The 57,471-nt window shown below is 55.7% G+C and carries 53 protein-coding genes and 2 riboswitches (1 of these 55 cut by a window edge); of the genes, 25 read left to right on the top strand and 28 right to left on the bottom strand.

Annotation, left to right across the window (positions count from 1 at the left end):
• On the bottom strand, positions 1–89 hold the beginning of the coding sequence (locus RDV48_01790; protein ID MDQ7821506.1) for a methyltransferase. Its footprint begins 931 nt before the window's first position; only the first 89 of its 1,020 coding nucleotides appear in the window; it begins with the start codon at positions 87–89; its stop codon lies off the left edge, out of view.
• Positions 90–113: 24 nt separating this feature from the next.
• Positions 114–335, bottom strand: a complete 222-nt coding sequence (locus RDV48_01785; GenBank protein ID MDQ7821505.1) for a hypothetical protein — start codon at positions 333–335, stop codon at positions 114–116.
• A 146-nt stretch (positions 336–481) separates the two neighbouring features.
• On the opposite strand from RDV48_01785, the gene RDV48_01780 reads away from it, so the two are divergent.
• On the top strand, positions 482–685 hold the full coding sequence (locus tag RDV48_01780) for a hypothetical protein (protein MDQ7821504.1): 204 nt from the start codon (positions 482–484) through the stop codon (positions 683–685).
• Positions 686–760: 75 nt separating this feature from the next.
• Here RDV48_01780 and RDV48_01775 read toward each other — a convergent pair whose 3' ends face one another.
• From RDV48_01775 to rfbF, 14 genes are all read right to left on the bottom strand, one after another.
• Positions 761–2,200 (bottom strand): hypothetical protein, encoded by a 1,440-nt coding sequence (locus RDV48_01775; GenBank protein MDQ7821503.1) that lies wholly within the window; start codon positions 2,198–2,200, stop codon positions 761–763.
• A gap of 72 nt (positions 2,201–2,272) precedes the next feature.
• Positions 2,273–4,006: a hypothetical protein gene (locus tag RDV48_01770; protein MDQ7821502.1), complete on the bottom strand. Its 1,734-nt coding sequence runs from the start codon at positions 4,004–4,006 to the stop codon at positions 2,273–2,275.
• 2 nt (positions 4,007–4,008) lie between these two features.
• Positions 4,009–4,950, bottom strand: a complete 942-nt coding sequence (locus RDV48_01765; GenBank protein ID MDQ7821501.1) for a transketolase C-terminal domain-containing protein — start codon at positions 4,948–4,950, stop codon at positions 4,009–4,011.
• Positions 4,947–5,780 (bottom strand): transketolase, encoded by an 834-nt coding sequence (locus tag RDV48_01760; protein MDQ7821500.1) that lies wholly within the window; start codon positions 5,778–5,780, stop codon positions 4,947–4,949. Before RDV48_01760 ends, RDV48_01765 begins: the two co-directional genes overlap by 4 nt.
• Positions 5,765–7,279, bottom strand: coding sequence for a radical SAM protein (locus RDV48_01755; GenBank protein MDQ7821499.1), 1,515 nt, complete (start codon positions 7,277–7,279; stop codon positions 5,765–5,767). The genes RDV48_01760 and RDV48_01755 overlap by 16 nt, the downstream gene beginning before the upstream one ends.
• 57 nt (positions 7,280–7,336) lie before the next feature.
• Positions 7,337–8,551, bottom strand: coding sequence for a DegT/DnrJ/EryC1/StrS family aminotransferase (locus RDV48_01750; protein ID MDQ7821498.1), 1,215 nt, complete (start codon positions 8,549–8,551; stop codon positions 7,337–7,339).
• A complete protein-coding gene (locus RDV48_01745; GenBank protein ID MDQ7821497.1) occupies positions 8,548–9,507 on the bottom strand; it encodes a GDP-L-fucose synthase in 960 nt (319 codons plus the stop codon). The genes RDV48_01750 and RDV48_01745 overlap by 4 nt, the downstream gene beginning before the upstream one ends.
• Complete coding sequence (locus RDV48_01740; protein ID MDQ7821496.1) at positions 9,500–10,615, bottom strand: kinase; 1,116 nt, start codon at positions 10,613–10,615, stop codon at positions 9,500–9,502. The genes RDV48_01745 and RDV48_01740 overlap by 8 nt, the downstream gene beginning before the upstream one ends.
• A 2-nt stretch (positions 10,616–10,617) precedes the next feature.
• Positions 10,618–11,199 carry an HAD family hydrolase gene (locus tag RDV48_01735; GenBank protein MDQ7821495.1) on the bottom strand — a complete coding sequence of 194 codons (582 nt, stop codon included), beginning with the start codon at positions 11,197–11,199 and terminating at the stop codon, positions 10,618–10,620.
• A complete protein-coding gene (locus RDV48_01730; GenBank protein ID MDQ7821494.1) occupies positions 11,159–11,902 on the bottom strand; it encodes a nucleotidyltransferase family protein in 744 nt (247 codons plus the stop codon). The genes RDV48_01735 and RDV48_01730 overlap by 41 nt, the downstream gene beginning before the upstream one ends.
• A 14-nt stretch (positions 11,903–11,916) precedes the next feature.
• Positions 11,917–12,855 (bottom strand): NAD(P)-dependent oxidoreductase, encoded by a 939-nt coding sequence (locus RDV48_01725; GenBank protein ID MDQ7821493.1) that lies wholly within the window; start codon positions 12,853–12,855, stop codon positions 11,917–11,919.
• 39 nt (positions 12,856–12,894) lie between these two features.
• Entirely contained in the window at positions 12,895–14,298 is a 1,404-nt protein-coding gene (locus RDV48_01720; GenBank protein MDQ7821492.1) for a glycosyltransferase, read from the bottom strand.
• A gap of 23 nt (positions 14,299–14,321) precedes the next feature.
• Positions 14,322–15,401 carry a CDP-glucose 4,6-dehydratase gene (rfbG, locus tag RDV48_01715; protein MDQ7821491.1) on the bottom strand — a complete coding sequence of 360 codons (1,080 nt, stop codon included), beginning with the start codon at positions 15,399–15,401 and terminating at the stop codon, positions 14,322–14,324.
• Positions 15,398–16,183 (bottom strand): glucose-1-phosphate cytidylyltransferase, encoded by a 786-nt coding sequence (gene rfbF, locus RDV48_01710; protein ID MDQ7821490.1) that lies wholly within the window; start codon positions 16,181–16,183, stop codon positions 15,398–15,400. Before rfbF ends, rfbG begins: the two co-directional genes overlap by 4 nt.
• A 153-nt stretch (positions 16,184–16,336) precedes the next feature.
• On the opposite strand from rfbF, the gene RDV48_01705 reads away from it, so the two are divergent.
• Complete coding sequence (locus RDV48_01705) at positions 16,337–17,683, top strand: radical SAM protein (protein MDQ7821489.1); 1,347 nt, start codon at positions 16,337–16,339, stop codon at positions 17,681–17,683.
• 8 nt (positions 17,684–17,691) lie between these two features.
• Here RDV48_01705 and RDV48_01700 read toward each other — a convergent pair whose 3' ends face one another.
• Together RDV48_01700 and RDV48_01695 are read right to left on the bottom strand one after the other, a co-directional pair.
• Complete coding sequence (locus RDV48_01700; GenBank protein ID MDQ7821488.1) at positions 17,692–19,155, bottom strand: hypothetical protein; 1,464 nt, start codon at positions 19,153–19,155, stop codon at positions 17,692–17,694.
• The gene (locus tag RDV48_01695; protein MDQ7821487.1) at positions 19,152–20,504 is read right to left on the bottom strand and encodes a glycosyltransferase family 4 protein; all 1,353 of its coding nucleotides are present in this window, start codon (positions 20,502–20,504) and stop codon (positions 19,152–19,154) included. The genes RDV48_01700 and RDV48_01695 overlap by 4 nt, the downstream gene beginning before the upstream one ends.
• Before the next feature lie 284 nt (positions 20,505–20,788).
• On the opposite strand from RDV48_01695, the gene RDV48_01690 reads away from it, so the two are divergent.
• Complete coding sequence (locus RDV48_01690; GenBank protein ID MDQ7821486.1) at positions 20,789–22,414, top strand: radical SAM protein; 1,626 nt, start codon at positions 20,789–20,791, stop codon at positions 22,412–22,414.
• A 34-nt stretch (positions 22,415–22,448) separates the two neighbouring features.
• Here RDV48_01690 and RDV48_01685 read toward each other — a convergent pair whose 3' ends face one another.
• Together RDV48_01685 and RDV48_01680 are read right to left on the bottom strand one after the other, a co-directional pair.
• Positions 22,449–22,916, bottom strand: coding sequence for a DUF2752 domain-containing protein (locus tag RDV48_01685; GenBank protein ID MDQ7821485.1), 468 nt, complete (start codon positions 22,914–22,916; stop codon positions 22,449–22,451).
• Between the two features lie 151 nt (positions 22,917–23,067).
• The gene (locus tag RDV48_01680; protein ID MDQ7821484.1) at positions 23,068–23,889 is read right to left on the bottom strand and encodes a hypothetical protein; all 822 of its coding nucleotides are present in this window, start codon (positions 23,887–23,889) and stop codon (positions 23,068–23,070) included.
• Positions 23,890–24,048: 159 nt separating this feature from the next.
• Between RDV48_01680 and RDV48_01675 the strand changes: the two genes are divergently transcribed.
• Both RDV48_01675 and RDV48_01670 read left to right on the top strand, forming a co-directional pair.
• Positions 24,049–26,994 carry a PAS domain S-box protein gene (locus RDV48_01675; GenBank protein ID MDQ7821483.1) on the top strand — a complete coding sequence of 982 codons (2,946 nt, stop codon included), beginning with the start codon at positions 24,049–24,051 and terminating at the stop codon, positions 26,992–26,994.
• A gap of 23 nt (positions 26,995–27,017) precedes the next feature.
• On the top strand, positions 27,018–28,454 hold the full coding sequence (locus tag RDV48_01670) for a response regulator (protein MDQ7821482.1): 1,437 nt from the start codon (positions 27,018–27,020) through the stop codon (positions 28,452–28,454).
• A 6-nt stretch (positions 28,455–28,460) separates the two neighbouring features.
• On the opposite strand, the gene RDV48_01665 is transcribed toward RDV48_01670, so the two are convergent.
• Positions 28,461–29,762, bottom strand: coding sequence for a radical SAM protein (locus RDV48_01665; GenBank protein MDQ7821481.1), 1,302 nt, complete (start codon positions 29,760–29,762; stop codon positions 28,461–28,463).
• A 109-nt stretch (positions 29,763–29,871) separates the two neighbouring features.
• Between RDV48_01665 and RDV48_01660 the strand changes: the two genes are divergently transcribed.
• A complete protein-coding gene (locus RDV48_01660) occupies positions 29,872–30,018 on the top strand; it encodes a cupin domain-containing protein (GenBank protein ID MDQ7821480.1) in 147 nt (48 codons plus the stop codon).
• Between the two features lie 8 nt (positions 30,019–30,026).
• Here RDV48_01660 and RDV48_01655 read toward each other — a convergent pair whose 3' ends face one another.
• Together RDV48_01655 and RDV48_01650 are read right to left on the bottom strand one after the other, a co-directional pair.
• A complete protein-coding gene (locus tag RDV48_01655; protein MDQ7821479.1) occupies positions 30,027–30,788 on the bottom strand; it encodes a cysteine peptidase family C39 domain-containing protein in 762 nt (253 codons plus the stop codon).
• Positions 30,789–30,904: 116 nt separating this feature from the next.
• Complete coding sequence (locus RDV48_01650) at positions 30,905–31,066, bottom strand: hypothetical protein (protein MDQ7821478.1); 162 nt, start codon at positions 31,064–31,066, stop codon at positions 30,905–30,907.
• 174 nt (positions 31,067–31,240) lie between these two features.
• Between RDV48_01650 and RDV48_01645 the strand changes: the two genes are divergently transcribed.
• Positions 31,241–32,191, top strand: coding sequence for a hypothetical protein (locus RDV48_01645; GenBank protein MDQ7821477.1), 951 nt, complete (start codon positions 31,241–31,243; stop codon positions 32,189–32,191).
• Positions 32,192–32,280: 89 nt separating this feature from the next.
• On the opposite strand, the gene wrbA is transcribed toward RDV48_01645, so the two are convergent.
• Positions 32,281–32,892, bottom strand: a complete 612-nt coding sequence (gene wrbA / locus RDV48_01640; protein ID MDQ7821476.1) for an NAD(P)H:quinone oxidoreductase — start codon at positions 32,890–32,892, stop codon at positions 32,281–32,283.
• Between the two features lie 136 nt (positions 32,893–33,028).
• Between wrbA and RDV48_01635 the strand changes: the two genes are divergently transcribed.
• From RDV48_01635 to RDV48_01625, 3 genes are all read left to right on the top strand, one after another.
• Complete coding sequence (locus RDV48_01635; protein MDQ7821475.1) at positions 33,029–34,354, top strand: MFS transporter; 1,326 nt, start codon at positions 33,029–33,031, stop codon at positions 34,352–34,354.
• Between the two features lie 235 nt (positions 34,355–34,589).
• A complete protein-coding gene (locus tag RDV48_01630) occupies positions 34,590–34,859 on the top strand; it encodes a hypothetical protein (protein MDQ7821474.1) in 270 nt (89 codons plus the stop codon).
• A gap of 206 nt (positions 34,860–35,065) precedes the next feature.
• The gene (locus RDV48_01625; protein MDQ7821473.1) at positions 35,066–37,042 is read left to right on the top strand and encodes a clostripain-related cysteine peptidase; all 1,977 of its coding nucleotides are present in this window, start codon (positions 35,066–35,068) and stop codon (positions 37,040–37,042) included.
• Between the two features lie 7 nt (positions 37,043–37,049).
• Here the strand turns inward: RDV48_01625 and RDV48_01620 are convergent, their stop codons facing one another.
• Positions 37,050–38,048, bottom strand: coding sequence for a M28 family peptidase (locus RDV48_01620; protein MDQ7821472.1), 999 nt, complete (start codon positions 38,046–38,048; stop codon positions 37,050–37,052).
• A 211-nt stretch (positions 38,049–38,259) separates the two neighbouring features.
• Here RDV48_01620 and RDV48_01615 point away from each other — a divergent pair, with 211 nt between their 5' ends.
• Positions 38,260–39,147 carry a deoxyribonuclease IV gene (locus RDV48_01615; GenBank protein MDQ7821471.1) on the top strand — a complete coding sequence of 296 codons (888 nt, stop codon included), beginning with the start codon at positions 38,260–38,262 and terminating at the stop codon, positions 39,145–39,147.
• Between the two features lie 7 nt (positions 39,148–39,154).
• On the opposite strand, the gene RDV48_01610 is transcribed toward RDV48_01615, so the two are convergent.
• Positions 39,155–39,592: a hypothetical protein gene (locus RDV48_01610; GenBank protein ID MDQ7821470.1), complete on the bottom strand. Its 438-nt coding sequence runs from the start codon at positions 39,590–39,592 to the stop codon at positions 39,155–39,157.
• Positions 39,593–39,912: 320 nt separating this feature from the next.
• Positions 39,913–39,970: riboswitch (Fluoride riboswitch) on the top strand.
• A 44-nt stretch (positions 39,971–40,014) separates the two neighbouring features.
• Here RDV48_01610 and RDV48_01605 point away from each other — a divergent pair.
• The 6 genes from RDV48_01605 (at position 40,015) to hemW (ending at position 47,514) form a co-directional block, all read left to right on the top strand.
• Complete coding sequence (locus tag RDV48_01605) at positions 40,015–41,805, top strand: dynamin family protein (GenBank protein ID MDQ7821469.1); 1,791 nt, start codon at positions 40,015–40,017, stop codon at positions 41,803–41,805.
• A riboswitch (Fluoride riboswitch) is annotated at positions 41,806–41,867 on the top strand.
• Between the two features lie 40 nt (positions 41,868–41,907).
• Positions 41,908–43,086, top strand: a complete 1,179-nt coding sequence (locus tag RDV48_01600; GenBank protein ID MDQ7821468.1) for a cation:proton antiporter — start codon at positions 41,908–41,910, stop codon at positions 43,084–43,086.
• Positions 43,055–43,201, top strand: a complete 147-nt coding sequence (locus tag RDV48_01595) for a hypothetical protein (GenBank protein ID MDQ7821467.1) — start codon at positions 43,055–43,057, stop codon at positions 43,199–43,201. Before RDV48_01600 ends, RDV48_01595 begins: the two co-directional genes overlap by 32 nt.
• Before the next feature lie 326 nt (positions 43,202–43,527).
• Entirely contained in the window at positions 43,528–46,065 is a 2,538-nt protein-coding gene (locus RDV48_01590; GenBank protein ID MDQ7821466.1) for an HNH endonuclease signature motif containing protein, read from the top strand.
• A 35-nt stretch (positions 46,066–46,100) separates the two neighbouring features.
• Positions 46,101–46,355, top strand: coding sequence for a hypothetical protein (locus tag RDV48_01585; GenBank protein ID MDQ7821465.1), 255 nt, complete (start codon positions 46,101–46,103; stop codon positions 46,353–46,355).
• Positions 46,258–47,514, top strand: coding sequence for a radical SAM family heme chaperone HemW (gene hemW / locus RDV48_01580; GenBank protein ID MDQ7821464.1), 1,257 nt, complete (start codon positions 46,258–46,260; stop codon positions 47,512–47,514). Before RDV48_01585 ends, hemW begins: the two co-directional genes overlap by 98 nt.
• On the opposite strand, the gene RDV48_01575 is transcribed toward hemW, so the two are convergent.
• Positions 47,511–47,897 (bottom strand): RidA family protein, encoded by a 387-nt coding sequence (locus tag RDV48_01575; protein MDQ7821463.1) that lies wholly within the window; start codon positions 47,895–47,897, stop codon positions 47,511–47,513. The genes hemW and RDV48_01575 overlap by 4 nt on opposite strands.
• A 527-nt stretch (positions 47,898–48,424) precedes the next feature.
• Here RDV48_01575 and RDV48_01570 point away from each other — a divergent pair.
• From RDV48_01570 to RDV48_01550, 5 genes are read left to right on the top strand one after another with little or no spacing between them, the layout of a single operon-like run.
• On the top strand, positions 48,425–49,462 hold the full coding sequence (locus RDV48_01570) for a 4Fe-4S dicluster domain-containing protein (GenBank protein MDQ7821462.1): 1,038 nt from the start codon (positions 48,425–48,427) through the stop codon (positions 49,460–49,462).
• Position 49,463: 1 nt separating this feature from the next.
• Positions 49,464–50,300 carry an FAD/NAD(P)-binding protein gene (locus RDV48_01565; GenBank protein ID MDQ7821461.1) on the top strand — a complete coding sequence of 279 codons (837 nt, stop codon included), beginning with the start codon at positions 49,464–49,466 and terminating at the stop codon, positions 50,298–50,300.
• A 1-nt stretch (position 50,301) separates the two neighbouring features.
• Positions 50,302–51,063, top strand: a complete 762-nt coding sequence (locus RDV48_01560) for a cytochrome B (protein ID MDQ7821460.1) — start codon at positions 50,302–50,304, stop codon at positions 51,061–51,063.
• Complete coding sequence (locus RDV48_01555) at positions 51,044–52,375, top strand: Ni/Fe hydrogenase subunit alpha (GenBank protein ID MDQ7821459.1); 1,332 nt, start codon at positions 51,044–51,046, stop codon at positions 52,373–52,375. The genes RDV48_01560 and RDV48_01555 overlap by 20 nt, the downstream gene beginning before the upstream one ends.
• Positions 52,365–52,835: a hydrogenase maturation protease gene (locus RDV48_01550; GenBank protein ID MDQ7821458.1), complete on the top strand. Its 471-nt coding sequence runs from the start codon at positions 52,365–52,367 to the stop codon at positions 52,833–52,835. Before RDV48_01555 ends, RDV48_01550 begins: the two co-directional genes overlap by 11 nt.
• Here RDV48_01550 and RDV48_01545 read toward each other — a convergent pair.
• A complete protein-coding gene (locus RDV48_01545) occupies positions 52,819–53,484 on the bottom strand; it encodes a YdcF family protein (protein MDQ7821457.1) in 666 nt (221 codons plus the stop codon). The two genes, RDV48_01550 and RDV48_01545, sit on opposite strands and share 17 nt — an antisense overlap.
• Positions 53,485–53,620: 136 nt before the next feature.
• Here RDV48_01545 and RDV48_01540 point away from each other — a divergent pair, with 136 nt between their 5' ends.
• From RDV48_01540 to RDV48_01530, 3 genes are all read left to right on the top strand, one after another.
• Entirely contained in the window at positions 53,621–55,996 is a 2,376-nt protein-coding gene (locus tag RDV48_01540) for an ATP-binding protein (protein MDQ7821456.1), read from the top strand.
• Positions 55,980–56,630: a phenylalanine--tRNA ligase beta subunit-related protein gene (locus tag RDV48_01535; GenBank protein ID MDQ7821455.1), complete on the top strand. Its 651-nt coding sequence runs from the start codon at positions 55,980–55,982 to the stop codon at positions 56,628–56,630. The genes RDV48_01540 and RDV48_01535 overlap by 17 nt, the downstream gene beginning before the upstream one ends.
• A gap of 21 nt (positions 56,631–56,651) precedes the next feature.
• Positions 56,652–57,471 (top strand): DegV family protein (locus RDV48_01530; GenBank protein MDQ7821454.1); only part of this gene is annotated, 820 nt, incomplete at its 3' end.

Below are 57,471 nucleotides of genomic sequence, written 5' to 3'. Positions count from 1 at the left end.
GAGTGGCCGGCGAAAAGGACAGCCGACTGGCGGTAAGCGTTGCTTATCTCCATTACACCTGCAGCAGTGAGTGCGGAATCATGGGGCATGGTATCTCTTCTGGCGCCTTTCTATCAGGTGCGCGTGGAAAGAAATCTCTGGAGCTTTCCCGTGAGGTGGTGAAAGTGAGCCCTCAGCTCCAGGAGCTTTTTCTCAAGCTCGGACTGTGACTGCTCTTTGAATGACGTGAGATCGACGGCCAGGAAATCAATGGGCTCATCGGGATCTTCTGCCCCTTTGTGCAGGTCCTCGCGTGCTTCAGGCTTTTTCTTTCCCATATCAGAAAAGTTAAGCATTTTCTCTCTTTTTCCTCTTTGTATCGTACCACAAGGGGGGCGCCTGTCAAGACTCGCCCTCCTGCCCATGAAGCGAAGGCCGGCAATGCAGGAAAAGGAGATGCCTTTGAGAATACTTCAGGGAGAAACGATGACGAGGAGGAACCATGGAAGAGAAGGCAAAGGATTTTTCCACAGTGGCGGGCACGTTCCGGAAAGCTCTTGAAGATGCCCTCAAGGATATCGGCGATATCAGGGATGAAATTCCCCAGGAGCTCCAGAGCGCGAAAAAGAAGATAGACAGGCTTGAGGGCGCCATCAAGAAGCAGAAGCAGATACTTGAGAGCTTCATCGCGGGCGACAAGAAATAGGACCTGCCGATATCGCCGGCAGGCTCGGCGGAATAAAAAAAGAGAGGCTCGGGCCTCTCTTTTTTATTCTCCCTGCTATGCCTTTACCTTGTCATCGGCAAAGATTACCGACGTGAGGTATTCCTTGGCATTCTTTCTGAATATGTTGTCCATCATCCCCCTGTATTCCATGTAGAAGTTCTCCTTCTCGTCCTTGGGGAAGTCGCTCATCGCGATGGCATGCCTGATGATGGGATCAAAATGCTCGTCGTAAAACTCGATCATCTTGTCGTCGATGTTCTTGAAGTTCTGGTCGCAGAACTCCTGGAAGAGCTCCATGTCAAAGTACTCGCGGCTCAGCTCCCTGGCATGCTGGTATTTCTCCAGCGCCGATTTCCTGGGATTGTTGAGGACATCGAGGTACTTGTTCTGCTCCATGTCGATGCGCATGTCTTTCCCGGTGACGGCGCAGAAGGTGGTCCATTTCGCGAGGGCACAGATGACCCAGGGGAAATGGACATGGAGCGAGGTGAGGTTCGAGTCGGGGCAGGCGTTCGCGAAGTCTATGGGATAGATGACGCCGTCCTTGACGACGGCCTCGAATGAATTGTACGTCCACCGGTGGTAGCCGTTGATGAAGAGGGAGTAGCTCGCGATCCTGTCAAAAATATCAGGGTCCATGCGGACTTTTTCCGGGCTGTAATGCTCGTGAAGAGGCTTGTCAGGCATGTAGCGCATCGGGAGCACCTGGGGGCCTATGGACATGCAGCGGATGAAGATGTCAAAATCGTCAATGCCCTCCTGGAGGTGGAAGACCTTCCCGCCGGTCTCGTCGTATTTCTCATAAAGCTCTTCCAGGGAGTTAATCTTGAACACATCGCTCCCGCCTCCGCCGAAGGCCTTTTTCAGGTAGAGGGGGAACTTGTTGTGGAACTTCTTTTCCACAGTATCCAGGATGTAGTTCCCCTGGCAGTAGAAGAGCTCGCGCATGATCTTGTTCTTCTCCTCGAAGTTGAGCATGCGCTGGAAGTCATGGTTTACCTTTTCCCAGTCTGTCGTTCTCCTCTGGTCGTCGAAGCCATGCTTGGTATATTTTATGATGAGGCTCTGGTAGTATTCCCACTTCTCCTGGTTGCGCTGGTCCTCGGTGTAGGGGCCGAACTGAGGGAGGAGCACCGTCGTAGGGAGGCGGTCCTTGGGATGCATGGCCCTCGCGATGAGGTCATAGGTGCTGTGCTTGTCGTGGTTCCCAAAGGTGTTGCTGTGGTTGATGATGTTCATCTGCGAGTTGATGGCCTGCTGGGCCCAGCACTTGAAATAGGCGTTCCAGTGCACCGTGCGGTCGATGATGAAATCGGCCTCGTCATTGAGGGACTCCCCGCATACTATGGGCTTTGCAATTACCCTCCCGAGCTCGATGTCATATTTCTTCTTTTTCCACTGGATGGTGGGATTGAGGAACGTGAGAAATTCCGTCAATGCCATGCGCATGCTCCAGTCGTACGACGCAAAGATCTTGATTTTCTTGACTTCCATGGGTCCTCCTCGTTTTTTGCTCTGGTGGCGGATACTTTTTTTTAGTGACAGGCTCTCCAATACTCTTTTCCATCAAGGTGTTTTTTCCTTCTCGCCTGAAGGCGCAATAATTGAGCGGCAGGCGCGCTTCAGGTAGTCCAGGGCTTTCTGGGGCTTGCGGAGCCCCCTTGCAAGGGTTCTGATGCCCCTTTTCACCTGTCTTGCCACAAGGGGCTTTTTTGGCGTGCCAAAGACCACTTTAAGGATTTCACCGCGATTCTGTTCCTCTCCCAGGGAGAGGCAAAAGGCCGTCTTGCCGGAATGGCCCGTGATGAGGGCAAGGTCCTTCCTCAATGGCTTCAGGCCGTCAAGGAGGACGCGGAGCCTGTCACGGCTCCCCATGGATATTACCGCCATCCCGCCGGGGGCAAGGAGGGAGAGAAGGGCCTCCAGGGAGCCGGTGCCGATCTCTATAAGATTATCGCGGAGAAGCAGGAGATCAAAGAGGCACTCGCCGCTGAATGAGCCTTTGAGGCGCTCAAGCGCCGTTTCAGCATCGCCGCTCACGAACCTTGTATAGCCTTCATAGCCCACTTCCCCGAGGATCATCGTCACGTGCTCAGGGGTGAGGGCTTCGCGGGGCCATTGCACCCCTTTCCATGTATCGATGCCGTAAAATTCGACACCCGGGTTGGCTGCCCCCACAATGCAGGCAGGGTTGACCATGCGAGCAAAGGTATCGATGAACCTGGCAGGATAATAGGAAAGGCTGAACCAGGCGAGGGCGCAGAGTACTTCCCATTCGGCGGTGCTCCGGGCAGGGGCATGGAGGTATCTCCTCACGTGCCGTGCCACATCCCGGTGCCTCATCTCTTCGCTGAACTCTTTCGCCGTCTTTCCGCTTTTTGTGAGCATCCCCTGGAATGGTGCCACCGGATGTGCTTTCGCCTCGGCCTGCAAAGTGACCGCCTCAAGCTTCTCCTCTCCGAGGCCCCAGTCTTCGTCGTTTGCACAAGGGGCCGGGCTCACCACTGTGGGATTCTGCACGGCATTGGGCCAGAGTCCCTGGATGGATCCCCGCCAGTGCTTCATATGGAAGAGTGCCACGCCTATCCCCGAGAGATCCATCCAGGGATAGCGCTGTGTCACGCGGAGGGTGTACTCCACGTCAATCCATCCCTGCCCGATGAGCGATTCATTGTAGCCGCGGCATTCATGCCAGATTGAGCGGTGCATGAGCTGCCCCGCTCCTCTCCCTCCAAGCCCCGAGGGCCCCTGATCTCTCGGCAGGAGGCCGATGTTGAGGGCGAGGTAGCGCTCCCACTCGGCAATGCTTGGCTCGCGCTGCACGAGCTCCCATGGGACCTGGTGGCGCGAGAAGAAGAAGAAGGCTTTTTCGACGTCAAGAGGAAGGGAGAGCCTTCCCTCGAGCAGATCGATGACGCCCTTGACAGAGTAGAGGGGAAAGAGGCTGTCGGCATCAAAGATCATCAGATATTTTCCCTGTCCCCTTCTTATGCTCGTATTGATGGCGCATGAAGGGTAGAAATCGCCGTCAGGCCTCTTGCGCCGCGTTATCTCGCGGGGCACGTAGACAAAGCGGGCAAGACGGGCCCCCTCGGCAGTGAGGGTAAGTGCCCTGGAGAGGGGCACATCGCTTCCCCAGTCGGTGACCATCACCTCGAGATCGTCGAGTTTATCAAGCTTTGCAAGGTTATAGGCGAGAAAATTAATGCAGGTGCTTATACGGTAAATGAAATTGCCGTAATAGGTGTCATTTCTCCCTGTCACCACAAGGGTTAAAAGCTTCTGCCCATTATCGCTCATGGTCAATGCCTTCCTGCGGGGAGGGAGGAGCAGATCTTATCAACGACGGCCTCCCTGTCAATTCCGCAGATCCCATGGATATTGTTCCTGCCGCCGTAGGCATAGTAATAGCGGTCTTTTATCCCCACGCGCACAAGAGGCTTCAGGATGCCGCTGTCAGCCATCAGCTCCGCCAGAATGCTTCCCAGGCCCCCTGCAAGGAGATGCTCTTCCAGGGTCACTACGGCAGGCACCGCGGCTATGAGCTTCACCAGAGCTTCCTCGTTGAGGGGCTTGAGCCTGTAAAGATCAATGACTCCCGCGTCCACTCCTTTTTCCCTGAGATCCTCGCGGACCACCAGGGCCCTCCTGATTATGGTGCCAGTGGCGATGATAAGGAGATCGCGTCCCTCGTGGTGCACAAAGTGCCCCTCCTGGAAGGTCTCCCCGGGAGGATAAAGGGGAGGGACGGCCTCCCTGTCAAGCCGCACATAAGAGGGCCCCTCGAGGGTGACAGTCATCTCGGCGAATCGGGAAGCCATGACACTGTCAGAGGAGTTGAGGATTGTCATATGGGGCAGCACACGCATGATGGAAACGTCCTCGGTGGAGTGGTGGGTAGGCCCCGAGTCATCGTAGCTGAAGCCCGAGCCCACGCCCACTGCCGTGATGGGAAGGTTCATGAGGCTCATGTCCACCTTGATCATTTCATAGCAGCGTGATGTCACAAAGGGCATGATGGCGTAAAGGTAGCACTTCTTCCCTTCAAGGGCAAGGCCCGTCGCCACGGTCACCATGTTGTGCTCGGCAATGCCCACATTGATGAACTGCGGCCCCAGGTCGCTCCGGAACCGGTCGAGGCTGGGAGCTCCCATGTCGGCGCTCACCACGAAGATATCCCTGTTGCTTTTCGCTATGTCGTAAAGCTTGTTGAAAAATGCGTCTCTCATTGAAAGGTGACTCATGCCTTCAGCTCCTTTCTCAGCTCGGCCAGTGCCTTTTCCGCCTCTTCGCCTGAGGGCGCCACACCGTGCCAGAGGATCTGGCTTTCCAGGAAAGAGACACCTTTCCCTTTCACGGTGTTGGCGATGATGGCCAGAGGCTTCTCGGACTTTCTCTCCCGGACGCCCTCGAGGACCCCGAGAAGGGCCTCCATTGAGTGGCCTTCAACGTTCACGGCGTCCCAGCCGAAAGCCTGCCATTTCTCCGTGAGGGGCTCGAGCTTCACGATGTTCTCGGTGAAGTCGGTGACACAAAGCCAGTTCCTGTCCACGATCGCCACCATGTTGCTGAGCCTGTGGTGGGCTGCAAAGAGGGCTCCCTCCCAGATGGAGCCCTCGTAAAGCTCGCCGTCGCCCAGCAGGGTGAACACGAGGTGGCTCTCGCCGTCATATCTTGCCTTGAAAGCCATCCCCGCGGCGATTCCCAGGCCGTGGCCGAGCGATCCCGTCGTCACTTCCACGCCGGGCACGTCATGCTGGAGGTGGACGCCGAACATGCCCTCGGCTTCGCAGAACTGCCCCAGTCTGCAATGAGGAAAGAAGCCCAGGTCTGCAAGGAGCACGTAGAGTATGGGGCTTGCCTGCCCCTTGCTCAGGATGAACCTGTCGCGGCCCGGCCACCGGGGCTCATCAACCTTGTAACGCATGACGCCGCCATAATAGAGGGCTGCCAGGATCTCGGCGCAGGAGAATGAAGAGGTGACGTGGCCCGTCCTGGCCTTCACGCACATCTCAAGGACGCCGCGCCTGAGGTCCATTGCCTTCTCCATGAGGGCTTTCAACTTTTCTTCCATAGAGGCTCCTCCTTCACATGGTCTCGTTCAAGTCTGTGCGATGCCATTTCCATTATCTGCTCCGCCGTGGCGGCGCCGAATTTTGCCGTGATCATCGAGAGATAGCGGGGATTCGTGTGGTAGCGGTGAAAGGCCTCGTCGCGGAAAGCGAGGACCTCGGCGCCCGTCAGGTAACGGGTGGGGAGGGGAAGGGTTCCCTTCGCATGCTGCGAGTAACCGCTCCATTCAGAGGGGAGAGGCCATCCCTCGTGCCGGGCGGTCTCGTAGAGCTGCGAGCCGGGGTATGCCATGGCGCAGTAAAAGTTGGCGAACTCGCAGTTAAGGTCCAGTGCCAGGGCCAGCGTCTCCTCCATGCGCTCCAGGTTGTCCTCGGGGAGGCCGAAGAGATAGTTGGCAATCACGCTTATCCCCTCGCTGCGGACATATTCAATGGTCCTGATGATCTGCTCCTGGTCAAGCTTCTTTTTCACGTCATCGCGGACGGCGGCGCTTCCCGACTCGATGCCGAAACAGAGCCAGTTCACTCCGGCCTTCTTGAGAAGGGGGGCCATTCCCTTCATGGTATCGATACGCGCATAGGCCCAGATATTAAGATCGTAGCCCCTCTCCAGGATAAGATCGCAGAGCCCCGTGACGTGCTTCCTGTTGAAGACGAACATCTCGTCGGCGATCTTGATGTTTTTCACGCCATAGCGCTTTACGAGCATGTCAATCTGTGCGATTACCGCCTCGGGGCTCCAGTAGCGATAGCTGTTGATCCCCCGGCGCATGCCCTGTGCCCGCTCCCCGTTCCTGAAGGGGGCCTGGATACAGCAGTACGTGCAGTGAAAGGGGCAGCCCAGGGTAGTATACAGGGATGCGTAGGGCTTCCGGGGAATATCGCCGAAACAGTGCCAGTTATGGGCCCTGTAAAGCTCCATCGGGAGGAGATCCCAGGCGAGGGAGGGCATTTCACGGTCCAGGTCGCTGATGAGAGGCGAAGGCGAGGTAAAAGCTGCCTTTCCCTCTTCACGGAACCAGAGATCGGGCACTTTGCGGAAGTCCGGTGACGGCGTCTCCAGGGCTTCCTGCAGGGCAACTATGGTGTGAGGGCCTTCGCCGCCGCAGATGTAGTCCACCTCTTCCTCCATGAGCGTCCGTTCCGGCAGGGCAGCCACATGGCCGCCCACCATGAGGCTCCTGACACCTGGTGCCCTTTCCCGGAGCGCCCGGGCGAAAGCGCCTGCAGAAGGCATGACCTGGGTAGACGCCGAGGGGTTCTGCCCGTATGCGACAATCACTGCCAGGGGAGCCCCTGAAGCGGCAGCGCGGTCTGCCGCCTCCCCGGGCTCAAGCCCTTCAGCATTTGCGTCTATGATAAGCACCCTTTTCCCTTTCAGGCGGGCAAATTCAGCCAAGAGCCCTGTCCATATGGGAGGCTCGATGGCTGAGAGCGTCGAGCCCAGTGACTGGTACAACGATTTCCTGTCGCCAGGGTTTATAAAGACTATGTCTGTCATGGCGTGCACCTTGTTTTATTTGACAGGGGGGCGCCTTTTGCCTCTATGGAAATCTGTTCATTTCTGGTGTATCTCAAGAAACTCCTTTACCACCTCTATAAAATACTCAAGATCTTCGCGCTCCAGGTCCTGATGAACGCCGATGTGAATCCCGTGTGTCCCCACGTATTCCGCGCCGGGAAACTCACCCGGCGTCCTGCCCAGGAAGGCGAATCCGGGGCACTGCGTGGGCATCGAGGCGAAGAGGCTCCTTGTCTCGACACCTCTGGTCTCAAGGAAGTAAGAAAGGCTGGCGCGGGTGAAGGTGGCTTCTTTGCCCACAATGAAGGGAAAGGCCATGGGGCCTATCTTTTCATGGGGCTCCTCGCGGAAAGTCGTCAGGTATGGACAGAACTGCCGGAAGTGCTCCATCAGATAAAGGAGATTCCCATGGCGCTTTGCCAGTATCTCGTCATAAAGATCCATGTTGCCGAGGCCCACTGCGGCTTCAAGCTCGTTCATCTTGCAGGAGTAGCCTATCCTGTCGAAGCGGAACCTTATGTCCTCGCCGTCATCACCGCTGAAGCGCTTCCGGCAGAAGGCCGACGCCGTGTTGAGGGAGCACTGGCGGCATGTGCATCCCCTCCCATGGGCCCTGAGGGACCTCAGGATCCCGGCGTATTCCTCGTTATCGGTGATGATGATTCCGCCTTCTACTGTAGAGATGATATGGGCAAGATAGAGGCTGAAGGCCCCCATATCGGAGAGAGTGCCCACGGGCTTTCCCCTGTAAAGTGCCCCGATTGCCTCGGCGGCGTCCTCTATTACCCGCAGATCATGCTTTTTGGCGATTTCTCCTATGGCATCCATGGCGGCCGGCTTTCCCATGAGGTGCACCGGCATGATGGCCCTGGTTTTCTCCGTGACGGCCCTCTCAATGAGGGAGGGATCGATGTTGAGAGTTTCCGGGTCTATATCAACAAAGACGGGCGTGAAGCCTCCATGGATCACGGCATTTCCTGTTGCCACGAATGAGAGAGCAGGGACTATCACCTCGTCGCCTCTTTTGGCGCCGAAATCGTGGAGGACCGCCAGGGCAAGCACGTCGGCATCGGTGCCGCTCGACACGGCCACGGCCTCCCGGGAGCCCATGAGGGCTGCGAAGCGCTCCTCGAAGAGCCGCACGTACTTACCGCCCGAAACCCTTGCCGAATCGAGTATTTCCCTGATGAGCCTCTTTGACTTTTCCGGAATGGTGATGGTGCCGAAAGGGACTTTTCTCCCGGTGCTCACACACTTGTCCTCCCCTTGTGAAAATTCCCGGTTCTGAGGCCTCTGAGCCACTCATAGGTCAGCCCGAGGCCCTGCCTCATGGTGGTACGCCCTTTCCATCCAAGAGAATCGAGCCTTCCCCTGTCAAGTATCTTGACGGGCATGCCGTCGGGCTTCGTGGGGTCAAAGAGGATCTCACCGCCGAAGCCCGCAATTTCCTTTATCATCTCTGCGAGATCAGCTATGGATAAAGCCTCGCCTGACCCGATGTTGACCGGATCAGCGGAATCATAGCGCTCCAGGAGAAAAATGACTGCGTCGGCCACGTCGTCAATAAACATGAATTCCCTCCGGGCTTTCCCCGTGCCCCACACTTCCAGGGAGGAGGCCTTTTCTTCCATGGCCCTCTCTGTTCTCACCATAAGGGCTGTCACCACGTGGGAGTTCTCTTCGTCGAGGTCGTCACCGGGGCCGAAATAATTGGTGGGAATGGCGGAGATAAAGGGTGAGCCATACTGCGACGAGAAGGCGCGGCAGAGCATGAGCCCTGCGAGCTTGGCCATGGCATAGGCCTCATTGGTGGGCTCCAGGGGGCCTGTAAAAAGATATTCCTCCTTCATCGGCTGAGGGCACAGGCGGGGGTAGCAGCATGAGCTTGCAAGGTAGAGGAGTTTTTCCACGCCGGCACGGTGGGCCTCGCCTATGATATTCGACTCGATGACCAGATTGTCGAGCATCAGGTCTGCCGGATGCTTCCGGTTCATTCCGATACCACCTGATTTTCCTGCCGCCATCACCACATGAGTCGGCGAGGCCTCCCTGAAAAGGGAGCGGACCTCGGGGAGACTGGTGAGATCGGCTCTCCTCCCGCCTTCCCCGGGGACAAGCCGGTACCCTCTCTCAATGAGAGCTCTCGCGATAGCGGCGCCAAGGGGCTTATCGGCGCCTGCGACGAAAACCCGCGAATTCCTATCCATGGGGCACTTTCTTTCCCTTTCCCCTGGTCCCGTGCCGGGGGCTTTCCCGGGTCGGGCAGCCAAGCTCCCTGAAGGCCTCTATATTCTGGGAGAGCCGCGCTTCCTCTATATCTCGGTAGTCTTCCTCGTGCTCGCAGAAGATTATCTGGCTTCCCGAATATTCAAATTTGAAAGGCACATAGATAAGCCTGCCGAGCTTTTCCCTCACTGCGGCCTGGCACCCTGGCGGCACGAAGAGGAGCATGAACCCCCCGCCTCCCGCTCCCGTGAGCTTTCCCCCGAGAGCGCCAGAATGGCATGCCGCCTCGTAAATTTCGTCCACGTAAGGGTTTGACACGCTGGTGCTGAGGCTTCTCTTGGCCTGCCAGGCTTCAGCCATCAGCTCACCGAAGGAGCGGATGTCTCCTTTGCTGTTGAGAATAGAGAGCCCTTCATCGATGAGCTCCCTCATGAGCCTGAGCTGCCTTTTTTTTGCCGCCATGTCCTGCACGTAGGATCCTGCTATCTCCGAGGCGGTGCGCTTTACGCCGGTATAGAAAAGCATCAGGTGGGAGTTCAGCTCCCTTATGCGGTCGCTTCCCACGGTGATGGGCCGCACGCTGATCTCGCCGTTCTGCATGAAGGTCACATGGTTGAAGCCGCCGTATGCCGCAAGGACCTGGTCCTGGGAGCCCACGTTCTCCCTGAGGACCTCCTGTTCAATGTGGATGCTCTCCATGGCAAGCCTGTGGGTGCTGAGCATCTCCCCTTTAAGGGCATAAAGGGCGTTGAGGAGGCCCACGGTGAACGAAGAGCTTGAGCCCATGCCGCTCCTTGCGGGAAGATCGCCGTCATGGTGGATCTCGACGCCCCGCTCGAAGCTGAGGAAGCGGAGTATCTCCCTGGCGGCGGGGTGGCCTATCTCGCCCACGGTCTGGCAGTCTTCGATCTTTGAATAGACTACCCTTATCCTGTGCTCGAAGAAAGGCGGCAGGTAGCGGCAGGTGATATAGCAGTACTTGTTTATCGTCGTGGCGAGGACGGCGCCGCCGTGCTGGCGGTACCACTCCGGGTAATCGGTTCCGCCGCCGAAGAAGGAGATTCGAAAAGGTGTCCTGCTTATTATCATAATTACCGGTGCTCCTCGAGTACCATGCTTGATTTCGCCATATATTCCGACGCCTCCATGAGGTCATTGACCACTATAAGCCCGGGATAGGCGCTCCCGAGCTCTTCTTCCGTTCTCTTGCCATAGCCTGTTCTCACCAGGAGAGGCACTGCTCCGACGGCAATGCCCAGGTCGATATCGCATTTCTTGTCGCCAATCACGAAGGACCTGGCAGGATCTAATCCAAGCTGTTCCGCCGCCTGCCTTATGAGCCCGTCCTTCGGCTTCCTGCAGCGGCAGTTGTCTTCCGGCACGTGGGGACAGTAAAATATCCCGTCAAGGGTAACCCCCTCGCCGGCAAGCAGTGTCACAAGCCTTTCATGGATCTCGCCGAGGCGCATTTCGTCTATGAAGCCCCTCCCCACGGCAGACTGGTTGCTCACGACGATAATGCCAAGGCCTTTCTCTTTCATCTGCCTCATAGCCTCCGCCGCACCAGGCAGCAGCGCCACCTGCCCCGGATCAGAAAGGTAATGCCGCTCCTCGATAAGAGTGCCGTCCCTGTCAAGCACCACGAAAGGGGGGGATCTTTTCCCACTCGTCATTGTTGAAAAACTCTTGAGCCTCTCTGAAAGTTTCCGGTGTGCCTATATCCAGAAAGGGGCCGGGGCTCCGGTACCCGAAAAGCCCCCTGCCGGCCAGGGCGGGAAAGAGATCGCGCTCAAGCGAGAGGGGCTTTCCTTCCGGTATGCCGGCGACAGTCCCGCCCGTGATGAGATATATCCCCGCATTGATGAAACCGGGCCCGCCGCTTGAGTCCTTTTCGATGAAACGGTGAATGATTCCTTCATTGTCCACGTCAACACAGCCGAAACGGCTTGTGTCGGCGACCTCGATGAGCACCATTGACGTTGACTCCCCGTGCCTTCCGTGGAACTCAAGGAATTCCCGCGGTGAGAAGGAGCAGAAAGAGTCCCCGTTAATGACAAGCATCAGCGGCGACCGTACGCGGGAGAGGGCGAGACGGAGTGCCCCTCCTGTCCCAAGGGGTGATGATTCCCTTGAATAGGCAAGTTCCATTCCGCTGTAATGGTCTCCGAAGACCGACTCGACCTCTTCCCCCTTGTAGCCGGTGGAGAGGACGGCGTGCCTTATCCCCGCACGCCCGAGGAAATAAAGCAGGTAGGCCAGGAAAGGCCTGCCGTTCACCGGCGCCAGGGTCTTCGGCCTGTCGGGAAGGACTGACCTGAGTCTTGTGCCGAGGCCCCCTGCCAGAATTACCGCCGTAAGGTCCTCAAAGCCTTCCATGATACGCCCTTTCTTCACGCGTTCCGGTAAGGGCCGGCCTTCATCATCCTGTAGCCCTTGACAAGCTCCCTGATGCCATCCTCAAGGGAGCGCTTCGCCTCAAAGCCCGCCTCCCTGAGCCTCCTGTTGCTCACCACGTAGTTTCTCTTGTCGGGGTCGCTTCCCACTTCTGAGAAGTGGAGGTAAAGCCCGGGGAGCACCTCTTTTATCCTGAGAGCCAGCTCCTCCTTTGAGAGGTTGGCCTCTTCAAGCCCCGCGTTGTAAGGCCGTCCTGCCATCTTCTCGAAATGGGTGATGCAGTGGATGAAGCAGTCGGCCACATCCCTGATATGGATATAGTTGCGCTTGAAATCCTTTTCAAAGATGACAAGGTAACGGTCCGTGAGGGCCCGGTACACAAAATCGTTCACCAGCAGATCGAGCCTCATGCGCGCTGACATGCCGAACACGGTGGCAAGCCTGAGGGTGATGACGTTGCTGCTCGAGAGGAGCTCCTTCTCGGCATCGACTTTTGTCTGCCCGTAAAGGGAGATGGGCTCGAGGGGAGTCTCCTCGGTGCAGAAGGTATCGCCTGTTTTCGTGCCGTAGCCGCTGTTGGTCGTGGGATAGACGACGAGCTGCTGCGGCGAGCGGAGCCTGTTGATGAGGCAGATCGCCTCGTAATTGACGCTGCGGGCAAAGAAAGGATCCCTGTCGCATGCGGGGGCACCCACGAGGGCCGCGAGGGGAATGATCACATCGGCATGCCTGAGGCATTCGGCAAGGATCTTCTCGTTGCGCGCATCACCATGCACAAAGTCGAAGTTCTTATGGGCGCAGAGGTGAAAGAGGCTCCCCTGGCCGTGCATGAGGCTATCCAGCACCCTGACGGAGAAACCTGCAGCCAGAAGATGCTCGCAGAGCACCGAGCCGAGGTAGCCGGCGCCACCGGTGACAAGAATACTTTTGCTCATAGGAGTCCCTCCTTCTCATAGTGTCTCAATATATTCGTTTCATCGAGCCGCCGGCTCTTCCGGCAGGGGCTCCGGTTTTAAGGCCAGCGCCCAGCGGTGGTAGTTGAAGAGAAGACGCCCTCTCGCCGCCAGCTTCCTGAGCTTCACTGCAAGCACCCAGAGGGCTCCCCTGAGGCGTCCCCAGAAAGAAAGGCTCTGGTAAAGGGGCACAGGCTCAGAGAAAACTGTCCAGAGCGAAGGGGCAAGCGACGCGGCCGCCATTGCAGCCGCCCGCAGAAGAAGCCAGAGAGACTCCCGGGAATTGCCCGCGGCGGCGGTGCCGTTTTTTTCCCTCTTGAGGACCTTGTCAATGTCTTCCATTGATTTTTTTTCAACAATATCGGGAAGAAGAAGGGCCTCATCCTTCACCATGTCCCCTGCCGTGAAAGTGAAGGGAAAGGCCGTGAAATGCCCCTTATACTCTACTATCCTGTAAGACCCCCGGGATTCGCGCTCCACAGGGAGGCAGCCGGAGAGGTACCCTCCCCGGGGGCAGCCCGGGGAGGAGACAAGGCTCATAAGCCTGCGCTGCACAGAGTCCACGAAGCTTCGAGATAAAGGGCTGTGCTCCTGGAGGCATCCCTGGCGGAGCGTGCTCACAAGGAAGCTCTTGAAGAGGGGGAAATACTTGTCGAGAGCGAGGGAATCCACTTCCTTCTCAAGCGCTTCCTGGCTCGCATAAAGCGAGGGGAGATTTCTTATCCTTCTCACGACGGCGCCCAGGGGGCTTATGAACGGCGATCCTGCCCATATCCCCTCTTCCAGAGTTCCCAGGCGGCCCGAAGCGACCCATTCCTCGACGAAGGTCTCCCTGTCCGTGTTCCACAGCAGCGGGAGCTTCGAAGGCAGTTCCTGGATGGTGGCACCGCCAAGATGGGTGACGGCCACATGGGGCGTACAGCGCACCTTGAAGCCTGCCTCCCATACCTGGAGGCTGTGACAAAGATCATGATAGTATTTTCTGTATGACGGGCTGAAGCGCAGGTGCCTGATTTTCCTCATATCGATGAGGAGGAGCGCGCTGCAGAGGCACTGGCATTCTCTGGGCTCCGCAGGGGTGTCGGTGAAGTGGGCGTGGGTTCCCAGGCCGTCACCGAGGAGGTAGATACCCGAATGGGTGAAGACGCCGTACCTGTCGATGTGGGAGGGCGATACGACGGCCGTATCGCTGTCCAGCGAAGCAATGAGCCCCTCGAGCCAGCCTTCCCCGACGAAGACATCATCGTCCATGAGCACGAGAAAATCTGATGAGGTCATTTCCAGAGCCCTGTTCATCTCGCGCGCATGGTTGAAATCCGGGCTTCTGCCGTTGTCCATTATGATGAGCTCGCAGGCATCGGTGTGCCTTTTCACCAGGGAGATACTTTTCTTCGCGAACCATCGCCGCATATCACCGGTGACCATGCAGATTGTCGCCCTGGGGGTGCTCATGGCATCAAGGGGGCGAGATAGGCTTCTACCTGTTCCAGAGATACTTTCTGCATATCCTTTTTCTCTCTCCAGGCATGGGTCCAGGAGAGAACCATGTCGAGGGCATAGTCAAGGTTCCAGCGGGGCGCCCACCCGAGAAGCGTGAGAGCCTTTGAGCTGTCAAGCCTGAGGAAGCCCGCCTCATGGGGCTTTTCGCCTTTTTTCACGAGGTAGCGCGCCCCGCCTTCCCACCGGGAGGAGAGATAGTCAACAATTGAGAGGACCGTCCTTGCATCATCATAGGCAGGCCCGAAATTCCAGGGCCCTCCCCATGCGTATCCCTCATGGTAAAGCTTTTCTGCAAGCATGAGGTACCCCAGGAGGGGCTCAAGCACGTGCTGCCACGGCCTTGTGGCCTCAGGATACCTTATCATGACAGGCTCTCCCGCCAGAAAGGAGTTGATGCAGTCGGGGACAAGCCTTTCAGCTGCCCAATCCCCCCCGCCGATTACGTTTCCCGAGCGGACTGTGGCAAGCGCCACGCCGTGGTCATTGAAGGCTTCGGGGTTGAAGAAGGAGTTCCTGTAAGATGAGGTGATGATCTCCGCACAGGCCTTGCTTGCCGAGTAAGGATCGTATCCCCCCAGGGGCTCGCTTTCCCTGTAAGGCCAGAACCATTCCCTGTTCTCATAGACCTTGTCGGTGGTCACGATGACGAGCGCCTTGACGGAGGGGCATTTCCTCACGGCCTCCAGAAGGTTCACCGTGCCCATCACGTTCACTTCGTAAGTCTCGAAAGCCCTGCGGTATGACTCTCTCACGAGGGCCTGTGCCGCCATATGGATGACCACCCCGGGGGAAAAGTCACCTACGGCCCTGGCCAGGTCTTCGCCCTTCCTGATATCGGAAATAGTGGAGACCATGCAGCTGTCCAGGCCGGCGAGTGCGAAAAGGGATGGTTCCGTGGGAGGGGGGAGGGCATACCCGGCGACAGTGGCGCCAAGGTGAGTGAGGACAAGGGCAAGCCATGCTCCCTTGAAGCCCGTGTGGCCCGTAAGAAAGACTTTTTTCCCTCTCCAGAAGCAATGGTCATTCATGGTGCGCTCCATATTTTCCAGGGCGCCCTGCCCGACTGCCACTGCTGCTCAAGGACCTGCCGGTCTCTCAGGGTATCCATGGGCTGCCAGTATCCCTTATGAAGGTATGCTTTCAGCTCGCCCTCAGCAGCGAGCTTTTCAATGGGCTCTTTCTCGAAATAGGTGCTGTCATCGCTGATATAATCGAAAACCTCCGGCTCAAGCACAAAAAAGCCTCCGTTTATCAAGGATCTGTCCCCCTTTGGCTTTTCCTTGAAGCCTGTCACGGTATCATTGTCTCCCAGCTCAATGGCGCCGAACCTCCCCCCGGGCTGCACGGCGGTAACGGTGGCTTTTTTCCCATGGGATCGGTGAAAGGCCAGGAGTCTGCCGATATCGATATCGGCGACGCCGTCACCGTAGGTGAGCATAAAGGGCTCATTGCCGATATAGGAAGCAACGCGCTTTATGCGGCCACCTGTTGCCGTTTCAATGCCTGTGTCGGCGAGGGTGACTCTCCAGGGCTCCGCGGCGGGACTTTGATAGCATATCGTCTCCCTGTTGTTGCTGAAATCAAAGGTGACATCGCTTGAATGGAGAAAAAAATGGGCAAAATACTCCTTGATGACATACCCTTTGTAGCCCAGGCAGATGACAAACTCCCGGAATCCAAAATGGGAGTAAATCTTCAGGATATGCCACAGAATGGGTTTTTCCCCGATCTCCACCATTGGCTTGGGCCGCAGGTATGATTCTTCGCTGATGCGGCTTCCCATGCCTCCGGCGAGTATGACGGTTTTCATGAGTTCAATTGACAGGATTCACCCCGGGGGTGCCCGCTCTCCTTCCCTGAGCATAGGTGGTTATAAATGGCAATATTCTTCAAAGAAGGATGCTCTCCTCCGGTGCCGCGAAAATCCTCTTTCGCGTTGACAGGGAAAGCAAATTCCATTACAATGTATCTCGTGATGGGCACCTTCCCCGAATACCGCAAGACAAAGAAAAAGGTGATCACCCGCCGGGGGTGCATATGGCTTGGGCAGACATGCAATCTCCGGTGCCGTTTCTGTTATTTCGTGGACAGGGTAAAGGCAAGGAGCCATCCGGAACATCCTTTCATGGCCATTGAAAAGGCAAAAAAAATATGCTCGGTTCTTGTCAGCCACTACCATAACAATTCTGTTGACATCCAGGGCGGCGAGCCTACCATATACCCCTGGATTTATGAGCTTTGTGAGCATTGCAGCACGGTGGGCCTCCTTCCCACCCTCATCACGAACGCCATCGTGCTTGCAAAGAAGGATGTCTGCAGGAAATTCATGGACGCGGGAGTCCGCGATTTTCTGATAAGTGTCCATGGGCTTGGAGAAGGGTATGATGGCGTTGTGGGCCTCGCAGGGGCCCATACACGCCAGATGAAGGCGCTGGAAAACCTCGGGGAACTGGGAGTGCCCTTCCGCTTTAACACAGTCCTCTCGAAATGGGCGCTGCCGGACCTGTCCAGGATCGCACGGATTGCCATAGATTCAGGAGCCAGGGTAGTCAACTTCATCTCCTTCAACCCTTTCGAGGACCAGAAAATTGAGGGCAAGCGCTCAAGCGAGAATGTGCCCCGTTACCGTGAAGTGAAAGAGGCGCTTTCGCCGGCCATGGATCTGCTTGAAGATCATGGGGTAGAGGTAAATGTGCGCTACCTGCCCCTCTGCATCGCTCCCGGGCGCCACCTGAAATCGTTCTATAACTTTCAGCAGCTTTCCTATGATATTCATGAATGGGACTTTGCCTCATGGTCATGGACATGGTGGCTTCCCCAGAGGATCAAGGATGGCGATGTTTCAAAGCTCATAGAGATCGAGGAGACCTCTTCTCCTCCCCACAGGGGGATAGTGAAGCATCTCGCCGAAGTGGGAAAGACTGCCATATGCAATTTCCCCGCTCTCAAGGAGCCGATTTTTACCGTGTACCGGAAGCTGAACGCTTTCAGGAACAGAAAGCTCAAAGGGAAAACAGACTGGGTGAGCATCGAGGAGCTTTACCGGAAAAACGCTTTTATGAGGCGCCGCCAGGAATTTTCCTATGCTGAAAGCTGCAGCGAATGTGACGTCAAGGAAATCTGTGACGGCTTTTACCGCGATTACATCGAAATCTTCGGCGGCGGGGAAGCGAGGCCCATGAGGTGTGGAGAAAAGATAGATGATCCGAAGCATTTCATCAACGATCAGGAGAAAGTGGTGGAAGTGGAGGACTACGACTGGGTCTTTGGCGGGAAAGAGGACTTATCTTCCAAAGGTCCGGGAGAGTGAAAAGCCTGTTATGGCAGAAATTCTTCACCAGCGGGCTCTCTGCTCTGTCCATGGGTGCCTGCTCCTCCCTGCGGCACGATGCTTTGATCAGGAAGCTTTTCACTCTGGGCGTCCCTGTGCCACACCGCTTTACAGCGGAGAAAGATCAGGACATTGGGAACAAAGAATAGGCATGCGAGGACCAGGCTCCCCGCTGCTATGCCGGGGGCCCCGTACCGGCTCCCGAGGGTGAAGGTGATTATCGCTGAGGCAATGCCGCCAAGGATTGAGGTCACCAGGTAGGGCTCCTTCTTGTGAGCCCGCAGATAATTCGCCATGTTTCCCACGATATTGTTGCCTGTCGAGACAACAAGGAACAAAACCGTGGGAAGAAAGGGGAGGAAACGCGCCGCGAGAGGATTATGCAGCGCGTTGAGTATCCACACTCCTCCCGCTATGAGCAGGTTGCCTGCGACAAGGACGAAAAAGGAGAGCCTGCTCGCGCGGTAATAGAGGCTGTCGAGGGCGCTGTAGCTTTTCTGGGCGATATAGATGCCAAACTGCGGGATCTTGGTGGTGACCCAGTTGAACGACACCTCGGACACGGCATTGATGAGGGCCCAGGTGATTCCCATCTGCCCTGCGGCAACGGCGCCCTTGTAATAAAAGAGCACAGGGATATAGAGATTAGTGTTCAGGAAGCCGAAGAGCCAGCTCGTCGCCATCCTCCATTGGAAAGGAAGAATCTCCTCCCTCCAGGAAATCACCTCTCCATTGAAAGGCTGGAGAAGCTGATGATAGAATTTCCTGTAGTGTGCAGTGAGAAAAGCCGCCGTCCACAGGATAATCACGGCGCTCGCAATGGGCCCTGTCCATAGTTCCGCTCCTGCCAGGATTGCAATCCAGATTGCGGCGTTGAAGAAAATCGCCTGGTAGACCCTGAAGAGGCTGATCTCTTTCACATGGTTGCAGCCGGTGAGAATAGCGGTAAGGGGAGTGGCGGAAAGGCTCAGTGAAGAGAGGATACAGAGCGTGAACCAGGGGCCCTGCCACGATATGGCGCCTTGGGAAGACCGGGCAAAGAATATGCTGCCTGCGGCGCAGAGGCCGACGGCAAGCAGAGAGCACATGACCAGGTACCAGAGAAGGGAGAGGCGGGTGAGGCTTGCAAGTCTCGAGAGCGCATTGCTGTCGCCGGTTATGGTTCCATCTCTCTCCAGGCGGAGGAGGGCCCACTCGTGGCTTGCAAACTGGATGAGCACGTTGCTGAGCCCGAGCTCGAAGAGAATATTGAAGCCTATGATGCTGTTGAAGGTGTAGTAATACCCCTGGAGCTCCGGGCTGAACCTCGTGGTGATAAGGAGAATGGTGACAGGGCCGGCCAGCAGCCCCCATCCCCTGGCGATGACCGCATAAGCCACCGCGGGGTCTATTCCCAGCAGCCCCGCAACTTTTGTCAGAGTGTGATAGAGCTTTTTCAATCTGTCTCTCACCCGTTTTGATTCTTGCCGTGGGGCGCCAGAATCTGAGTGTAAAGCTCCAGGTAGTTCTCCCCCCAGGCATGGTGTCCATATTCCCTGGAAAAGAGGCAGCCCTCGGAGGCTTTTTTCAGAATGGCCGGATCATCAGCCAGGCTCCTGATAAGAGAGGCAAGGGAATTTATATCAGCTTTCCTGTAGAGGAAGCCGTTTATGCCGTGCTCTATGATTTCCCTGTGGGGTCCGATGTCAGGGGCGATAAAGGGAACTTTCCTGATAAACGGATCATAGGTGGTTCCATTTTCATGCCAGAGCGATGCAATGATGAATGCGGAGAGCCTGGAAAACACTTTATCTTCCTGGCCAAGCACTCTCTCTTCCATGATGACGACCTTTTTTTCTCTCACGAGTGACTCATAGCCCTCGACTTTTACTGCCCTTCCCGTGCCAGGGTACAGATAGAGTACAAGCTGGGCCTTCTCGCTTGGAACCCCTGATCGTTTCCAGGCTTCGAGCAGGAAGGTGAAGCCCCATTCTCTCAGCAGGCTGTTCATCCAGCCTATGCGGAGAGGGGGGGTGAACCTTTCGGGATCAGGGCTGTACCGGGCCCCGGGTTCCTCGGCAGCATAGTATATGGTCTTGAACTTTGATGGATCGAGGCCTGTGAACTGCTGGAGCTTGTGTGCATGGAACCGGCTCATGCAGACAATGGATGAGCAGTCGGGCAGAAAGCTTTTTATCGCTTCATACCTTTTGCGCCATGATTCAGGGCGGTGGTAACAGTGAAGGAGCTTTCTGAGGCCCAGAGCATAGAGGATTTCCCTCAGCAGGGCTCTTGACTTCGTGTAGGCGTTTCCCCAGGCTACTCTGCTTGTCGCAATGCAGCGGGCACATTTGTTGAAGCTGCTGTCCGGGCCGGTGCACGGCCTTATCCCCTTCTCGAAAAGATGTACCTGCCCGCAGATGAGCCTGTAGTCAACAGGCGAGAGGATCCAGGGAATTCCCGCTTTTCCCGCTGCTGCAAATGATGCGATGCCGATGGAATCCTCCCAGTCAGCGAGGTGGATCAGTGCTATGTCTCGCTCGCGGATATGGGCGGCGAGTTCCTCCACGAAGCGGTCAAACTCCCTGGTTTCGCCTGGAACGCTGAACCTCGTCACGTATCGCTCGTCCCTCTGGGCAAAGAGAGAAGGCAGGCCGTTATATTCACCCCAACGTATGCCGGGGAGGCCGGGGTTCTGCTCATCGCCGGAATCGGCACAGAGCAGGTGCAGATCCACCTTGTCGCAGATGCTTTTTATGAATCGCTTGTTATAAGTGGTGACTCCATGAAAGTGCCCTACGGAGTATACATTTCCGAACATTACCTTCATCATTAAAGGAATTATAGCAAAATCCGCTGGCCGCTGCAAGTGGCCTCATTTTCTCCGGTTTGACATAAGAATAGAGATTGTGTACAATTGTCTCTACAAATTCTTTTCTTAATGCGGAAGACCTTTGCAGAAGTCATTGCAGGGAGAGAGCCTATGGTATCGGGCAGACATTGAGCCTGCCGGCGCCGAGGATGTGTAGCCACGTCGCGGAGGAGAAGATAATTGACCCATTCGAGAGTGAGAGAGTTTTCGGCTCCTGAAAGGGACTGACCATTATGAGATTGTTAATGGTTGTTCCCAATTATGAGCTTGAGCCCTTCGGGATAGCAATCATCTCTGCAGTTCTGAAAAGGGCCGGATATCAAGTGGACATACTCAATAAGCAGGATACCCCGTTGCTCCCTCTTGTCCTTGCGGAAAAAAAGCATGAATTTGTGGCAACAGGAGGCATGTCGTGCAATTACCACCTCATAGAGGAAATCGTCTCCCAGGCCCATGAAGGCGGGGCAAAGGTGATTCTTGGCGGCGGGATCGTTACGTCGGAGCCGGAGCTGATCAGCAGGGTTTTACAGATAGACTACTCAGTGATTGGTGAGGGTGAAGAGACGATCCTTGAGCTCCTTGCCACACTTGAAAAGGGCGGTGATCTGCAGGCTGTCGCAGGGATAGGCTTCTTCAGCGGTGATCAGTTCATATTGACAAAAAGGAGACCACCGATAAATGATCTCGACAGCCTCCCCTTCCCGGACTGGGATTCTCTGGACTTTGAAAGGCATCTTGAAGCTGCAAAGCCTTCCGATCAATATTATTTTGATTTTTCTGACCATCCCCGGATATATCACCTTTTAGCATCCCGCTCCTGTCCTTTTCAATGCACTTTCTGCTATCATCCGCTTGGGAATAAGTACCGTCAGCGCTCAATCGGGGCTCTGTTTGACGAGCTGCGCCAAATGGTCCCGAAATTCAGAATCAACAATGTGGCAATCTCTGATGAACTGTTTTCGCAGAACAGGGAGAGAGTTTTTGAGTTCTGCACAAGATTCAGTGAGCTCAGAAAAGAGATACCCTGGGAGCTGAGATGGGGATGCCAGCTCAGGGTGGATAAGCTTGACGAGGAGCTGCTGGATACCATGAAAGCCTCGGGCTGCACCGGCATTGCCTATGGTTTCGAGAGCTACAGTCCCCTCGTCCTCAAGAGCATGAAAAAACACATCACGCCCGAGCAGATTGACAGGGCAGTGCACCTTTCCCTGGAGAGAAACATGGCCATCCAGGCGAATTTTATTTTCGGTGATCCCGCCGAGACCTGGGAGACCTTTCACGAGACGATGTCGTTCTGGAAAGAGCATAGTTTCGCAGGAATTCAGCTTGGCTATGTCATGCCCTGCCCCGACAGCGAGCTTTACCGTTACTGCCTGCAGAGGGGAATCATCAGGGACAGGCTTGATTATATTGAGCATCATATTTTTGACAAATTCAATATGACCGCACTCTCTGACGCGGAATTTGAGAAACTCGATGTCGTGATGAAGAAGATATTTCTCAGCCACTATTACCACGCGATCCCGCTCTCTGTGGGCCCGGACCATATGACGGTCCGCTGCCCCCATTGCCGAAAGCTCAATGAGTACAGGAACTATGATGTGACGAAGAAAAATTTCATTGTGCTCTCCATAGTTCCGGTGAGCCTCCTGTACTTTTCAAAGATGGTTTACTGCAGGAAGTGTAATTACCGGTTCTATGCCGTAAGCAGTCTCTATAAGCTTGTGAGCTTCCTTTACCTGTTTTTTGCAAGCCACGGCCTTATTGAGGCGGGGAGAAAAATCCGGCGTCACCTCAGAAATATATTTCACCATGAAAAGCGGCCGGGAAAAAGATCCTTCAGGGAGGGGAAGCCCTGAAATATCGAGGTGGAGCAAGGCCCGTGCCTGCCGCTCATATGGCATCGAGAAAGATAAGGCTTCCCGAGCTCTGCATGACAAGGCGGATCGTCCAGAGGGCAAGAAGGAGGGCCACGAAGAGCGCCGATGCCAGGGCACAGGCTTTCTTGTGCCTCAGCAGAAATGAATCCACACGATCCCGGATCTCCTGTGGGATAAAATTGTAAAAAGAGCAGAATATGAGGAAGAGGTACACGGGAAACCCCATGGGATTGAAGCGGAATGCCTTGATGAAGTGGCCGTGGGAGATCTGGAGGATGCTCCTGCTTATGCCGCAGCCAGGACAGGGAAGGCCGGTAAGGACTTTGAAAGTGCAGAGGGTATGCTTGAAGAACCCGGAGGGAATGAGAAACGAGAGGAGGAGCACGGCGAGAGCGCCCCATGAAATAAGGGCGGGAATTACGGGCTCTCTGGCGGCGGCCTGGATCTTGGGGGGGCTGCCGTCCTCATCTCGAGTTTTCACTGGGGAATACCTTTCTTCGGGGCTTCAGGGCCGAATGCCTCTCCTGTCTCTCTTTCGGGAAGCTCGGCAGGCCATTCCTGCCCTCACCCGGGCATGACAAAAAATCGCCATGCCTTTTCACGCATGACGATTTTCAAACTGGCCTGTATTTCTAGAACCCCGAGCCGTAGGGACTCCTTGAAGCGATTCCCACGCCGCCCCCGCCCGGTGGCGGCTCAGGAGCCGGCGGGCCCGGAGGTATTCCTGGAGGCCCTGGCGGCGGGAGCGGTGCCGGCTCCGGAGGCACAATCTTGATGCTGTTGGCAATGAGATCGAGGGTCTGCCTGGAGTCGTCAAACTTATCCTCAGGCGCCTGGCTCCAGATCATGCTCCCGCTCCAGAAAGCCAGGTAAGGGTTGCCGCTGTCGTTGACTATCGAGGTGAGGTGGTGCCGGCATCTCTCGCCGCGGTAATCATATGAGCCGTCCTGCTCCATGAAGCGGTAGCTCCCTCCGGGTGTGTTGACCGTCTGGATGGGAGTCTGGCCCAGGACCTCGTAATTCTGCAGGTTGTTATAGGCAATGGTGTTGTTGGTAAGGCTCCCGGGATCCATGGTGCCTAGGCCGGTAAACCACATAAAGCTCACGACGGTGTTCTTGTCGTCCGGTGACACCAGAAGTGCCGTGTTGGGAAGAGTGATCAGCTTCCATCCCGGCGGGTGCATGACCGAGAAGTTGGTGCCGTTGTGAACGCCTGTGGAGCTTTCCCACCCGAGGGTGGGAGAGGGCGGCGGCTCATCGCAGGGGCACTTCCCTGCCACCTCGCCGGTTTCAGCACCGTAATACGGCATTGAAGCACCCTCGAGCGCCATGCCCCGATCAAAACCATCTGAAGGGCCTCTGTAAGAGGGCTCCTGTGCCGGCCTCTCTCCCGTATATAACTGGGGAACGCCTGACCCTGAATAGCCCTGTGGAGTTCTCTGGATTCCGTCCATAGCACTCATCCTTTCGCATGACCATGACTCTTCAGAACAATCATAACACAGACAGGGGTACCAGCATATTGACAATTTGTTAAAAAAATACCAGGAATCACCTCCTTCCCGTTGAAGTGGAAAGAGGGCAATTCTCTATGACGGGAGGGGGCGGCGCCTGTGGATGAAGAAAGACCAGAGAAGGCGGCAGCCCTGGAGGCCAGGGGCATCAAAGCGGAAGACCTTATCATGACCAATATTGACTTCATGCAGAAGGTCATTGACGGCATCCCCAATCCTTTTTATTTCAAGAACAGGAACGGGGTCTATGAAGGCTGCAACAGGGAATTCGAGGCCTTTACCGGGAAGCCCCGCCAGGATCTGATAGGGAGAACTGCTTCCGACATTTTCCCCCCGCCCCTCTCGGAGAAGTTCATGGAAATGGACCGTATCCTGATGGAGGACCAGGCCACCCAGAATTACGAGATTTCCTTTCAGGATAAGGAGGGCACCACACGATACGCCATAGTCAACAATGCGCCTTTCATCAATTACGACGGCTCCCTGAGCGGCCTCCTGGGCTTCATAATTGACATCACCGGCAGGAAGCACGCCGAGGAGGCCCTGCGCAACTCTGAAAAGCAGTACCGTGACACCATCAACTCGATGGGTGACTCCGTCTCGGTGATTGACAGGGACCTCAGGATCGTTCTTTTCAACAGGATCTTCCGTGAGAAGTCAATGGAAGTCCTTAAAATTGACCCCCAGCAGTTCATCGGGAGGCCTCTCACGGAGCTTTTCCCCTTTATCACTGACAGGCAGATGGCTGATTACAGGAAAGTCTTCGACACGGCCCAGACCCTTGTGACGGAAGATACCACTTTCATCATGGAGAACGAGTATATCTCGGAGATCAGGCGCATCCCTCTCATGGAGGGCGACAAGGTAATCATGGTAGCCACTGTCGTGCGGGATATCACGGAGCGCAAGCTCGCCGAAGATGCTCTCCGCGAAAGCGAGATGAAATACAGGGGCCTGGCCCACAGCATCCCCGATATAATCGTATCAATCGACAAGCAGGGCAAGATTATTGCCGTGAACGAGATCTCAAGCGACCTCACGGGGTACGGCGAGAAAGAAATCGTCGGCACTCCCTTTCTCAGGTATATCCACGAGGATGACCGCGAAAGGGTCCTTGACAGTTTTCTTGAAGGGATGCGGATCAAGAGAGATTACAACCGCGGCATGCAGTTCAGGATAGTGAAGAAGGACGGCTCCATAATGTGGATTGAGCTCAACTCCCACAGCAGGTACCTCCGCAATGGCGACTTTCTCCAGGAAGACGGCGTGATGCGCGATATCACCGAGAGGAAGAGGGCCACGGAAGAGCTCAAGCGCCTCAACGAGGAGCTTGATCACCGCGTGGCCGAGAGGACAAAGGCCCTCAGCGAAGAGATACTGGAGAGGAACAAGGTCGAGGAGGAGCTCCGCCATGAGCGCTCCCTGCTGTCAGAGCGGGTTGCCGGGAGGACCTCGGAGCTCTCGGCTGCCAATGCCGAGCTCTCCAGGGCGGTGAGGGCCAAGGATGAGTTCCTGGCGAGCATGAGCCATGAGCTCCGCACCCCCCTCTCCGCCATTCTCAGCATCTCTGAATCGCTTGACGAAGGGGTGTACGGTGACCTGGTCGAGAGCCAGAAAAAGGCCCTCAAGAATATCAGCGAGAGCGGGCAGCACCTTCTCTCCCTTATCAATGACATCCTTGATCTCTCAAAGATAGAAGCCGGCAAGATCACTCTTGATCTGAAGAGCACCGATGTCGAAGCGGTCTGCCAGGCAAGCATGAGGCTTGCCAAGGCCCAGGCATACAAGAAGCAGCTTACGCTCTCTCTCACCGTTGACAGCAATGTGTCGTTCATCAACGCCGATGAGCGCTATCTCAAGCAGATGCTGGTGAACCTTCTCAGCAACGCGGTGAAGTTCACGCCCGAGGGAGGAAAGATAGGAATGGAGGTCCAGGGTGACGGCGAGCACCAGGTGGCAAGATTTGCCGTATGGGATACCGGCATAGGCATACCTCCCGATAAGATCGCCCTTCTCTTCAAGCCTTTTACGCAGCTTGACAGCAGTCTTTCCCGTCAGTATGGAGGCACCGGCCTCGGGCTTGCGCTTGTAGCCCGCCTGGCAGAGCTTCACAGGGGGAGTGTATCACTTGAGAGCGCCCCGGACAAGGGGAGCCGCTTCACGATAAATCTTCCCTGGGAGCCCACGGAGACTGAGGCGCCCGGGGAGACGGGGCATGAGACAGACTCTTTTCCAGTCGCCGCACCTTTAAAGCAGGCGCTTGTCGTGGAAGATTCCCTGGGAGATGCCGAGCAGGTCTCAAGATACCTCGGGGAGCTCGGTATCAGCACCGTAGTGCACCCGAAAGGGGAGGACGTGCTTCAGAAGGCCATGGAGATCAAGCCGGACATAGTGATTCTGGACCTCATGCTTCCGGGGATTGATGGCTGGGCAGTCCTCTCGATGCTCAAGGCCGATGAGCAGACGGCGTCAATTCCTGTGATAATCACCTCGGTTATTGATGAAAAAGCCGAGGGCGTGAAGAAAGGGGCCCTTGATTACATCGTGAAGCCCATTTCGCGGGGAGAGCTCAGGAGAGTGCTCGGCGCGGCTCTCAAGAAGCCTGAGGCGGGAAGCAAGGTCCTCATGGTGGTCCCCCCGTCTCCGCCGTCAGAGTCACTTATCCTTCTTGCTGAAGATAATGAGACCATCATAGGCATGGTGACTGATTACCTCCAGGCGAAGGGATACCGTGTCGTCGTGGCCCGCAACGGCGGGGAGGCCGTGACGGCGGCCCGTGAATGGCACCCCGAGGTCATCCTGATGGATGTCCAGATGCCTGGCGTGGACGGGCTCGAAGCCACGCGCCGCATCAGGAATGAGGCCGCCATAAGGGATATTCCCGTCATAGCCCTCACCGCCCTTGCCATGCCAGGCGACAGGGAGCGCTGCCTTGAAGCAGGTGCCGATTACTATCTGAGCAAGCCGGTGAGCCTTAAGAAACTCAAGGCCGTCATAGAAGCGCACCGTGGAAAAAGCCATGGAGATCTTTCATTGCAAGAATAACCAAATAGAAAAGGGGGAGCCAGATGCCGCGTGCCTGCACTATTCTTATCGTTGATGATGACCAGAGGGGCCGGGAGGCCCTCCAGGGCCTCCTCACCGGCCAGGGCTACGAGCTGATTTCAGCCGCAGACGGCCGGGAGGCCCTCGAGAAGGCAGAACTGTACCTGCCCGATCTCATTCTCCTTGATGTGATGATGCCGGAGATGAACGGCTTTGAAGTGTGCCGCCATCTAAGGGCCAATCCAATACTCAGCGAGGTGCCCGTGCTGATGCTGACGGCCCTTGATGACCAGGACTCAAGGCTCGCCGGCATTCAGGCAGGCGCCGATGATTTCATCTCAAAGCCATATAACCGCATGGAGCTGAGGGCAAGGATCCGCACCATCACCAGGCTCAACCGTTACCGCCATCTCATGATGGAGCGGGCCCAGGCGGACTGGATGCTTGAGCAGTCAGGCGAGGGATACCTGCTGATAGACAGCAGCGACGGGATTGTCTATGCCAATTTAAAAGCCCGCCTCTACCTGGGGATTATCGGAGAGGTCAATGAACCCATCGACGAGAAATTTCTGGACCTGGCCAGGGAGCATTACCGCTGCGAGCCTGCCGAGGCCTGGGAGAAATGGGATGAGAGGGCGGTGAAGAACTCGGGAGCCAGGCGATATCTCGTGAGGAGCGAGGGCCCCTCGACGGCATCGCGGTGGCTCCAGGTGAGCACCTTCGAGAAGACCGTGGGCAGGGATTCGCAGTGGCTTCTGAGGCTCCAGGAGGTAAGCACAGAGATAGCGATGAACCGCGCCCTCTGGACCCTGGGGAAGATTGTTGAGCACCGCCTTATCCCGCCCCTTCAGGAAGCTCTGAGGATTCTCAGGAAGAATGATGCTTCCCCTCCTGAAGCACGTGCAGAGAAGGTTTCTGCCCTTCTTGAAAGGGCTCTTGGCGCTTCCGCCTCGGTGCAGCAGTCTCTTGAGCCCAGGGTAATCCCTTTGCCCGGCGAAGGCTTTCCGCTCTCGCGCCTTGCCTCTCTCGGTGAAGAGATAAGAGCCCGCTTCAATCTGGGCTCTCTGGCGGTCTCACTGGATCCTGGGCTCGAAGGGGTTCTGGTGAACCTCATGCCCCCGGCGATGGAGCTCATTCTCTGGGAGGTCTCGGGAAATGCGAGGAAGTTCCACCCCGACAAGGCGCCGGCGCTGGAAATCAAGGCATGGCAGAGCGAAGCGGGGAAAGTGAGGATCACGGTGAGCGATAACGGCCTTACTCTTCCTGCCGGTGTGCTTGCCCGGGTCTGGACTCCTTATTACCAGGCGGGGGCTTCAGGCGAGCAGCAGGGGAAAGGGCTCGGTCTTCCTGTCGTGTCCTCGCTGGTATGGCAGGCCGGGGGGACATGCCGTCTTTATAACCGGGCGGGCATACCCGGCGTGATCGTTGAGCTGGAGCTCCCGGAATGCAGGAAGGGGTAGGCACCTTCAGGGGGCGACATCGGTGAACTGGGCGATCATGGCTGACTGGTCATAAAGGTCCTGGGGCGCGAGAGCCTGCTCTTCCATCAATGCCGTGATCCGGGGCATGAAATCCTGTATGACCGCCACGTGGAGCCTCATGAGCTCGCAGTACTGCACAAGCCGCTCCGGCGTGCTGGTGAGCGCCTGCACGGGGCAGCGTCCCCCGCAGTATGCCACGACACCGCATGTGGGGCATTCCAGCACCTGCTGGTATCTTACCAGGTCAGCAAGCCGGTGCTCCCTGATATGGAGCTCGCCGTCGTCGCCGATATCCCCTATGGCAAGCTCGGGAGGGAGATCGGCGCATGCGTGGATTTTTCCTCCCATGAGATCATAGTTCTTTGCCACTTCCACCCCGCAGGCCGAGCTCCCCCTTACTTTCCCCTCGAGAAGGAAAAGGATGAGCTCGTTCACGTGGGCGATGGGGAGTATGACGCCTTTCCTCAGGAATTCAAGGAAGGAGTCCATTATCTTTCTGAGATGGTCTTCATAGCGGGCCGCGTAGCCTGGAAAATTCTCGAAGCGCTCGTCGGTCTCCACCCAGTGCCAGAAGAGGTGGTCGGCCAGGCCCCTCTTCTGAAGGGAAAGGAATTCCTCGAAGCAGTCAAGGAGGGACTGCTCCTCCCGGAGGGTGGACCACATGAGGACCTTCCCGGGGCATTGCGCTCTCAGCTCCTCAAGGTTCCCGCGGATACGGGCCAGATCGGTGCCCCTCCTGATGGAGTTATGCTGCTGCGGCCCCCCGTCAATGCCGACGGCATAGAGCCATATCTGCTTCATTACCTCGGGGTGCTCCCTGATGGAGACTGCAAGCAGCTCCCCGTTCGTATACAGGAGGTAGCGGATCCTGCTGCTTATATCGGAATCCCTGATGATACCCATGATTTCCGCCACCTTGTCGGCCACAAGGAGGGGTTCCCCGCCGTAAAGGCACACGGTGACCTCATCATCGGGGTGAAGGTGGGCAAGGTTTATCACGGCCCTCGCATCTCTGCGGGGAAGGGCCTCTGATTCCTGAAAAATGCCTTTTCTTGATCCCTCTTGTCCAAGAGTCACATAGGTGTTGATGCACCCCTTGCAGCGGGCATTGCATCTTCCTGTCACGGTGAGATGGATGAAAAGAGGGGCATATTCCCTGCAGGGGGCGCCGTTTCTGCCCCATTTTTTCATCATCACGGCCCCTGGAGCGCTCAAATCCCCGTAATCTCTGTGGTGCAGCCTTGTGTTGATCCGTGCTTGATTGACGTTGTCTTTTGTGAGTCTCATTGGTGCTCCCTCTGCTGCTTCGATATGCTCCTTTTTCATGCTCTTGAGTATATCACAGACGGAAGGTGTGATCAACGGGGATTTCACCGGGAAAGAAAGGTAAGGAAAAGTGAAAGTCACCACCGATGACCAGGAAGTGGAGATAAACACCGGGGATATCATCTTCTTCCCCAAGGGGCTGAAATGCAGGTGGCATGTCATAGAGAAGATCAGGAAAGTCTCCACCTTTGACCTGCAGGAAGCAGACGTGAAGTAGCCTGAAGACTATGCCGAGAGGACGGAGATAAAGGGCGGCGGGGGCATGGGCTTTTTGCCCTTGATGATGATGCCGAGGTTATAATACTTCCTGTCATCGTAGTCATGCCAGCGCTCTTCAAACTCGCCGCGCGGTATGATTCCTTTGCTCCCCAGGATGGAGGGGTCCTCAAGGTAGACATTCTTTTCGCCCACGCCCACGGCCACCATGTAATGGCCTGATTCCCAGACCTCGCTCCAGGGCTTCTTGAGATCTTCGCCTTCACGCCATGCCTGTCCGTCAACAATGACGGGGACCTTCTCCCTGGTGAGCTTCGCCAGGTCATCTACTGTCATGTTCTCTTTCATCTCCACGTCAAAGCCAAGCTCGCGGGCCACTCGGACGATATCCTGGGGGGTGGTTCCGTTCTGCGTCGTGCCGAGCATCTTCATGAGGTCGCTCTCGAGGTACTCCTCGCCGTAATACATCAGGACGGCCTGAAGTGATGACGCCCCGCATGTGTAGTCAAAGGCCTGCCTTGTATCGGGGACGGGGAGAAGGGGCGGGGGGATCTCTTCGGTTTTCGGGTCTTCAGGCTTGATCGATGGCTGGGTCGCCGGTGTTATCCCGCCGTGCGGAGCCTCCGCGTGGCCATTATTGTGATGGCAGAGACGCTCGAAAGTATCGGAAGGCAGGGGAGTCTGCTGCTCACTGCCGAGAGGGCCGGCGGGTATTTTTTCAAGCTGGCCGCTGAAGTATGGTGAAAGACCGCCAGGCGATATCTCGTTCATCAGGTCTCCGCTTTTTTATCTCTTACAGAAATTGTAACATCCCGGTGCCTGGAAAGTCAATTATTTCTTATTAACATTTGGTTAAATTCTGGACAGGGTGGCGGTAATGCACCTCGTCAAGCCCTGAGGATCTCGTTCACCTTGTTGATGTATTCCTCGAGCTCGCCGGAATCCTTGCAGGTATTCCCGAAAGCCATGATGAGCTTCTGTTTCAGTGCGTTCTTGTTCTCCAGGAAGTCCCTGGAGCTGATCTGGTCGGCGTAATTCACGGTATTCATCTCCCTGATAAGTTTGTCTCTGTGGACTCACATTAAAACAGATTTTTTCCATGCTGTCAAGGCATGAGGAAAAATATTGACTATGCCGCTGCGGTACGCTATAATAATGATAATATAAATTACTGTTGCCAGTAGGTTGTGATCAGATCTGCAGGCACGGGAGAGGTGAGTTCCATGAACGATCCTATCGCTTTCAATCCCGCTCTGTCCTCCTCGACAGGGCAGATATCCCCCCAGGACCTCGCGGAGATCCGACAGAGGCAGGTGGAGAGAGAGAGGCGTACCGATGATGCCGCTTCGGGCTCCCTGATGCCCGTGGAGCAGATCACCCCGGGGAATGTGCAGGATCTCCAGGCCTATTACAACAAAACTCTTGATGCCATCGATCAGATCCGCTATCCTGGCGCTTTTCCCAATCTTGACGAAAAGGCAGTTCCGCAGCAGGGACAGGGTGAAGAAAACAGCGGGGCCGAGGAATCTCTCGATACCGATCCCACGGGCGCCGTGCAGAATAATGTCGAAGCAGGCGAGACGCGGCCTGGCGTTGAGGCAAATGCCCCCAAGGACGTGAAAAAGACCGGCAAGGCAAAGGAAAAGAAGAAGCTCGACATCGAGGTCGATCTCATCTTCACCCCCCTCATAAGGGCAGGCGACGTGGCGACGCCGGGAAGAAATATCGCCCATTTTGACGTGCAGATAAAGGGCAAGGACGCCGACAAGGTCGATCAGCAGGCGATAAAACAATCGGCAATGAGGCTCATGGAGAAGAACAGCGGGAAATCCATGGGCATCCCCGGCGACGGGAACCTGAAGGCCGACTCCCTGATGAAGATCCTTTTCATCGCGGGCCAGGGCAAGCTCGAGGGAGGGCAGCGTGTCCTCTCTGTCCAGGGGCTTGACGGGAATGAGCCTTTCAAGACCCTTATGAAGGAAGAAGGCGGCGACGAGCTCCAGAAGGCGCAGCAGTACCTCAGGGATAACCCCGATGCCCCCGATGCCGAAGAAGTGAAAAAGAGGATTGAGAAGCTCGAGAAGCAGCGGGCTTCGGGTGTCATGGACTTCAGCCTCGAGGAGCCCCAGGAGCCTGAAGAGGAGAAAGACCGGAACAAGAAGCCCCGGGAGTAAGGCAGGGAGCACTCAGGGAGGGTCACCGCGGTGCCCCTCCTTTTTGTTGTACCGGCCTGAAGACACGGTAATCTGAAGCCCCGGAGCTCTCAGCGGCTCAGTTTTGCTGCGATTTCCGCCACATGCTTTCCCTGGAAGCGGGCCCCTGCAAGCTCCGTATCGGATGGCATGCGCTCACCCTTGGTACCTGCAATGGTTGTGGCGCCATAAGGCGCTCCTCCCTTCACTTCTTCGACACCCGACTGGCCCTGGAAGCTGTAAGGGAGCCCCACGAGCACCATGCCCTGGTGGAGAAGCGTGGTATGGAACGAGAGAATGGTAGATTCCTGGCCGCCATGCTGAGTCGCCGTGCTGGCAAAAACGCTCCCCACCTTGCCCACAAGCGCCCCTTTAGCCCAGAGCTGCCCTGTGGCATCAAGAAACTGGCGCATCTGCCCGCACATGTTCCCGAAGCGCGTTGGAGTACCGAATATGATGGCATCTGCCCCGGCAAGCTCATCGACGGTGCAGAGAGGGACATGGGCGAAGCTCTTCTGGGCTTCCAGGGCGCCCATCTTCCCAAGGATCTCTTCCGTGAGAGTCTCGGGCACTCGCCGCAGGACCGCCTCGGCGCCTTGCACCTCGCGCGCGCCTTCAGCAACGGCTTCAGCCATCCTGTAGACATGGCCGTACATGGAATAAAAGACCACTAGAATTTTCATCGTTTTTTCCTCCTTACCAGGTGACAGGGACAGGCTCTTTTTCAAAAATTTCAGTCCCCGGTTGCTCTGTTTCGTTTTTCTTCGTTTTACTTCTTTTTCCCTTTACATGGCAGAAATAAGTGCTATAATTTACTATATGGCCATCGCAGAATCTCGCAAGGGATCCCGTCTTCATCACAGTAATGAATCCGAAGTCAAGGGCCCGGCGCTCCTGGTAAGAGCCCTGCGCTCCCGAAATTACCGCCTTTTTTTCATGGGCCAGAGTGTCTCCCAGATTGGCAACTGGATGCAGATGGTTGCCACGAGCTGGCTCGTGTACCGTCTCACCGGCTCCCCGTTCTACCTTGGCCTTGTGGCCTTCTCGAGCCAGATACCGGCCTTCATATTCTCCCCCCTTGCCGGCGTACTGCTTGACCGCTGGAACAGGCGGAGAATTCTCATCGTGACCCAGACCCTTATGATGATCCAGGCATATGTGCTCGCCTTTCTCACCCTGTCAGGCCTCATTACCGTCTGGGAGATCATTACTCTGAACGTGGTGATGGGACTTATCACGGCCTTCGACATGCCGGGACGCCAGAGTTTTGTCTATGATATAGTCGAGAGAAAAGAAGATCTCGGGAATGCCATTGCACTCAACTCATCTCTTTTTAACGCGGCGCGCATGCTGGGCCCTTCCATCGCGGGGATCATAGTGGCCCGCGTGGGGGAGGGGATGTGTTTCCTTGTCAACGCTCTCAGCTTTACCGCCATACTGGCAGCACTTCTGGCTATCAGGACCTTCTCAGCGGTGAAAAAGGGGGAGCGCACCTTTCTTCTCAGCGCTCTCAAGGAAGGATTTTCCTATGTGTTCGGCTTTCTTCCCATTAAATCTCTTCTCTCCCTCATTTTCCTCACAAGCCTGATGGGCGTCCCGGCCGTGGTGCTCATGCCGATCTTCAGCTCCACCATACTGCATGGCGGTCCCGAAACACTGGGATTTCTGCTGGGAGCTTCGGGAGTGGGGGCTCTTGCCGGCGGCTTTTTCCTTGCATCGCGGAGGAGCGTCCTGGGATTCGGCCGCATCATAGTAGTTGCCACACTGCTGTACGGCGGGGGCATCGTTGCCTTTGCTCTGTCCAGGCACCTCTGGCTCTCATTAATCCTTATTATGATAACAGGATTCGGCATGATGGTCCAGTTCGCTTCCTGCAATACTCTCATCCAGACCGTTGTCGATGAAGACAAGCGCGGCCGCACAATGAGCCTCTACACGACCTCTTTCATGGGAGCCTCGCCGATTGGAGCCTTAATCGCAGGAGGACTTGCCACCATTATAGGGGCGCCGCTCACCGTGCTGCTGGGTGGCTCATTCTGCATTGCGGGAGCCCTTGCCTTTGCGCAAAAACTGCCAGTCCTCAGGGAGACGCTTTTCCCGGTATATAAGAGGCTCGGGATCATGCCTGAGGGGATCGGGAAGTGATCTTCTCCTCTTTTCGCAACTGATAAATATGTTGTTCTCATGGGAATAGAAGGCACCTCATCAGAAAAGAGCCATATATAAAATAGTTTTTCGGCAGGATGCTTCAAAAAAGCCCTCCCCTTCAGGTGGAAAAAAAAAATGAAAGAGGGAAGAAAATTGCATGGTTTGGAGGGGGATCCGTAGAATACTCTTCTCTTGTTCGGTGGAGTAAAAAGTGGAAGGAGTGAACGGTTTCATGAAATTTGTGGAGGAAATGCTGCAACAACAGATCTATCCTACTCTGGACAGGGCCCAGGCCCTCAGGGACCTCGATCCCGTGGAGGCGGAGAACAGGTTCCTTATGACCTGCCCCCAGTGTGGCATGCGCACGGCACGTATTTACAAGACAGGAGTGATCCTCGTGTGCGAGTGCGGGTATTTCAGGGATATCTTCACGCTGGTGAAGGAGCGTCATCATCTTGATGACAAGAAAGCCTATGAAAAGCTCTCCTGCATGATTAACTAGCGCTCTCCGATAAAGATTCGACTTCTCCAGAAACCGGTTTTCGCAGCCGGCTTCTTTTTTAGGGCAGGTATCCGCTCCCCTTATATCCCTCCTGTAAATAAGTTAACGGTCCTGTAACAAAAATCCGTTGATTTTCACCCTGTCCGGTCCTTATAATAGGATCAGGCATGAAGATGCATTACTGCTGTTTTCAGGAGATGAAAGCCATGGATAACAGGATACCCGATTTCGGAAGAGGCTCGGTTGATCAGGCCGACAAGCTGCTGCAGAATTTTTTCAAGAAGAAAGAGAAGGAGCATGACGAACAGAAGGCAGTGCTCCATGCCGCCACTGACAGGCTCGACCTCTCAGGGGCGCTTGATGCGGTGCCTGACAAAAAGAAGTGGACAGTCCTTCTCTATATGGACGGCAATAACAACCTCTTTGTCCCCATGTTTGACGCCCTGAAGAGCCTTGAAGGCGTAGGATCCAACAACGACGTCAATATTGTCGCCGAGATCGGGGGCAATCCCGGTGACAAGGGCCACGGCGGCATTCTTGAGACTATCATGAATACCACGATGAAGGACAAGAAGATCGAGACGGTAAGAAGGTATTATGTCACCAAGGATAACAGCGAATCCCCCCAGATCAAGTCACCCAAGCTCGCCGACCTTGGTGAGCAGGACATGGGGGACCCCAAGGTGGTCTCCGACTTCCTGGAATGGGGCATCAAGAAGTTCCCCGCCGAGCATTACGCCATCATATTCTTCAACCATGGCGCCGGGTTCGCCGGGTCCCTGAGCGACGAGAAGTCAGGGAACCTCGTGGATACCGCTGAAATGAAAGAGGTCGTTGACAAGGCTGCCCAGGCGGCAGGCAAGAAGATAGACCTTGTGGATTTTGACGCATGCCTGATGGCGCAGGTAGAGGTGGCCCACGCATTGAAAGACGGCGCCAGCTACATGGTGGCCTCAGAGGAGACCGAGCGAGGCTCGGCCCAGCCTCTCGCCAAGGTAATGAAAGTCCTCCAGGAAGGGAGCAAGGACCTCCCCATGTCGCCAGAGGACCTTGCGAAGCTCTTTGTGTATGAGTCTTTTTACCAGACAGGCAGCGAGATGTTTACCACAACCCTGTCAGCGGTCGATCTCGCAAAGATTGACAAGGTGACGGCATCGACCGACGCCCTTGCAAAGGCAATCATGGGCGACAAAGATGAGCATAAGCAGATAAGGAAGGATGCCGCAAAGAGCGAGAACTACTGCCAGGGCCTCAATTACAAGCTTTACAACGACTACCACGACGTGGGGCATTTCGCGAAGATTCTCCAGCAGGACGCGAAGATCCAGGATGAGAACGTGAAAAAAGCGGCCCGGGAGCTGCTTGATGCGCTTGGGAGCGCTGTCATCGCCGTGGAGCACCAGGGCAAGGGCTATACCGAGTCAACAGGCCTCTCGACCTATCTTCCCACGAATTACGGCTTCGACCCGGCGCCCAAGACCGATTCCGTCAATTTCAGCTCGACGCACAACTATGAAGGAATCCCCTATGCCAAGGAGACGGGCTGGGACGATATGGTGAAGGATATTGCCAGGGACTCTTCATGGCACAACCTTCTCAGGACCTTCGGGATGTCCAAGGAAGGCATTGATACCCTTGACAGGAGGCTTTCCACGGTAGGCAATACGGCTATCGGCATTTCCAAGACCATCCTGGGGGCAGGGAAACTGGGCGCCCATTACGAGGCATACCAGGCACTCCGTCATGGCATGCCCAAGAGCTACCTATGGCTCGGGAGCGAGCTCTCGACGCAGCTTGGCATGCTCGGTGGCGCCTACAAGGCCTTCCAAGGCGTGAGCGATCTCTACAAAGCCTCGCAGGACCGGCCTCCTGAAGGCATCACCGATGTGCTTTTTGACAAGAAAACCAAGATGGTCAATGCAAGCCTCAATACCGCGGAGGGCGCGGCGCTTGTGGCGGTGAATGCGGCCCTTCTGATGGGAGCCTCGGCGGGAATCAAGACCACGGCAGGACTGCTCAGCTTCGCTCTCCCGGTGGCCAAGGTGATCTACGACGGGATCGCCGTTCCGAAGAACCTCAAGAAAAAGGCCGAGGAAATGCAGCAGCCCAGCCCCGCCGATGGCAAGACAGTGCAGCAGAAGCTCCAGGAGATAGAGCAGAACAAGGGGCACTTCGTGAAGTAGGATTCTCTCAGCTTTTTACTGGTGAGCCCTCGGGTGCAGGCTGCGGGGGCTCATCTTTTTTTGCCTTTTCCTGTTCCGCTTTTCGGTTGATTTCCGCCACAAGTTCCTCATAGCAAGGGTAGTGGTAGATATATTCCAGGAGGATATGGCCTATGGCCTTGAGGGAATCGGGGGAGCAGTGCTCGGGGAGATCCTTGTGGGTGTGCCACTGGGGATAGTCTATGTCGATGAGGATGAAGGCCGGAATGAGGACCTGGAGGAAGGGGATATGATCACATCCGATGTACTTGAACTTTCTTTTCTTCGGGGCCGCAAGCTGCCTGTAAGAAAGAGTCTTTGAAATGATGACAAATTTCTGCAGCATGGCTTTCCATCCCAGATTGTAGCACTGGTCATAATACAGGCCGTTCATGTCAATATCGAGGCTCATGCATTTTCCTCCCACCATGTCGAGGATAATGACCTCGTCGGGCCTGAAATCTCCCATGTGCCGGGAGAAGTAAAGGGAGCCCATGTAAAAGTCGTTGCCGTCGATGTTGCCTACGTCCTCGGCGTCAAAGAAGGCAAGGACGATATCGCATGGGGGAGGCCTGAGGGAGAAGAGCCTGGCAAGCTCAAGCATCACCGCCGTGCCGGACCCGCCGTCGTTTGCTCCGATGATGGGCTTCGCCTGCTCCGCGGCATCGCGCTCATTGTCGGCAGTGAGGCGCGTGTCAAAGTGGGTGCCTATAAGTATCTTACGGTGAGGTGAATGGGATTTGAAAAGGCCAAGCACGTTCTCACAGGGCACCTTTTCACCCCCGAGGATCACCTCGAAAGGCTGGGTGCGGCTGTCGGGGGCATATTTCCCAAGCTCCTGCTTGATGAACTCGATAAGGGTCCTGTGGGCGCCGCATCCCGGGGGGCGGGGTCCCATAGAAGCCTGGGTGCAGATGAGCCTGAAGGCTCTCTGTTCATCGAAGGGGGGGTAATCAGGGGTGGAATTATCGGATGAAAGGGGAATCATAACCTTCATTATAGCCTATTAAAGCGCTCTTGTATAGAGGAATTAAAGTGCCTTCTCCATAGGCATGCATGGTGAAGCTCCGGTATCAGAGCAGGGAATGGCCTTCGAAGCAGAGAAGAGCCTTTATGCTGATGGTGCAGGTAAATCAAGCGAAAGACCGTGCTTGAAATCGCCACACACACAGATAAAATCCCGAATTAATGAGATGGCAATGAAAGCTGAAGATTCCCTGAGCCGCCGGGGCGCCACCAGGCTCCTTGGAGCCCATATGTCCATCGCGGGGGGAGTGCATACCGCTTTTCAGCGTGCAGAAAAGGCCGGCTGCACAGCTCTCCAGATATTCACAAGGAACAACATGCAGTGGGAAACCCCTCCCCTTGCCGGCGGGGCCTCAGCATTGTTTTCCGCTGAACGGAAAAGAACCGGCATTGAAACAGTAGTTGCCCACAGCAACTATCTCATCAACCTGGCATCGCCAAGCCCTCCGCTTCGCGAACGCTCTCTCAGGGCCATGAAGGTTGAGCTCACAAGGGCGGAATCACTGGCAATAGCATATCTTGTGATTCACCCGGGAAACCACATGGGAGCGGGCGAGGAGGAGGGAGAGCGCCTCGTGGCGGAAGCGCTCCATATGCTGCTTGAGACGATGCCTTCATGGCGGGGCATGGTGCTTCTTGAGACCACGGCAGGGCAGGGAACAGGCCTTGGCGCCACTTTCGAGAGCCTCGGCAGGATGAGGGCTCTGGCCCCTCGGATAGGCTTCTGCCTTGACACCTGCCATGTCTTTGCCGCAGGCTATGACATGAGAACATCCCGGGCCTGCAGGGACACCTTGAAGCGGTTTGACGATACTCTCGGCCTTGGAAACCTCATGCTCCTTCACTGTAACGACTCCAAGGGCGATCTCGGCTCCCGTCTTGACCGCCATGCCCACATCGGAAAAGGATTTCTTGGGCTCAATACCTTCAGAAATCTCCTGGCTGACGATCGTCTTGCCGCGGTGCCTTTCATTATAGAGACACCCAAGGGAAAGGATCGCAAAGGTGTTGATCTTGACGTGATAAATCTTGCGACGCTCCGAAAACTGCTGCCCTGCTGAATGCCCCTTACAGCCCCTGAAAGATAGTCACTTCTCCGCACTTACGGCAATATTGGTAAGAATTAAAGAGCTCATCCCGCTCGCCGAAAGTATCCCTGCTGCAGCAGCGGGGACATTCCTCAGGGGAGAGGACCTGGGTAAAATCGTCACCGCCGTAAAGCTCTCTCAGAATCCTTTTTTCATGGCTCTCTCTTTCGGGATCATCCTGCAGATGAAGGGAGATCTTCAGAAGGAGCGATTCCCTCTCCACGGAACAGAGCATCTTCGAGATCCGTCTGCAGTGGCATTCATATTCCCACATGGTAATCTCGCGGGCGGCGGCAAGAGCGGGAAATTCTGTCTCTGCAGGCTTTTCATGGTGCCGCTGATTGAAAATGAGTGCCGCGACCGCAATGCACAGGATAATTGCCATGCAGGCTATCATCACTACCCTGGTCAGTCTCATCGAATCACCCCTGGCAATGATATTCCCCTGAGGAAAAAATTTAGACAGAGTTCCACCCTTTTCCACGGCGGCCTGTGCACTGCCCGTTCCCGGGCACTTCGGCACCTCCCGGGCCCACGAGCATCCTGGACCCGATCTCTCATCAGAACTTGATTCTTGATCCGGCTGTCAGAAGAGCCAGAAGTCAGTGCTGCATCCCACGAAGACTCCTTATGCGCCCAGGCCCTCACAGGCGCCCAGGGCGTCCAAAAAGCCGTGAGAGCTGCAGGAAAAATGAGTGGCTGCCATATTTACAGGAGCCGGCTGAATCTGCTATACTATGTGGTGATGGCGATGGAGTTCGCCCGGTGCCGAAAGGCTGATGACTCCTGCAGAGAGTGGGAGTTTTTATTTTTACGCCAGGAGAGCTTGGAGAGCATCCCATGAAAGAGCCGAAGAAAGCGGAAAGGCAGGCCGGGACCTCTATCCCGGACCTCAGGTCCCAGATGGAGAAAGTGCGGGAAACAATGCTTTCCCTTGCATCCATCGAAGGTCCCTGGAAACAGTGCATCGATGATATTGAAAAACTTGCCGGGCGTCTCGATAACTCCGTGCTCCATATTGCAGTCCTTGGACAGTTTAAGAGGGGAAAAAGCACCCTCATCAACTCACTCCTGGGGCATGATATCCTTCCGCGGGCCATGCTCCCCCTCACGTCGGTGCCGACGCTCCTGAAGTATGGAGAGGAGAGGATCGTGACAATTCTTTTCCGGGATGGGTCGTCCCGGAATGCTGCCATGGAAGATCTTCCGCTCTTTGTGACAGAGGAAGGGAACCCGGGCAATGAGAAAAATGTCGAAAGGGCGGAAATATTCTGCGATGCCCCGCTTCTGAGGCAAGGAGTGGTCATTATCGACACGCCCGGCATAGGCTCGACACTCACCCATAATACTGCGGTGACGGTGGAGTTCCTGCCCCAGTGCGATCTGGCCCTCTTTCTCACCTCGCCCGATCCGCCTCTCACCCAGGCCGAGCTTGAATTTCTCTCTCTCATATCAAAGCATGCGGCGCACCTCTTCTTTGTGCTCAACAAAAGGGACATTCTGAGCGAAGAGGAACTCAGGAAGCTGCTGAGCTTTCTGGAGAAAAATCTCAGGGAAAAAGCCGGCTTCAGGGCTCCCCTGGAAATCTTTCCTGTCTCCGCCCTGAGAGGTCTTGAAGGGCGGCTTGCAGGAAATGAGGATGCCTGGGAGCAGAGCGGCATGGAGAGGCTTGAGAGCCATCTGGCGGCATTCTTTGAGCATGAAAAGAAGCAGATCCTCTGCAGGGCCCTTGCGATGAAGACCAGGGCGATCATCGAAGGATCCCTTGCGGCAATTGACCTGAGAATCAACCTTCTGGCGACCCCCCTCAGGGAGCTTGATGAAAAAATTCTGAGGCTCTCGGCCCTGGAGGCCCATGTGAAGGAAGAGAGGCTCTGGATCAGGGACGCGCTTGAGGCCGAGGAGAAGAGAATCGCCCTGGAAATCAGGAGAAAGACCGAGCGTCTCGAACAGGAAGCCATGGAGGCCATCTTCCAGGGAATCAGGGATATCACAGGCACCAATGACAAAAAGGAGAGCTTCAGAACGATCTCCTCAAGACTCCGCACGTTTCTTGACAGCGCGGTCCCCGATTTTTTCATCGCAAGGAAGGACTCCTTTATTGCCGATGCCTGCAGGCTCTCGGAAGAGAAGCTCTCCCCCGTTCTTGCGAAGGCGGAGAATCTCATCGCGACGGTAAGGCGTGATGCCCTTGCGATCTTTGAAGTGCGCACGTCACCGCTTGTATTTGAGCCTTTTTCCCTGAAGTGGCCCCGCTTCATCTGGGAGCACATCGTCTATTCATGCGGCCTTTTCGAGGTGGCAAAAAAGCTGCTCTACCATGCCGTCCCTGTCTCGACGCTGAAAAAAGTCCTGAGGAGGGAGGCGATGGAGGAGGCCGAAAGCCTTGTCCTGAAAAACGCGGGCAAGCTCCGTTACGCCCTCCTTGACGGCCTCGAGCGCGTGATAAGGAACCTGAATTTTGCCCTGGCGAGCGAGCTGGAGCAGGGATTCCGCGACATCAGGGAGGCTGTCCAGCAGGCCCGCACCCTCCAGGGAGAGACTTCGGGCTCCCAGGAGCCTCTCATCGGCACCCTCAGGGAGAAGAAGGCGTACCTGGAGAGCCTCCTTGCCGGGGAGGTGAGTGCCTGATTGAAAAAAGGCGATGGAGTTCGCCTTTAACTGCTTTTCACGCTGATGACTCCTACAAAGCACCAATCTCATATGCTCTCTATTTACCAAAAGGAGATAACCATGAAAGCAGACTTCACTCCCCTTCTTGTAGGCCTCATCATATATCTTGCAAGCCTTGTCTCCATAAGATTCGCCATTTCGGTGGCCATTGTGGAGATTCTCACGGGAGCCATCGCAGGCAACCTGGGAATTGTGCCGGAAGAATGGATGACTTATCTGGCGGGCTTCGGCGGCATCATTCTCACCTTCCTGGCGGGAGCCGAGATAGATACGCGGCTCATGAGAAACAAGTTTAAAGAAAGTTTCCTCATTGGTATATTTTCCTTTCTTCTCCCCTTTATAGGAGTTTTTCTCTATACCTATTTCATGCTTCACTGGACCTATGGAGCATCGCTTATTGCAGGCGCGGCCCTCTCGACGACCTCGCTTGCCGTTGTCTATTCGGTTCTCGTGGAGACCGGCCTTTGCGCTTCTGAGCTTGGCAAGACTATCATGGCAGCAACCTTTGTCACCGATATGGGGACTGCCTTGGCATTGAGCATCATGTTTCTGAAGCCCACTCTTTACACTTTTCTTTTCATAGCGGTCTCCCTCGTGGTGATAGTGTTCGTTGACAGGTTCTCGCTGCTGTTCCTCAGGGGGACCTATTTTTCCAATAAGGTGATAGAGCCTGAGGTCAAGCTGATCTTTCTGGTGCTGCTCATCTTTATATTTTTTGCGAACATCGGAGAGGGCCATGCAGTGCTTCCCGCCTTTATAATGGGCCTTGTGATGTCGAAGCATTTCAAGGAGCAGCGGAAGACAAAGCTCCTGAGGAACAAGCTGAGAACGGTGGCCTACACCATGATTACCCCGTTCTTTTTTATCGTGGGAGGCATGAGGATATCCATTCCTCTCATAGCTTCTGCTTTCGGCCTCTTCATAGTGCTCTTTTTCATCAAAGTGGCTTTGAAATTCCTGGGAGTCTATTTTCTTGCAAAGAAGTACCTTCCCCAGGGGAGCATGTACACTACCCTCCTTATGAGCACAGGCCTGACCTTCGGTACCATCGCGAGCCTTTTCGGCCTTAATTCGGGGATCATCACCCAGGTCCAGTATTCGGTGCTTGTCGGTGTGGTCGTAGCCAGCGCCGTCATCCCCACTTTCATCGCCCAGAGATGGTTCATGCCGGTAAGCGACGAGGACATGCTGAACGGGGAGAATGGCAATGGAAAAGGCGAAACCTGCCTGGCAGGCTGAAATCCTCAGAGGCCGCTTCTTTTTTTTGAAAAGTGATGTCCGCATATTTGTTGCTGCGCCTGGGGGGAAGGCACCCTGGTATGATCTGTCTGGAAAATATCCAAAATATATTTGATAAGCCGCATCCTGCGGACAGCGCGTGCAAAGATCGCCGCAGCCCCGTCAAACAGGCCGAGGAGAAGGCATTGATGGATCTCCAGGTCATTTTTACCATCCCGCCTCCTTCCAGGCCCTCCACATGGCATCAGGCGAAGGCCTTATAATCTTTATACAGTAAGCTTTTTAGAGATCGCAGCATTTGATATCTCTTTCTATATCGGCTATAATGATATTATGAATCACCCTATTACTATCCCTGATTTGCCATGCTTTGATCCAGAAGAAGAGCGATCCCGCCAGGAAGATGAATCGCGCTCTCATGACACTGAGATATCTTTTCCTGTGGGCGACATAGACTTTCTTCTCCTGCCTGAGCCCTATGAGGTTGAAGAAGATGGTATTCACCGCTATGATCACCTGGTGAAGGTCGATATAGATGCGTTCCTCACCGAGGCGGAGAGGTTAGTGGAGTGCCTTGCCTTCAGCTCATTCGACAGGGAAGAGAAGGCCTCGCAGATAGACTCCGATCTTTGCAGGGCAGTGCGCAGCCGCATGGCCCTGGACCTTGTCCTGGGCAGGCTTCTCGAGATCCTGAAACAGAAGGGGGTGGACCACCTGGGCTACCGCTCCCTCGAGACCTTCGCCGTCGAGCACCTCTCCCTCTCGGGGCGCACAGCATCGGAGCTGATACACAATTATGAGCTTCTCTCGCGGCTTCCCCGAACATGCGAGGCTTATCTTCAAGGCAGAGTTTCCAAGAGCGCACTCCGCCCTCTCTCGAGAGTAATCAATCCTGAGAACGAGGAGGAGTGGCTCGAGAAGGCGGGGCGCCTCCCGGTGAGGGCCCTTGAGAAGGAAGCGAAAGAGGCTCTTGCGTCACAGGCTGTGGAGGAAACTTCAGCCGACCTGGTGCCAGACAGCGATAAAAAAAATGGCATGATGATGCGCTTCAGGGTGTCGCCCGCTTTAGCCCTCACCTGGGATTTCGCCCTTTCCTACTTCAGGGATAAGGAGCATTACAGCGGGCCCCAGGCGGGGTTCGTCGAGGCCCTCCTTTCCAATTGGATGGCCTCGGGAAAGCTCTCTGAGAGGGGTGTCGGCACAGTGCCTGTCCCCCTTGATGACCGGGGAAGCTTGCCTGTATTTTACCGCGTTCCTCTTTCCAGGTGGAGGAGAAACGTTGAGCCGATGCCTTCCGATGGGGAGCAGCACTCTTGTGAGGAGCAATCCTGCTGCGATAGGCATTCCTCCCGTGAGAGGCGCTCTTTCCGGAGGCGCCGGGGTTACATGCAGAGCGCGTCCGACCTCGAATCACACGATCCCTGGAAGTATCCCTGGAGCATCTTCTTTCCATCGTGGCTTGAGGAAGTGACGGAGGTGACAGGGAGAGAGGTGAGAGTGCTGGCCAGGAGGCTCATTAAGGCCGCCTGGATGCGCCAGAGGCTCGAGGTGGGAATAGGGATGCTCCTGCGGGCGATGGACATGCGACAGCTTTACCGTGTGTTCGGCTATGACTCAGTGGAGGAATATGGGGCAGATAAGTGCGGCTTCTCCAAGGCGCAAATATACCGCTTCATAAGGCTAGCGAAAGACTTTCACCGTCATTCGCTCACCGAAGAAGCCTTCAAGTCGGGTATCATCACCAGGGAGCAGGCGCGTCTCATTCTTCCCATAGTGAACGAGAACAATGAGGACGAGTGGATTGCCTATGCCGCCTCTGTGCCGGTGATTACGCTCCGGGAGGAGGCTCAGCGCTGCGCCAGGATTGTGGAGTATGACTGCCTTGTGCTTCATAAATACAGGCTCCTGCCAAGCTTCCGGTATATCACCGACGAGCGGTTTGCCGAGCTGCCTGAAGAGGTGCGGGAGTGCATCAGGACGGGATCGTGGTATGAGGGGCCGTCACTTCGGCCTTCGTGGCCTCTCGCAGAAAATGACGGGGAATCTGCAGTAAGCCGTGACAAACGTCTTGAAGAGCCCTGGAAGTATTTTGAAGATGTTGATGAGTTGGTGGCCTATGAAGCCGCTATGAAAGAGAGTCGTAAAACCGTCTTGTGTGCGGCTGACGGGAGTCAGGCATTCACCATGGAAAAGGGCGGAATTGCCTTGCGTGCGCCTCAGGATGACCTGAAATCATCACCATGCTCATGTGCAGGGGCAGCCTGCCAGGCCGACGGAGAGGTGCACAGGCAGACCCGTGTGGCCTGCACCATCCCCCATGGAGAAAATCCCGAAGAGATCTTCCTCATGGATCTCATCAGGGGAAGCGCTGCCTCGGCAGCAGGCGGTATTGCCACAGGAGGGTGCACCATAGCCATCAGGTTCTTCCTTCCTGAGGACCTCTATAATCTCTGGAATACCGCCGCTACGGCCTTCTTGCGCCTTGCCGCACAATCAGAAGAATCAGCCGCCAATGAATCTGGCGCTTCGGAATCTGCCGCCTTGGACTCAGCCGCGATAGACTTAGCCACCCCTCCCTGGGAAGAAAGATTCCTTGCCTCCCTCCTCGCCGACTATCTCACCGCCGAAAAGGTCTTCCACAAGGCGGCCCGCCACCACGACATTCTCAAGCGTGACCGGTTCCGCTGCCAGGTCCCCGGCTGCCACTGCCGCCACAACCTTGAGGTCCATCATATCATCAGGCGCTCCCAGGGCGGCACCGATGATCCCAGGAACCTCATCACGCTCTGCAAAGCCCATCACATTCATATCCTCCACACTCTGAGGGCCCTCGTTCTCAAGGGGCAGGCGCCTCATAACCTCACTTTCACCTTCGGCTCCCGGCCAGGTTGCGAGCCCTTCCTGGTTTATGAAAGTGGAGTAAAAAAGCGGGGCCTCTGCTTCATTCTCCCCCGGGGGCCGGCCGGCAGAATTTGCTGAATGCAGTGCCGGGATAACAACGACCAGGTAGGGAATTGAGCGGGAAAAAGCGATCCGATGGAATGGCCAGCTTTGTTGACACAGGCCATGGCAGGGGATATAATAGAGGCATGGAAATACGCTCCGACACAGCGATGCAGGGAGCTTCCGCGCCTCACGGCGCCGCGAAGGCCCCGGGCCAGGCAGGCCCTGATGCTGATGCCGTCAAGAAGGCTCGCCTCGAGTATGAACAGGCCTCGCTGGGCTCCAAGCTCCATGACGCCCTTAAAGCCCTCCGATCCTCGCCATAGCGCCCTTATGACGGGCCTTTATGTCCATATCCCCTTCTGTGAAAAAAAATGCCGGTACTGTAATTTCCCTTCCATTCCGAGGACAGAGTGGGATGATGCTTTCTGTGAGAGCTATGTGGAGGCCCTGTTGAGTGAGATAGAGTCAGCGGCTCAGGCTGCAGGTGAAGAACTGGCTGTCGATTCCATATTTTTCGGGGGAGGGACCCCCTCTCTTCTGCCCCTGAGATTTCTCCGGGAAATCACCGCCAGGCTGAGGCACTGCTTTCATGAAGCGGAGTCATGCGAGCTCTCCATTGAAGCGAATCCTGGCACCATTGACGCGGGAACCCTTAAGGCATTGAGGTTCTGCGGCTTCAACCGCCTGAGCATCGGGGCCCAGAGCCTCCGCGATGACCGCCTTGCCGCCCTGGGTAGAATCCATGGGAGGAGGGAGATCTTCGAGGCCCGTGATGGCGCCGTAAAAGCAGGCTTCCCCTCCATAGGCATGGACCTGATCTACGGCATCCCCGGCCAGGGCCTGGCGGAATGGGAAAGGGATCTTGACGAGGTCCTCTCTCTCGGGCTTCACCATCTCTCAGCCTATGGGCTCACCCCCGAAGAAGGCACGCCCCTTGGTGATGCCATCATAAGGGGCCTTGCAGAGGTTCCCGGCGATGACGAGCAGGCGATGATGATGGAGGCGGCCCATGAAAGGCTCACAAGCTGCGGCTACGTCCATTACGAGGTTTCCAATTTCGCCCTGGCAGGCCATGAATGCCGTCATAACATGAGATACTGGCTTGGTGGTGACTATCTTGGCTTCGGGAGCTCGGCATGCTCTTTCATGAACCGCTGGCGCTTCTCGAATACCTCTGATCCCCGGGAATACGTGAGGCGCATCGAGGAGGGACTTTCTCCCATTGTGTTTGCAGAGAGGCTTTCCCTGGGCCGCCAGATGGGAGAGTATATGATGATGGCCCTCAGGACTGAGAAAGGAGCAGGCAGAGAGGATTTCATGGAGCGCTTCGGAGTTGATCCTCTTGAGCATTACAGAAGAGAGCTTGACGATCTCGCTGCCGGGGGTCTTGTCATCGTGGAAAGCAGCGGAACAATCCGCATCCCGCCCCGCCATTTCTTCCTGCAGAGCGAAATCGCTTCAAGGTTTATCGAGGAAAGCTAGTCAGCGAGAGCCACGGCCTCGATTTCCACCACCCCTCCGAGGGGGAGGGCAGCAACCTGAACTGTGGAGCGTGCCGGGGGGCTCTCCTTGAAGAACTCGCCGTAGAGAGTGTTCACCTTGGGGAAGTCCCTGATATCGGTGACAAAGACGGTGGTCTTGACTACATGTGCCACTGAGGTCCCCGCCGCTTCGAGGATCGCTTTCATATTCGAGAGAGCAGTGGCAGTCTGGGCCTCAATGCCTCCCTCGACGAGCTTCCCCGTCGTGGGATCAATGCCCAGTGAGCCTGACGTGTAGATGAACTGCCCCGCTTTCACTGCCTGCGAGTAAGGGCCGATTGCCTTGGGCGCATTGTCTGTATGGATTATCACCTTTTCCGCCATAGTGTTTCACGCTGCCTCTCTCGGGAATTCTTTTCAGGGAGTCCTCCAGATTTTTCAGGCACACCGGTGAGGGTGTGCCTGAAAAATCATCCACTGATCGTCCCTGAATCTCCAGGAGGATAATTCTCCATGATCCTCTTAAAATCATGCTAAATTCCCTTGCATGCAAAAATATTTTTTTGCCCTTTACTTTCCCTTATATCATGGGCTTTTTAGCCAGGATCCAGGCATTGAAAAAAAATCAACACAAATAGAGATGCTGCTGCCATTGGTGAGGTTAATTTTGAAAAAACCTCGCCAATGCAAGCTTTTTGCCCGGTAGAGGGGGCATAACCGATTGGGATGGTCTCGTTCCTCTTTTTCTCAAAGCCTTCCTGTATTTGAAAGAATGCCTCCACAAGCCATCAGAAAGTCAATATGGCGGGTATTAAGACCTTGGATGTAGGAAAGATTCCTCTTGACCATGAAGGGTGGAAGTGTTACAATCTCACTTTGAGATATAAAATTCCAGTGAAAGGTACAAGGCAATGAAGCAATATGCGATCTTACAGAAGAGCCATTTTGCTGATTTCATTTCAGCGCTGGCAGTGGAGCAGTCGGTGATGGCGCCTGTGGCAAAGGGATATGATAACTATGCCTTTGAACCGGTGACCCGGGCCAGCCAGATTGCTCTCAAGCACATCCCCACCATCCTTCCCCCAAAAAAGTATTTCATGCCCCCCTCGGAGACCATACTGGAATACTCGCGCCGCGAGGGAGAGGCAGTGCACCCTGTCGTTGAGTATGAGAAGATGATCCTTTTCGGCGTCCACACCTGCGACCTTATGGGCGTCCAGTGCCTGAACATGGCCCTCTCGGAGCATCCAGAGGATATCAATTATCTTTCCCGGAAAAACAAGATAGCCATCATAGGCCTTGAGTGCGAGGATTATTGCGATGAGTATGCGAGCTGCCATCTCATGGCAAATGATCTTCCCAACGGCGGCTATGATGCGTTCTTCACGGACCTTGGTGACTATTTCATCATCCATCTCAACACGCAGATGGGCGATGATGTTCTTGGAAGGACAAAGCTCATCGAGCCTTCAACGGAGAGCCACTGGGATGAGCTGATGAAGTTCAGGGAAAAGAAGCGCTCAGTCTTTAAAAATGAAGTGCCTGTCACCCACCAGAAAATCAAGGAGGTTTTCGATAATGCCTGGAAAAGCCCTGTGTGGAGCGACATTGCAAAGCGCTGCCTTGCCTGCAGCAACTGCACCAATGTATGCCCCACATGCTATTGCTTTGATGTAGTCGATGAGCCCGATCTCGACCTTATCACGGGAAGGCGCCGCAGGAAGTGGGATTCCTGCCAGAGCGCCTCCTTCGCCAGGGTGGCGGGCGGCGAGAGCTTCAGGGAAGACCGCGGTGCCAAGCAGCGCCACCGCTACTACAGGAAGTTCAAGTACCCCGTGGAGCGCTTTTTTCGCTATTTCTGCACGGGATGCGGCAGATGCAGCCGTACCTGCATGGCCAAGATCAACCTCAAGGAGACCCTGACTTCGCTCGTGAAGGAGTTAAACTGATATGAAAAAAACAGCACTGCTCGAATCAGAATTCAAAACCAAAGTGGGAAAGATTCTCCGCACAAGGCAGATGACCCCCCTGGAAAAGCTTTTTGAGATTGCCCTCCCCGGCGGCGAGAGCCTCGATCACCTGCCGGGCCAGTTTGTAATGGTCTCCCTCCTGGGCGTTGGTGAAGCGCCGATTTCAGTATCATCTTCACCGACAAAGAGAAGATCCTTTGAGCTGGTGGTAAGAAAAGCCGGGAGAGTCACCACGGCCCTTCACCGCCTCGAGGCCGGTGACGAGGTGGGCATCAGGGGGCCCTTTGGAAACGGCTTCCCCATAAGGTATCTTGAGGGGAATGACCTCCTCATCGTGGCAGGGGGGCTGGGTATCGTGCCCATCCGCTCCATCATCAATTATACCATAGACAACAGGAGGGATTTCGGAAAGGTCACCATCCTGCTGGGCTGCCGCACTCCCAAGGACCTGCTCTTTTCCGACGAGACTGACAAGTGGAACCACCGCCTTGACGTGATGTTTGAATGCACCGTTGACAGGGGGGATGCCGAGTGGGACGGGAACGTAGGCCTCATCACCTCCCTCATTCCCGGCATCACTCTTGAACCCGACAGGACCTTTGCCATAGTCTGTGGCCCGCCCATCATGTACAAGTTCGTCATCGCGAAGCTCCTGGAGAAGGGCATCCCTGAGCGCCAGATCATCGTCTCCCTTGAGCGGCATATGAAGTGTGGTATCGGCAAGTGCGGCCACTGCCAGATTCATAACTATTACTGCTGCCAGGACGGCCCTGTTTTCACTTACGATAAAATAAAGAATCTGGAAGAGGCAATATAACATGAGAAAACCAAAAGTCGCTTTCTTTGATTTTGCGTGCTGTGAAGGGTGCCAGCTCCAGGTGGCAAACCTTGGTGAAACGCTCCTGGAGATGCTGCATCATATTGATATAGTGGAGTTCCGCGAGGTGATGTCGGAAAAGTGGGATGATGAGTATGACGCGGCAGTGGTGGAAGGGAGCATCACCGATCACCATGCCGAGGATCGGATCAAGAAGATCCGCGAGCGCTCAAAGATCCTTATCGCATATGGATCCTGCGCTACCATCGGCGGGGTGAACGGCATGAAAAACGCGTTTAATCTCAGGGACATACGCACCTACGTGTACGGGATGGATTACAAGTACTTTGACACGTTACCCACCAGGCCCCTTCACCAGGTGGTGAAGGTTGACTATTTCGTAAACGGATGCCCTGTCTATAAGCCGGAGTTCCTGGAGATCTTCAAGACGGCCCTCATGGGACTCCCCTATCATGTTCCCGACCATTCAGTCTGCGTCGAGTGCAAGTTTAACGAGAACGTCTGCATGTATGAAAAGGGCATCACCTGCATGGGACCCCTCACCCGCGCCGGCTGCAACTCCTGGTGCATCAACAACGGGAATATCTGTTACGGGTGCCGCGGCATGGTGACCAATCCCAATAAGGACGGGGCAAAGGAAGTGCTTGAGCGATACAAGATACCTATGGACTGGGTTCTCAATAAAATGGATATGTACAACAAATGCAGGGAGCTGGAAACACATGAGCACAAAAAACATTGACATCAAAGTAGAATATCTCACCCGCGTCGAGGGTCATGGAAATATCGTCGTGAACGTGAAGGAGGGCAGGCTTGAGACCTGCCAGCTCCAGATCGTGGAATCCCCGCGGTTCTTCGAGGGGATGCTGAGGGGGCGCTCCATTTTTGAAGCGCAGCATATCACGAGCAGGATATGCGGCATCTGCTCCTGCGGCCATTCCCTTGCCTCAATCCAGGCAGCCGAGGATGCCCTGGGATTCACGCCTTCGCCCCAGACAGTGGCCCTCAGGAAGCTGCTCCTCCATATGGAGACGCTTGACAGCCATATCCTTCACATTTACCTCCTCGCGGCGCCCGATCTGCTGGGGGTGAAGAGCTTCGTTCCCCTCATCACCACCCATGAAAAGGTGGTGCGCCGGGCGCTTCGCCTCAAGAAGGCCTGTAATGACGTGTGCGACATCCTTGTGGGCCGCCATGTCCATCCCATCTCGGCCATTGTGGGCGGCTTTACCAAGCTTCCCCGCGAGAAGGACCTTGAAGCCATGGAAAAGATACTCATAGACACAAAGCCCGACGTGGAGGCTTCCATAGAGCTGCTGAAGACGCTCCGGTTCCCCGAGTTTGAGCGTGACACCGAGTACGTGGCCCTGGTGAGCGATGAGGCAGAATACCCCATGCTCATGGGCGATGTAGGCTCCACCGACGGCGCAAGAAAAGACAGGCATGACTTTAGAGCCATCACCAATGAGTTTGTCGTGCCCCACTCTTCAGCAAAGCACACCAAGTGGAACAGGACAGCTTACGCCGTGGGGGCACTTGCCAGGTTCAACCTGAACCACGGGAAGCTCCATCCTCTTGCCAAGGAAGTGGCAGCCGTGCTGGGGCTCAAGGCGAAATGCACCAACCCCTTCCTGAACACCGTGGCCCAGGTCGTGGAATGGGCCCACTGCCTTGAGGATTCGCTCCATATTCTCCAAGATCTTAAAAACAAAGGGATAAATTACGATGAGGAGCTTGTCGTCGGTATTGACGAGGCCGGGAGAATCCCCGTGAAGGCCGGGAAAGGTGTCGGCGCCGTCGAGGTGCCCAGGGGCATCCTCTTCCATAATTACGAGATTGACGAGAAGGGCATGATAACAGATGCCACCTGCATCATCCCGACCAACCAGAACCTCAACAATATCGAGGAGGACATGGAGAAGATTGTGCCAGAGCTGCTGCCCTCAAAGAGCGAGGAGGAGATCACCTTCACCCTCGAAGCCCTGGTGAGGGCCTATGATCCCTGCATCTCCTGCTCAACTCATTTCCTGGACGTGAAGTTTGTTGACCGCTGACATAAGGGAGGCCCTCAGGCCCGACCCTTCACATCCCGTCACGATCATCACCGTGGGGAACAGCCTCCGCGGTGATGACGGGGTGGGGCCCTACATCGCCTCACGCCTTCCCCCCCTGGGGGAAGGTTTTTTTGTGCTCGACGCCGGTCAGCAGCCCGAAAGGATCTTTTATGAAGCCGCCGGAAGGCCTGCGCCGAGGGCCGTGATACTTGATGCGGCGGATTTCGGAGGCCATGCCGGCGAGATGAGGCTCTTCTCTATAGAGGAGATACCGGCCACGACGCTTTCGACCCATACCTTCCCTCTCCCGGTGCTTGCCTCGCTCCTTCAGAAGGACTGCGGATCTGCGGTGATCTTTCTCGGCATCCAGGCCGTTACCTTCACGATGGGCGAAGGCCTTACCGTAGAAGTGCAAAGGGCCGCCGATGCCCTCGTGGCCTTCCTTACCTCCCCTTCTTGAAGCCGAAGGTGTAAAAGAGAAGCCTCAGCTCCTCCTCTATCACATAATTCACATAATCATCACTGTCGGAAAACTTGCCGAGCTGCTCCTCCAGCACGAGGGGGTGGGAGTAAAACTTCACGCCGGTGCCTTTGAAGGCGCGGTGGAGGCAGAGCATGGAGCGCCGTGAATGGATTGAGTCCGTCACGACCAGGGCATCCCTGAAGGGGGTTCTGTCATAGTATTCCCTGAGCTTCCGGGCATCATCGCGGGTGCTCAGGGAATCCATCAGCAGCACAGACGATGAAGGGGGAATATCGCGGTTTTTCAGGATGGCCTTGACGACCATGACATCGAACTTGTCAATGCCGTATTCTCTTGAAAAATCCGTGACCCACTGATCGTCGCGCCCGATGGTGATGACGATTTTTTTCCCATACCCCTTCTTGAAGAGCTCGGCGCCATAGGGCACTCTCCTCTCAGCCTTGCCGCCATGGACGAAAACTATGTCGCAGGCCTGTGCGCCATCCTGCACGGTGAGCCACCCTGCAAGCCATCCCACCAGAAGGTGCCTGGTGAAAAAGAGAAGGCATACCAGGGCGAGAAACACCCCGGCGGCGATGAGAGCCTTTTTCCTGTGAATTCTTATGGTCCAGCAGCAATCAGCCATTCTGCAGCCCCTGCCTGTCTCATGGAGTTTCTTCAGAGAAAACTGATATCCTGTGTATCCCTCGCCGATGCAAAAGGATTTGTAAGTGCCGAGGGGAAAATAAGTAATAAATCGCTTTTTATGAGGCAGGGGGAAAATGGATTCTGAGCTCTCGGTCCTCAATGAGATAGCATCGATGCCATCCTTTCAGTCAGAAGAGGAACTGGCAGGCGAAGCCATCGAGAAGTGCTCCCGCCTCTTCTCTGCCCGTTGTTTTGCTCTTATTACAGGCATGGGTGAGTCCCGGCAGGTGACTGCCTCCTGGGGATACAGTGATCCCCGGGTGGCCCTCGCAGGAGCCGGGGAGCTTCTGCCCGGCCGGTTTATTCACCGCTTCGGTGAAGGGGAGGAATATACAGAGATTCTCATTGAGAAGGCCCCTCCTCCCGATGACGGTGAAAGCCGCCTGATGATGCTTTTCTGCCGCCGCCTGGAACAGGCACTGATCGCTTTGCGGAGCGAGGGAAAGAGACTGCGTACCTTTGCCTCCCGGGCTGAAAGCGCCAGCAGGGCGAAAAACGATTTTCTTGCCACCATGAGCCACGAGATAAGAACACCCATGAACGGTATCATGGGGATGACGGCTCTTCTGCTTGACTCCCCCCTCTCGTCGGAGCAGAGCGATTATGTGGAGACAATACGGAACAGCGCCGATTCGCTCCTCACCATAATCAACGATATCCTGGACTTTTCCAAGATAGAGGCAGGGAAGCTCGAGCTTGAGCTGCTTGATTTTGACCCTGTAAGGCTTGTTGAGGATATCAACGATACCCTTGCCCTCAAGGTCCTCGGGCGTGACATTGAGTACCTCTGCTCTATTGACCCGGCCCTCCCGGCCCTTGTCAGGGGCGATCCCGGGAGGCTGCGGCAGATTCTGCTCAATCTTGTTGACAATGCCATCAAGTTCACCGTCCATGGAGAGGTGATCGTGCAGCTCATTCTTGAGCATGAGGACGCCGCCTCGTCCAGAATCAGGTTCTCAGTGAGTGATACAGGCATTGGCATACCCCGTGACAGGCTTGCGCAGGTTTTTGACGCCTTCACGCAGATTGACGCTTCCACCACCAGGAAGTACGGCGGAACAGGCCTGGGCCTGTCAATTACCAGAAAGCTTGTAGAGCTCATGGGCGGCTCCCTCCATGGAGCTTCCGACGAAGGTCGCGGCTCCCTCTTCTGGTTTACCCTTGAATTTCCCCGGTCCCTGTCTTCAGTGCCGGCTTATCTTACCATGCCTTTCGGGACGGAAGGAAAGAGGATTCTTGTCACCGTCGGCAATGGCACCGAGAGGGGCTTCCTCATCGAATTGCTTGCAAAATGGGGATTTCAATGCATGGAGTCATCTGATGTTCTTGATGCGCTTGAGAGGGCCCGCGTGGCATATGCAGCAGGGCATCCCTTCCATATGGCCCTCATTGAGATGAATATGCAGGGCAGCGTGGGGGCAGGCAGGCTTATGAAGGAACAGGGCGCCTGCAACGATATGAAGGCTGTCATGCTTGTCCCCTTCGGAAGGCTTGGCGAAGTCCACCATCTCTTTGATGAGGGCTTTTCCGCCTACCTTACCAAGCCTCTCAAGCTTTCCCAGATCCATCAGGTCCTTACCCTGCTCTCCGGTGAAGGAGGAAAGGTCTCTCCTGCCATATGCGGCGAGACTGTGGAGAGAGCAAGCCGTATCGAGAGCGCGAGAAGGCTCCGGGTGCTTGTTGCAGAGGATAACCTGGTGAACCAGAAGGTAGCCTGCAAGCTCCTGGAAAGCCTGGGGTACGAGGCCTCCGTGGCGGCTACGGGCCTTGAGGCTCTTGCCGCCCTGGAGCATATCCCCTATGACATTGTGCTGATGGATGTGCAGATGCCCGAAATGGATGGCATTGAGGCGACAAAAGTCATAAGGAGCCCCGAGTCAAAGGTTTTCAACCATAATGTGGTGATAATTGCCGTCACCGCCGCGGCAATGAAGGGAGACAGGGAGCGCTGCATCATCGCCGGAATGAACGGCTACCTCTCAAAGCCTTATCACCTGGAGGAGCTTGCCCTGGAAATGAAAAAGTATCTTCCTCTTGAGACTACTGCGATGCCCTTGCAGAAGAGCCCTTCCATGGAGGAACACCAGGTTTTTGACAGGAATGCCTTGCTGGCGCGCCTGGGAAATGACGAGGAGCTTCTGGCGGAAATCCTGGAAGTGTACCTTCAGGATGCTCCGCTGCAGTTAGGGAAGATAAAGGAAGCCATCAAAAACTCGGAGGGGGAGAAAGCTGCCCGGAGCGCCCATGCCCTGAAGGGCGCCTCGGCGAATTTGGAGGCTGGCGCCCTCAATGAGCTTGCAAGCCAGATGGAGCGTGCAGGCAGGGAAAACAACCTTAAGAGGCTCAAGGCGCTCATCGGGCCTGCAGAAAAAGCTTTCAATGATTTTAGGAATGCCATTGGAATATCAGCGGGCATTCCGGAAAGGTTGAGCCATGATTGTAATCAATGAATCAGCTGATATAGGGCTGAGAGTGGCGGTCATTACGGGGGAGTCCATCTCGATCCATCCTTCAGAAGCAGAACAGGTGAGGGAATTGATGCTTCTTGTCCAGGAGAGGAGCACGGGGGAGCTATCCAACGAGGCACTCAGGCAGGCTGTGAGGCAGCTCCTCAAGCGGGGCGGCTTCAAGCCTTCGGGGAGGAGCAAGCCCGCCAGTGAATATCTTGCCCAGGCAGCCCGCGAGGGAAGGTTCCCTTTCATCAACAACCTTGTGGACTGCAATAATTACCTTTCCCTTCTTACGGGTCTTCCCATGAGCCTCCTGGACGCCGATGTGGCGGGAGACAGGATAGTGCTGAGGACAGGCCGTGCGGGCGAACAGTTTGTTTTCAACAGTGCCGGTCAGGTCATCGATATTGAGGGTCTCATATGCGCGTGCCGTGAAGACGGCACTCCCCTGGGGAACCCTGTAAAAGACTCGATGGAGGCGAAGCTTGGCGCGGAGACAAAGAATGTCGTGGCCGTCGTGTATGCTCCTGTCGAAGGGGTGGCCTCATGGGAAGCCTGTGAAATCGCCGGGAAATTCGCCCATATGCTCTCGAGGTTCGGCGGGGCATCGAGTAACGAGATTCATGTGCTCTAGGCATGGTGATGGATGTGCAATGTGGTAAGAATTGTCACGGATTCCACATGTGATCTTCCCCTTTCCGACCTGGAAGAGCGGGGGATTACCCTTGTTCCCCTCTCGGTGAGGTTCGGTGCCAGGTCGTACCGCGATGGCCTTGACATAGGGCATGGAGAGTTTTACAGGATGATGGCAGACCACAGCGAGCTCCCTACTACCTCCCAGCCTGCGCCAGGCGATTTTCTGGAAATATACCGGCGGCTTGCCGGGGAAGGTGCTTCCATACTCTCCATTCATCTCTCGAGCCGGTTATCGGGCACGGTAAATTCCGCAAGGATGGCACGCGATCTGCTGATGGAAGATGAGCCCGGCGCCTCTGTCACCGTCATTGACTCGCTGACTGCCACGCTTGGCCTTGGGATGATGGTGCTGAAGGCCCATGCCCTGGCAGGGCAGGGAATGCCCGTGGAGCATATCGCGGCAGACCTCAACAGCATGGCACCGCGGAATCACGGCGTGGGCCTTGTGAAGGATCTTCACCATCTCTCCCGGGGGGGAAGGCTTTCCGGGAGCCAGGCTTTCTTCGGGTCCCTTCTTAAGGTCGTGCCTCTTATCAAGATGGAGCAGGGGGTTCTTGAACCTCTCGGGAAAGCCGTGGGAGTCCAGGCAGGCCTTAAGAAGATAGGGGAATACATACAGCAGAAGGGGAGCGGCTCTCCACCTCCCTCGCTCGCCCTAGTCACGGGGGAGCTCATCGAGGAGAGAGACAGGCTCGCGGAAATGCTGCAAGCCGGCCATCCCCGCTCCCCCATAATGAAGGGAACCCTTGGTGCCGTCATAGGGGCGCACCTTGGCCCGA

It is taken from the genome of Candidatus Eremiobacterota bacterium (genome assembly GCA_031082125.1).
Taxonomy (GTDB): Bacteria; Vulcanimicrobiota; CADAWZ01; order CADAWZ01; family Ess09-12; genus Ess09-12.
The sequence above is the reverse complement of the archived record's forward strand: the minus strand, read 5'-3'. Positions and strand labels throughout refer to the sequence as shown.

Bases quoted from the DNA above. Each gene is read 5' to 3' on its own strand.
- RDV48_01785 (MDQ7821505.1), bottom strand. From the start codon at position 335: ATGCTTAACTTTTCTGATATGGGAAAGAAAAAGCCTGAAGCACGCGAG.
- RDV48_01780 (MDQ7821504.1), top strand. From the start codon at position 482: ATGGAAGAGAAGGCAAAGGATTTTTCCACAGTGGCGGGCACGTTCCGG.
- RDV48_01775 (MDQ7821503.1), bottom strand. From the start codon at position 2,200: ATGGAAGTCAAGAAAATCAAGATCTTTGCGTCGTACGACTGGAGCATG.
- RDV48_01770 (MDQ7821502.1), bottom strand. From the start codon at position 4,006: ATGAGCGATAATGGGCAGAAGCTTTTAACCCTTGTGGTGACAGGGAGA.
- RDV48_01765 (MDQ7821501.1), bottom strand. From the start codon at position 4,950: ATGAGTCACCTTTCAATGAGAGACGCATTTTTCAACAAGCTTTACGAC.
- RDV48_01760 (MDQ7821500.1), bottom strand. From the start codon at position 5,780: ATGGAAGAAAAGTTGAAAGCCCTCATGGAGAAGGCAATGGACCTCAGG.
- RDV48_01755 (MDQ7821499.1), bottom strand. From the start codon at position 7,279: ATGACAGACATAGTCTTTATAAACCCTGGCGACAGGAAATCGTTGTAC.
- RDV48_01745 (MDQ7821497.1), bottom strand. From the start codon at position 9,507: ATGGATAGGAATTCGCGGGTTTTCGTCGCAGGCGCCGATAAGCCCCTT.
- RDV48_01740 (MDQ7821496.1), bottom strand. From the start codon at position 10,615: ATGATAATAAGCAGGACACCTTTTCGAATCTCCTTCTTCGGCGGCGGA.
- RDV48_01735 (MDQ7821495.1), bottom strand. From the start codon at position 11,199: ATGACGAGTGGGAAAAGATCCCCCCCTTTCGTGGTGCTTGACAGGGAC.
- RDV48_01730 (MDQ7821494.1), bottom strand. From the start codon at position 11,902: ATGGAAGGCTTTGAGGACCTTACGGCGGTAATTCTGGCAGGGGGCCTC.
- RDV48_01725 (MDQ7821493.1), bottom strand. From the start codon at position 12,855: ATGAGCAAAAGTATTCTTGTCACCGGTGGCGCCGGCTACCTCGGCTCG.
- RDV48_01720 (MDQ7821492.1), bottom strand. From the start codon at position 14,298: ATGGTCACCGGTGATATGCGGCGATGGTTCGCGAAGAAAAGTATCTCC.
- rfbG (MDQ7821491.1), bottom strand. From the start codon at position 15,401: ATGAATGACCATTGCTTCTGGAGAGGGAAAAAAGTCTTTCTTACGGGC.
- rfbF (MDQ7821490.1), bottom strand. From the start codon at position 16,183: ATGAAAACCGTCATACTCGCCGGAGGCATGGGAAGCCGCATCAGCGAA.
- RDV48_01705 (MDQ7821489.1), top strand. From the start codon at position 16,337: ATGTATCTCGTGATGGGCACCTTCCCCGAATACCGCAAGACAAAGAAA.
- RDV48_01695 (MDQ7821487.1), bottom strand. From the start codon at position 20,504: ATGTTCGGAAATGTATACTCCGTAGGGCACTTTCATGGAGTCACCACT.
- RDV48_01690 (MDQ7821486.1), top strand. From the start codon at position 20,789: ATGAGATTGTTAATGGTTGTTCCCAATTATGAGCTTGAGCCCTTCGGG.
- RDV48_01680 (MDQ7821484.1), bottom strand. From the start codon at position 23,889: ATGGACGGAATCCAGAGAACTCCACAGGGCTATTCAGGGTCAGGCGTT.
- RDV48_01670 (MDQ7821482.1), top strand. From the start codon at position 27,018: ATGCCGCGTGCCTGCACTATTCTTATCGTTGATGATGACCAGAGGGGC.
- RDV48_01665 (MDQ7821481.1), bottom strand. From the start codon at position 29,762: ATGAGACTCACAAAAGACAACGTCAATCAAGCACGGATCAACACAAGG.
- RDV48_01655 (MDQ7821479.1), bottom strand. From the start codon at position 30,788: ATGAACGAGATATCGCCTGGCGGTCTTTCACCATACTTCAGCGGCCAG.
- RDV48_01650 (MDQ7821478.1), bottom strand. From the start codon at position 31,066: ATGAATACCGTGAATTACGCCGACCAGATCAGCTCCAGGGACTTCCTG.
- RDV48_01645 (MDQ7821477.1), top strand. From the start codon at position 31,241: ATGAACGATCCTATCGCTTTCAATCCCGCTCTGTCCTCCTCGACAGGG.
- wrbA (MDQ7821476.1), bottom strand. From the start codon at position 32,892: ATGAAAATTCTAGTGGTCTTTTATTCCATGTACGGCCATGTCTACAGG.
- RDV48_01635 (MDQ7821475.1), top strand. From the start codon at position 33,029: ATGGCCATCGCAGAATCTCGCAAGGGATCCCGTCTTCATCACAGTAAT.
- RDV48_01630 (MDQ7821474.1), top strand. From the start codon at position 34,590: ATGAAATTTGTGGAGGAAATGCTGCAACAACAGATCTATCCTACTCTG.
- RDV48_01625 (MDQ7821473.1), top strand. From the start codon at position 35,066: ATGGATAACAGGATACCCGATTTCGGAAGAGGCTCGGTTGATCAGGCC.
- RDV48_01620 (MDQ7821472.1), bottom strand. From the start codon at position 38,048: ATGATTCCCCTTTCATCCGATAATTCCACCCCTGATTACCCCCCCTTC.
- RDV48_01615 (MDQ7821471.1), top strand. From the start codon at position 38,260: ATGAAAGCTGAAGATTCCCTGAGCCGCCGGGGCGCCACCAGGCTCCTT.
- RDV48_01610 (MDQ7821470.1), bottom strand. From the start codon at position 39,592: ATGAGACTGACCAGGGTAGTGATGATAGCCTGCATGGCAATTATCCTG.
- RDV48_01605 (MDQ7821469.1), top strand. From the start codon at position 40,015: ATGAAAGAGCCGAAGAAAGCGGAAAGGCAGGCCGGGACCTCTATCCCG.
- RDV48_01600 (MDQ7821468.1), top strand. From the start codon at position 41,908: ATGAAAGCAGACTTCACTCCCCTTCTTGTAGGCCTCATCATATATCTT.
- RDV48_01595 (MDQ7821467.1), top strand. From the start codon at position 43,055: ATGGAAAAGGCGAAACCTGCCTGGCAGGCTGAAATCCTCAGAGGCCGC.
- hemW (MDQ7821464.1), top strand. From the start codon at position 46,258: ATGCTGATGCCGTCAAGAAGGCTCGCCTCGAGTATGAACAGGCCTCGC.
- RDV48_01575 (MDQ7821463.1), bottom strand. From the start codon at position 47,897: ATGGCGGAAAAGGTGATAATCCATACAGACAATGCGCCCAAGGCAATC.
- RDV48_01570 (MDQ7821462.1), top strand. From the start codon at position 48,425: ATGAAGCAATATGCGATCTTACAGAAGAGCCATTTTGCTGATTTCATT.
- RDV48_01565 (MDQ7821461.1), top strand. From the start codon at position 49,464: ATGAAAAAAACAGCACTGCTCGAATCAGAATTCAAAACCAAAGTGGGA.
- RDV48_01560 (MDQ7821460.1), top strand. From the start codon at position 50,302: ATGAGAAAACCAAAAGTCGCTTTCTTTGATTTTGCGTGCTGTGAAGGG.
- RDV48_01555 (MDQ7821459.1), top strand. From the start codon at position 51,044: ATGAGCACAAAAAACATTGACATCAAAGTAGAATATCTCACCCGCGTC.
- RDV48_01545 (MDQ7821457.1), bottom strand. From the start codon at position 53,484: ATGGCTGATTGCTGCTGGACCATAAGAATTCACAGGAAAAAGGCTCTC.
- RDV48_01540 (MDQ7821456.1), top strand. From the start codon at position 53,621: ATGGATTCTGAGCTCTCGGTCCTCAATGAGATAGCATCGATGCCATCC.
- RDV48_01535 (MDQ7821455.1), top strand. From the start codon at position 55,980: ATGATTGTAATCAATGAATCAGCTGATATAGGGCTGAGAGTGGCGGTC.